The following is a 57,671-nucleotide window of genomic DNA, read 5'->3' as shown; positions in this document are numbered from 1 at the left end:
GATGATTATCGGCGAGATTCAGCGGTTCATCCGTGATGACGGCACAGTAAAAGTAAGCCGCTCTCTGAAGGAGATGGGAAACCGCATCCGAAGAACGAAAGACGAATTGTCAAAAACCTTTGGAAGGGTTCCGACCATCAATGAAATCGCTGCTCATCTGGAGCTGTCGCCTGAGGAAGTCGTCATGGCGCAGGAAGCCAGCAGAGCGCCATCTTCCATTCACGAGACCGTCTATGAGAACGATGGTGACCCGATAACGCTCCTTGATCAGATCTCCGATACCTCTGATCAAAAGTGGTTTGACAAAATAGCCTTGAAGGAAGCCATCAGGGAACTGGACGAAAGGGAACGGCTGATTGTTTATCTCCGCTACTACAAGGATCAGACCCAGTCCGAAGTCGCAGACCGGCTTGGCATTTCACAGGTACAGGTCTCAAGGCTTGAGAAAAAAATTCTTCACAACATGAAAGATAAAATGAATTTGATATAAGAATGAAAGAAGCAAATCGCGAGAGTGCGGTTTGCTTTTTTTGTGGTACATAAAGGTGGCAGCAATCTTTGGACCGGAAGTGGGAGCTGTGGTGAGTTGATGTCCCCAATACGCTCAACACGCATCATCGAATCCTCAAATAGCCAAGTCGGTGTCCTCAGATTACGTCACAGACAGCACCGAATCCTCAAAAAGCAGAATCGATGAGCCCAGAATGTGTCACAGACTGCACGGCATCCCCCAAAAGCAGAATCGATGCGGCCAGACCCCCTCGCAGCCATCATCGAATCCTCAAAAAGCAAAATCGATGTCCCCAGAATACGACACAGACAGCACGTAATTCACCTGAAACAGGATCGATGTACACAGACCGCGCCGCAGCCTACATCGAATCCTGAAAAAGCAAATCGATGTCCTCAGATAACGTCCCGGACAGCACGGAATTCACCAAAGGCAGAATCGATGTACCGCGATTGTATCACCAAGGCAATTTTCGTAAACATTGTTGCTTTTTGATATGAATTTCGTAAGATGTCGTCATCATTCATTGGAAATATTCTGGTAAGCAAAAAAGAAAAGATGTTAATGAGAGAGACATTAGTATCCTGGGGTAATTTCGGTTCTTGGGGGTTTTTCCGAAAACGACATTATTTGTTAAAACAACCTTTCTAAAAGATCGTTGCTATTAAATGTTATTTTATCCTCCTCCCTTTAACGTAGAAGGATTGGAGCGGAAGGCGTGCGAGCTCCTGCGGGACTAGCGGGACAGGTGAGACCCCGCAGGCGAAAGCCGAGGAGGCTCAACGCCCGCCCCGCGGAGTCGCACGCCTGCAGCGGAAATCCATTCATTTTAAAACAGCCATAATCTTTGCGATAAAGCTTTTAAAAAAATCATGGCTTAACACTTCATTCAAAACAGAAGTTACCTCCAAAAAACAAATTCAACTAACCGGCAAAACACTATAACAGCCAGCCTCAAAACCAGTTAGCAATTATTGGCTTCATGAAATATTTGTCTAAAATCCATACTATTTATACAAGCAGGAAAATAATGTTGACCAGGATGTGATCAGTATGGAAGGTTCAGTATATATTCGGCTAAGACATAGGCTGCAGGTTAGACCTGAAAGCAGTATCCTGCTTGAAAATACTGCCCAGATCATCGCGCCTGAACATTATCTTCAGTCCATTCGGAAGATTGTGCTTCATAAGGTGACAAAAGAGGATAAGAATATTATCATCCTCGATCTCATGAGAGTCATTTCTCAAATTAAAACAACTCTTCCTGATGTTGATGTGCAAACGATCGGGCCTTCACAGACGATTGTGGAAGTAGTGTATAAGAGGAAAAAGGTATCACCGGCGATGTTTGCGGCTGTCTGGCTTTTGTTATTCATTGGTGCAGCTATGGCGATCATGAATTTTCATGAGGATGTAAGTATGCGGGAGGTACACCAGCGCTTGTATCTTATGATGACAGGCCAGGAAGACCCTCATCCTTTATTATTTCAAGTTCCGTATTCCTTTGGCCTCGGTTTAGGAATGATATTATTTTTCAACCATCTATTTCGGAAAAGAATTAATGAAGAACCCAGCCCTCTTGAAGTTGAAATGTTTAATTATCAGCAGGACCTCGATCAATATGTCATCATGCATGAAAATAAAGAAAGCATGAAGCACCTTGATGACGATTAGCATAATTATCTTGTGCTTTGTCGGCCTTGCCGGGGGGCTTGCTGTGGGTTCAGGTCTGGTGGCTTTTTTGACGGTGCTAGGAATCATTCCCAGATTGACTCAATTAACCAAGACGATGAAAATGATCCATTTTTATGAGTGGGCGGTAGTATGTGGAGCAGTCATTGGAAGTATCTTCAGCTTAAATGAGTTTACCTTGATATTCTCGCCGTTTGTTCTTATGCCTATTGGGTTATTAAGCGGTATCTTTGTGGGAATGCTGGCCGCGGCATTAACAGAAGTATTGAATGTTCTGCCCATACTCACGAAAAGAATCGGGATCAATGACCGCATCATCACTCTCTTAATGGCCATTGTCTTTGGTAAAGTGCTTGGATCGCTGTTTCACTGGTTGTATTTTGTCCGCTTATAAAGGTTGAGAGGAGAGCTCTTATGGCAGAAAAGAAAAATGTGATAATCGTTACTGATGGAGATGAATATGCCAAGAGAGCAATCGAGGCAGCGGCCAAGGAATACGGTGCCAGGTGCATTTCCAGGTCACAAGGCAATCCCTCTGTTTTGAAGGGTAGTGAAATTGCCGGACTGATCAAGAAGGCAAAAGGAGATTTGGTGTTTGTCATGTTTGATGACAGTGGTTTTCTGGGAGAAGGCAGCGGTGAGACAGCCATGAAGTATGTTGCAGGATGCCGTGAATTCAACATTCTTGGAGCTATTGCGGTTGCTTCCAAAACAAGACAGGCTGAATGGACAAGAGTGGATGTATGTGTTGACAAATTTGGAGAATTGACTCCCTATGGGGTTGATAAATTTGGTGTTCCTGAAAATGAGATAGGGAGACTCAATGGTGATACAGTGTACTGCCTGGACCAGTTAAAGCTGCCGATTGTCGTCGGAATTGGCGATATCGGGAAAATGGCGAAGAGGGACGATTTCTCCAGGGGAGCTCCAATTACTAAAAAAGCAGTGGAAATCATACTTGAAAGGAGCGGATATCATGCCAAATAAGGAACGAGAAAAGACGCCGATACCTGGAAACCTGGGAAAATTGGAACAATTGATGATTGACACAACGGGACTGAACAAAAGCTTCGACCTGGGTGTAAGGAAGCTGAAGATTCTTCATAAAGATGTTCACTTGTACTATATTAACGGATTGTGTGATACACAGTTCATTATGAGGATAGTGGAAGATCTCGTTGAGGTCAATGATCACGAGCGGCTTTCATCGAAACTTCCAGAGATTGTTCAAAATAGAATTCCCCATCAATCCGTTGCGCCTGTCAAAACTGTTGAAGAAATGGTGGATGAGGTATTAAGCGGACTGATTGCCATTCTTGTTGAGGGTGAAGAGGAAGCGCTGATTGTGGATGTCAGGAGCTATCCAGGCAGGCAGCCTCAGGAACCTGATACAGAAAAAGTGGTTCGGGGATCTCGTGATGGGTACGTTGAAAATATCATCGTCAATACCGCTTTGACGAGAAGAAGGATACGTGACCCCCGTCTTAGATTTGAAATATTCCGGATAGGGGAAAGGTCCAAAACGGATATTTCCATTGCTTATATTGAAGATGTGGCCAATCCATCATTGATCAATGTCATAAAAAAGGAATTGAAGGCCATCAAGATAGACGGACTGACCATGGCTGATAAGACTGTAGAAGAATTCCTGGTGAAACAAGGTTATAACCCGTTCCCGCTGGTTCGATATACGGAAAGAGCGGATATCGGCGCAACACATTTACTCGAAGGACATGTGCTGATATTTGTGGATACATCTCCAAGTGTGATTATCACTCCCACAACGTATTTTCACCACTTACAGCATGCGGAAGAGTATAGACAGTCTCCCGCGGTCGGCACCTTTGTAAGATGGGCAAGGTTCGTCGGACTGCTGGCTAGTTTGTTTTTACTTCCCTTGTGGTTTTTGTTTGTACTTGACCCGTCGCTTCTTCCTCCCGAATTAGCATTTATCGGGCCGAATGAGGAAACGAATATACCGGTCATTGTCCAGCTGCTCATGGCGGATTTGGGTATAGAGTTCTTGCGGCTCGCAGCCATACATACCCCGACACCGCTCTCAACAGCAATGGGGTTGATTGCAGCAGTATTGATAGGACAGATTGCCATCGATGTTGGCTTGTTTGTCCCTGAGGTCATTCTATACGTCTCTGTTGCCGCAATTGGAACGTTTTCCACACCAAGTTATGAACTGAGCGTTGCCAACAAGCTTCTGCGTCTGGCTTTGTTGATTGTTGTCGCCATCTTCGGCATCCCTGGATTAGTCATTGGTACGACTGTATTCCTGCTTCTGCTGGTGAGAATCCGCTCATTGAATACACCGTACTTGTGGCCGTTTATTCCATTCAGCCCTAAAGCCTTTATGCAAGTTATCATCAGGCGTTCAATGCCTGGGTCTAAAATCAGACCAAGCATAGTACAGCCAAGAAACAAATACAAACAGCCGGCTAAATCCCGTTAAGATTGCAACACAACGCTTTCTGTGATAAATTTACTTTAAATTACTAAAGCGATAAAGCAGTCAAAGGGATGAGAAGGATGCATTTTAATGGAACTGCCAAAATCAACAGCCGCGACCACCTGGAAATCGGGGGCGTCGACACAGTAGAATTGGCGAAAGAATATGGAACACCTTTGTATATTTATGATGTAGAGTTGATCAGAGAGAGAGCCAGGGGGTTTAAAGACACATTTGAAGACCTTGGCATTAAAGCGCAGGTAGCTTATGCAAGCAAGGCTTTTTCTTCAGTCGCAATCTTCCAGCTGATGGCTGAAGAAGGACTGTCATTGGATGTGGTATCCGGCGGTGAGTTGTTTACAGCGGTAAAAGCCGGTTTCCCAGCTGAGCGCATTCATTTTCATGGCAATAACAAAAGCGAAGAGGAGCTTAGAATGGCATTGCAGCATGAAATCGGCTGCATAGTCGTTGATAATTTTTATGAAATTCAGCTTCTTGAAGATGTTTGTAAGGATATGGACCAAAGCGTCGATATTTTGATCAGGGTTACTCCTGGGATTGAAGCGCATACCCATGATTACATTCTCACAGGTCAAGAGGATTCTAAGTTTGGTTTTGGTTTGGAAAACGGACAGACAGAAGAAGCTTTGCTGAGAACTATAAAATCTCCTTATTTGAATGTGCTGGGTCTTCACTGCCATATTGGCTCGCAGATATTTGAGACAACCGGTTTTGTTCTCGCCGCAAGCAAGATCATTGGCAAGTTGGCCCAATGGAAAGATGAACACGGTTATACCGCTGAAGTGCTGAACCTTGGCGGAGGTTTCGGAATCAGATATACAGCTGAAGATGATCCGATTCCGGCTTCTCAATATGTCCAGGAGATCATTACGGAAGTAAGAAAGAAAGCTGGGGAGTCCAATCTCGATATGCCGGAAATTTGGATTGAGCCGGGGCGTTCTCTGGTCGGCGACGCAGGAACTACTTTGTATAGTGTGGGATCCAGCAAAGAAGTGCCGAATATCAGAAAATACCTGGCAGTGGATGGCGGAATGAGCGACAACATCCGCCCGGCGCTGTACGAAGCCAAATATGAAGCGATCCTTGCGAATAAAGCAGGACAACCCAACCAGGATACCGTCTCTATCGCAGGTAAATGCTGTGAATCAGGAGATATGTTAATATGGGATCTGCCTCTTCCTGAATCTGAACAGGGAGATATTCTGGCTGTATTCTGCACGGGTGCATATGGATATTCCATGGCGAATAACTATAACCGGATTCCAAGGCCACCGGTAGTTTTCGTAGAAAATGGTGAAGCAAAACTTGTTGTCAGAAGAGAAAGCTTTGAGGATTTAGTCAAACTGGACTTGTCCCTAAAGGAATAATAATTTATAGTGGAGGCGGACACGAAGTTGTGTTGGCCTCTTTTTTGCACTAGTTGAGAAGCGGTTTTTATATGATTGGAGAATATTTTCAACTACCTTCCAGTGAATTGTGGATTTGGAAATTCATATTACATAGCAGAAAAGTTTACAAAACAGCCGTCCGTAAAAAATGATAGTTAGAATAGGAAATTAACAAATTATTAGACAGCAAAAAGCTGTTCATAAAAGATTCTTTCATGCTGCTCTCAAATTTCTAAAGAGACAAGGCCTCTTCTTTTAAAATCTTTTATGCCGGTTTCGATTTAGAAGAACAAAGCCTGTGAAACTTTTACTATTTACCGCTTGAACAGGAAAAAACCTGTCGTGGATTTTTTCAAGATAAGACGAAGGAGTTGCACAAATATGAGAAAGAAAAATATAATGTTATTCATCATTCTTTTAATTATTTCCCTTGGTTGGGGCGTTCTCTATTGGATGTTCTTCGCGAGTTGAGGGAGGACAGCGGTTTTGATTTACCGCTTACATGCGAATAAAGTTGAATATTTTCCTTAATTTTAGTAAGATAATAAACGGTTAATATGGATACACGGAAAGAATAAAAAACATTGTGCAGAACATGCGCAAATTATAACGAGGGGTCTTTTATGCTTATACGTTACAAAAAAGCTTTTGAAAAAATTGCGATGGGGTTGCTGTCCTTTATGCCGCAGGAAAAGGATTTGAAAAAGCTGCAGCAGACGATGCTGAATTATGAGCAGGAAGATGACATGCAGTTATTTCTTTGGAAAGACGAAGATATTGTCGGCTTGATCGGTGTCGTTATCGGGGAAGAAGCCATTGAAGTAAGACATATTTCAGTCAATCCTTCACATCGCCATGAAGGTATAGGGAAAGCAATGCTTAGAACCTTAAGTGAAATTTATTCCAACAAAGTGTTGAAGCCGAATGAACATACTGCCGCATTCTTTGAAAAGTGCCATTTAGACAAAAAAGATGAAATCTGATAGCGGAGATTTTACCCTCCGCCTTAAATAGTACAAAAAGACTGACATGAATTTGTCAGTCTTTTTGCTTCTGTTTATTAAATAGTGCTTCTTCCCTCATCCGTATTACGTCGGAACGGTCTCGGAGGGAATGCCGGTGAATGATAGAAGGCGGGATAACCGGTGAATTTCCGATTCTGAGGCAAGCCTGTTCGCATACCTGTTCCAATTCCTTATTGAGAGGAAGGTCGATACTCTGATATTTTTTTCCGGATTCGATATTTTTCAGAGTTTCTTCGAGCAGTGGAAAGAGTCTATCAATTTCGATTCCCAGCCCCTTCAATGAACTGGGGTGCTGCTTCAAGATATTGATACCTTTCCGAAGAATCCTCGCTGCTCCGCTTCTGTTCTCTCTGCGGTAATGGTAAAAGGCGACTGCGGTCTGAATGAGACCAACCCAAATAGATTCCCTGTTGCCTGGATCAGTTTCCTTCCAATATTCCTCGAGCACTTCATGGCATTCAAAATAATCCCGATCACAATGAAAATGAATGAGGAAATCGAGATAATCGGCGGGATAATTCATAGGCGATTTTCCTCCTTTTCTCGATTAGTTTACCATATTCCGCCTGGCGCTGAAAAATCCCAATCCTAAATTTACTATTGGAGAATGCTCTATAATCTACTATACTAATAGGTAGTCTGAAAATGCGTATAAAAATGGAATTGGTGATATTATGGAATACAATGTGAAGATTGATGCCTTTGAAGGTCCCTTAGACCTGCTGCTGCATTTAATTCACTCGTTGGAAGTCGATATTTATGATATTCCGATGGCTCAAATTACTGAGCAGTACTTGTTGTACATACATACTATGAAAAACCTTGAACTTGATGTGGCGAGCGAATACCTGGTGATGGCTGCTACGCTTCTTGCCATTAAAAGCAAGATGCTTCTGCCCAAACATGAAGAATCGGCGGATGATGAGGATTTTGAAATAGAAGAAGATCCACGGGACGAATTGGTTGACCGTCTGATTGAATACAAGCGTTATAAGGAAGCGGCTGTAGAATTGAAAAGCCGTGAAGAAGAAAGAGGCCGGATGTACACCAAGCCGCCAAGTGATTTATCTGAGTATGCTGAAGAGAAGGCATCCGGACAACTGGATCACGATGTGACGATTTATGATATGCTGGGTGCCTTTAATAAACTGCTGCGCAGAAAGAAACTGCAAAAGCCTGTAACCACAAGGATAACAAGACAGGAAATACCCATTGAAAAAAGGATGGATGAAATACTCATCCATATTAAAGGGTCCAAAAAGAAAAAAGACTTCTTCTCATTATTCCCTGACGAAGACCGTGAACATATCGTCGTTACATTCCTGGCAGTATTGGAACTTATGAAAAGAAAGCAGATCATCGTCAGGCAGGAACAAAACTTTGACGATTTTACTGTGCAGTCAGCAGAGGAGGCAGAACTGGTTGGAAATCATTAATTGGAATGGAATACTGGAAAGCCTGTTATTCGCTGCTGGAGATGAAGGATTATCCCTCAAACAAGTCTGTGCAGTCTTAGAAATTGAGGAGCATCAGGCTTTAGAGATTATAGAAGGGCTTTTCGACGTATACAATAAAGACGTAAGCAGAGGCATACAGCTCATAGAATTAGCGGGTACTTACCAGCTTGTGACGAAAAAGGAGCACGCCCCATACTTGAAGAAGCTGGTTGAATCACCTAATGTCAACTCCCTTTCACAGGCGGCTCTTGAGACACTGGCTATCGTTGCTTATAAACAGCCGATTACCAGGGTCGACATAGAAGAAATTCGAGGAGTCAAAACCGAGAGGCCGTTGAGTACACTGGCGTCCAAAGGGCTGGTGAAAGCGGTCGGCAGGGCTGAAGGAACAGGGAGAGCTATATTGTATGGAACAACAAAAGAATTCCTGGATTACTTCGGTTTGAAGGATATCAGTGAACTTCCTCCACTCCCGGAAAATATTGACGAAGAATTCATGTCGGAGGATGCCGATTTGTTTTTTGAAAAGTTTCAGGAAACATTGGATTCACAGTCCTGACTTTATGGTAAAATTATAACAAGCTGATCAAAGGAGGCGGCTTTCAATCTCCCCGGTCAGCTTTTTCTTTAAATAATCGTTTTCAGAAAGTTCAAAAATAACAGGTGAAAAGGTACTGGATGTTTTTTGTCTCATACAAATGGTAAGGAAGAAAGTAATACTATTTCATCTTAAATAAAAAACTTATGGAGGGGTTAGATGAGCAATCCTATCGTCAAGTCGCAGGTAGAAGAAGTACATACATTCCTTGAAAAAACAGTAATGGAGCTGGAAGGTTACCTGAATAATATCACCATTGATGGACTGCTTCAGGAGAAGAATGGTGATAGAGCTTATTATGAAGGTGTTCTCTCCAATATGAGAAGACTGCTTGTTTATTGTGAGGAAGGGCTGGATTCCTGTTCAGTCGTATTGCAAAACGAGCCTTTCATCAAGGGAGCTGCTGAAAAAACACTCTATAAAGTTTACCATCAGTGTATAGAAGAGTTCTTTTCTCCCCGCTACGATTTATGGTACGAAGACAGCCGGTCAGCTTATACAGGCAAAAATTCGATCATGTTTCGCCAGGATCTGCCTCAAAGTATCGTGAGCTTGATGGCGGCAGCCGAAAGCGATTTCCAGCAAGTCAGGGAAGAACTTGAATATTACGAAACAGATTTCAGGACTAAGATTACACAGGCCAGGGGCTGATTTACTGCAGGAAGTGAGACTATCACTTCCTGCAGTTTTTTGTTTCTCCGGTAATTTTTTCGGTAAATACCATTGAGTCCAGCCTTTATGTTATCTTGGTGATTTTCCTGGCAGGTTACACTTGATCATGACTTTTACCCATCGCAGGCGGGTGGATACATAAGAGGAGTGTTTTTGTTGGAGACATGTATCCATTGGAGGCAGGTGGGTACATAAGCGGGTAGTTTTTGTAGGAGACATGTATCCATCGAGGGCAGGTGGCTACATAAGAGGAGTGGTTTTGTAGGAGACATGTATCCAACGGAGGCGGGTGGCTGCATGAGCGTAGAGTATTTGTAGGAGACATGTATCCATCGGAGGCGGGTGGATACATGAGCGTGGTGTATTTGTGTGAGACATGTAACCATCGGAGGCGGGTGGCTGCATGAGCATGGTGTATTTGTGTGAGACATGTATCCATCGTAGAAGGTTGGCTACATGAGCGTGGTGTATTTGTGTGAGACATGTATCCATTGGAGGCGGTTGGCTACATGAGCGTGGTGTTTTTGTGTGAGACATGTATCCAACGGAGGCGGGTGGCTACATGAGCGGGGAGTTTTTGTGTGAGACATGTATCCAGCGAAGCAGGGTGGCTGCATGAGCCGGTGGTTTTTGCTGCAGACATGTATCCAACGAAGGCAGGTGGATACATGAGTGAATTAAACTTGTCGAAGATATGTCACCGTCCATCCCGCAAAGCCATACGCCTTGAGAGGAAATCGAGTATTTTTTAAAACAGTGTTTAAAAAAGACGTCTATTCAGGACCATCCAAAAAAGATCTTAGCAAGGTGAATTGAAGGAAAAATGAAATTGGTTTTCTGGAATCATAATTCATACCGCTCTGCATAGACTTGTACAAACACCTTTGGACAAGGAAAAGGAGTAGATGTCTATGAAGGAGAGAAGGCTGAGAGCCGGTATTTATACGGTAATCATCATGTTCATCATTTTTTCTTCTTTTAATGCAACGGCTGAGGCGGCACCTTCTGTCAGTGCGCAGAGGGCGATTGTCATAGATCAGGACACGGGAAGGGTATTGTATGAGAAGGACGCACATACCCAGAGCCGGATTGCCAGTATCACTAAAATCATGACAGCTATTCTTGCGATAGAATCAGGAAAGCTGGACGAGAAGGCAACTGTGAGCAGCAATGCTGTAAAAGCGGAAGGTTCGTCGATCTATCTAAAGCCGGGGGAGAAAATTAAGCTGGAGGATTTGGTGTACGGCCTAATGCTTCGGTCAGGCAATGATTCGGCTGTCGCGATTGCTGAGCATGTAGGGGGAAGCCTCGATGGTTTTGTTTACCTGATGAACAAGAAAGCGGAAGAAATCGGGATGGTAAATTCTCATTTTGAGAACCCTCATGGATTGGATGATCATGAAAACCACTATTCCACCGCCTATGATATGGCTATTTTGACGAGGTACGCTATGCAAAATGACACATATAGAGAGGTCTCGGGTACCAAGGTGCACACATCCCCCGATCCTGAAAATGACTGGGACAGGAAATGGCGGAACAAGAACCGGCTGCTTACGGAAAAATATAAGTATTGTACCGGCGGCAAAACCGGCTATACGAAAAGAGCCAAAAGGACATTGGTTACAACTGCGACCAAGAACGAGCAAAACTTGATTGCTGTAACGCTCAACGGGCCGGATGACTGGAATGACCATATTCAGATGTTTGAATATGGGTTTAAGAACTTTGAGACTGTCATTGCTCTTCCACAAGGGAAAATTCCAGATATCAAGGATGAATTTTATAAAGATAAGGTCTTTATAAAAAGAGATGTGCTCCTGGCAATCAAAAAGGAAGAAGAGGATTCTATCAGGGTTGAATATAAGTTCCTCAAGCCTGAAGACTCCTGGAAAGACGGTAATGTTCCTGAGGTTGTCGGCCGAGCAGTGGTTTATATGGACGAGAAGGAGACAGAACGAGTACCTGTATTTTTCAAAAAAGATGAAGAAGCAGAAGAGAAAAAAAGCTGGTGGATGTTTTGGAAGCAGTCTTTCATTTCATTTCTCGGAGTAAAAGCGGATGGTTAATTATATTTGGGTTGGAATGACCATCATTGGCCTTATCTTTGCAGCTGTGAACGGTAAAATGAAAGAGGTAAACGAAGCCATCTTTCAATCCGCTAACGAAGCGGTCACATTATGTATCGGCCTTGTGAGCATTTTGGTGTTCTGGCTTGGAATCATGCGTATCGCTCAGGATTCGGGATTGCTGGATAAACTTTCCTTTCTGTTCCGGCCGATTGTCAAAAGGCTGTTTCCAGAAGTGCCCGCCGACCATCCTGCTATGGGCTACATACTTTCCAATATGATGGCCAACATGTTCGGGCTTGGCAATGCGGCAACTCCTCTTGGCATTAAGGCGATGGAGCAGCTGAAAGAATTGAATGGGGGAAGGGACTATGCCAGCCGTTCCATGATCACATTTCTCGCTATTAATACATCGAGTTTGACGATCATCCCCACCACAGTGATTGCCATCAGAATGAATTATGGTTCGGTCTCACCTACCGAAATCGTCGGTCCGACTCTCGTGGCAACCTTTCTCTCGACAATAGGAGCAATTATGATTGACCGTTATTTTTATCACAGAAGAATCCGCAATGGAGTGAAGTGATATGGAGATTATCTCAACGATTTCATTATGGCTGATTCCAATGCTGATTGGAGTCATTCTTTTATATGGAACCTACAAAAAAGTGCCCACATATGAGAGTTTTGTTGACGGCGGAAAAGAGGGTATCAAAATTGCGGTTTCGATCATTCCGTTTCTGATCGGGATGCTCGTGGCCATCACTATATTCAGAGCTTCCGGGGCACTGGAATACTTTGTTTCTCTAATAGAACCTGTTCTTTATGCAATTGGAATACCAGCCGATATTGTACCACTGGCAATAATCAGGCCGATTTCAGGCACAGCTGCGTTGGGGATGGTAAGTGATTTGCTGGCAACCCATGGTCCGGATTCCTTTATAGGGAGGCTGGCTTCCGTTCTCCAGGGAAGCACCGATACTACCTTCTACGTCTTAACCGTTTATTTCGGAGCGGTGGGCATCAAAAAAATGGGAGACGCCCTAAAAGTAGGCCTGCTCGCAGACCTGATCGGCATAATAGCCGCGATAGTCATTGTGACCCTTATGTTCTCGTGAGTTCAGCATGAAGGTTTACAGAATGTTTTAAGGGTCATTTTTAAAAAGGAGATTCAGTTACTTCCTTTTTACCAAAATAAGATGGATAGACAAACCCCGCATGGGCATTTGCGGGGTTTGTCTTCTTTTAATTGTGCTTTTGGTTTATGTCATTGCTGTCAAAAATTCTTCGTTCAACCCCTCATTGTTTTTAGGAACTTCTATACTTAATGTCAGTTAGCTTTAAATAAGTATTTGATAAAGCGACAATAAATTGTTTCTTAATTGGCATTGTTTTCCGACAGAATCTTGCAAAAGAGACCGGTTAATCTGTTCAATATGCAATTCAAAATGTACCCAAACCAGCCCTGACAATCCTTATAGTTCTTCAAAATTTTTGGGGCAACTTCCTATAGACTTTAATTCCTTATATTAACGTAATGAGAGTAGTAACTATTAAAAAACTAGCAATGATTTGATTGGAACGGAAGGTGCGTGACCTCCTGCGGGACTAGCGTGACAGGTGAGACCCCACAGGCGAAGCCGAGGAGGCTCACCGCACGCCCCGCGGAGTCATGCACCTGTAGTGGAAATCAATAAATCCTCATAGACATCAGCCGCTGACCATTTTTAACAATATGTTTTGGTTGTTAATCAAAAGAGTATATTTCAAAACCGAATTCGTTATATGCAGGATCCCTTTTAAAAAGACCTTATGTTACCAATACTAATAAAGGACAATCCCTTTGCATTTCCTTGCTAATATGTGATAATTCATTCATGTGAATGAATTTCAAAGTATTGATTTGTATAGAAGGACTTTTAATTATAGAAAATCTGAAATAGATCAATGGAAATGAAACACGTACTTAATAAGAGGTGAATTAGAATGGAACGTTTGCAAAAAGTGATTGCGCACGCAGGTGTGGCATCAAGAAGAAAAGCAGAAGAAATGATTCTTGAAGGAAAAGTGAAAGTAAACGGCAAGACGGAAAGAGAATTAGGAACGAAGGTATCGGGTTCTGACAAAATTGAAGTCAACGGGATACAGATTGAAAGAGAAAATAAGGTTTACTATCTTCTTTATAAACCAAGAGGGGTAATTTCGGCTGTAACAGACGACAAGGACCGCAAAGTGGTCACGGACTTCTTTCCTCACATCCAGGAAAGGATTTATCCTGTCGGGAGGCTGGATTATGATACTTCCGGTCTTATTTTGCTCACAAATGACGGGGAGTTCGCGAATCTGCTGACGCATCCAAGCTATAATATCGACAAAACGTATGTAGCGAGACTGAAAGGCATACCGCCGAAATTCAAACTGAAAGAACTTGAGAAAGGAATCACGCTTGAAGATGGAAAAACAGCTCCCGCAAAGGTGAAAATCTTGAGCATAGAGAAAAACAAGATAAGGCCATTGTGGAAATCACCATTCATGAAGGACGGAACAGACAGGTAAAAAGGATGTTCGAAGCAATTGGCCACCAGGTTCAAAAGCTGAAGCGTGAAAGATTTGCTTTCCTTGATCTTCATGGACTGAATGCGGGCGACTCTAGAGAACTTACTCCTCATGAAGTAAAACAGCTAAGAGCATTGGCCGAGACTGGTAATTAAAAGAGTTCGTATTCTTAAAAGTGTCACACTTCCTTCAAAAACAGGCTCCTGAAGGAAAAATAACAATGCTATAATAGATGGGAATATATAAACACAGACAAAAGGGACAATCACATTGTCCCCTTTCGTTTGCACGCAAAAACTGTAAAATGCAAGGAGGCAGTAAAGAGATGGATAAAAAAAAGCGCCGCTTGCTTATCCGGACAATCATCTTGGTTGTGCTCGCTGCAGCAGTCATATATACCTTATATGCCAACTTCACTAAGGAAGACAGAGGTGTCCTCAAAGCGGGAGACCAGGCACCTGATTTTGTGCTTCAGGATATGGAAGGCAATACTCACCGGTTATCCGATTATAAGGGCCAAGGAGTATTCCTTAACTTCTGGGGAACCTGGTGTAAACCTTGTGAAAAAGAAATGCCGTATATGGAAAATCAATATCAGGCATTTAAAGATGAAGGTGTACAAATACTGGCTGTGAATGTCGGCGAATCAGATTTTCAAGTCAATAAGTTCATTGAAGAACACGACCTTACATTTCCTGTTGTAGTAGATTCTGAGAAAGATGTCCAAAACATTTATGGCATAAAGCCATTGCCTACAACACTTTTAGTGGATGAAGATGGAAAGATTGAGAGAATTGTTACAGGGGAAATGACTGAAGCGGACATCGAGCAGCATATGGAAAGCATCAAACCTAATTAACAGGAGGCCGGTTCATGCCAGCAGGGAAAGTGCCGGCCTGTAGATTAAGGAGTTTTAGCATGAAGGAAATCAAATGTGAATGCGGGCATGTCAATCCTCATGGAACGATCCTTTGTGAATCCTGTGGAAGGGCTTTGACAGAGGATGCGAAAAAAGACAAGCTCCATGATATGAGATATGAGGGCAGTGCGCGTCGTTCACAAACATATAACAAATCAATCATTGATAAAATTTGGAACTTCTTTTCATCTGTAAAAGTAGGAATCTGGCTTATTTTAATTACTCTGATTGCTTCTGCCGTGGGAACAATCCTGCCGCAGGAAATGTACATTCCTAATACGATGCCTGCTGAAGAATACTATGGCGAGGTATACGGCTGGTTCGGTGAAGTCTACTATATCCTCGGGTTCCATAATCTTTATGGCTCCTGGTGGTTCCTGCTGATGATAGCTTCTATAGGAATCTCTTTAGTGATATGCAGCTTGGACAGGGTCATCCCTCTCTATAGAGCATTGAAAAAGCAAAAAGTATCCAGGCATGAAGGGTTCCTTAAAAGACAAAGGCTGTTCAGCGAAACAGAAATGGCAGATTCCGAGCAGACTTTACAGCAGATAAAAAAAAGCATGGAAGAAAAGAGATATAATGTGCGTGAAGAAAATGGCAGCCTTCTGGCGGAAAAGGGCAGATTTTCACGGTGGGGCCCATATGTTAACCATATAGGCCTGATCATCTTCCTGATAGGCGCCATGCTCCGTTTTGTTCCTGGCATGTATGTGGATGAAGTGCTTTGGATAAGAGAAGGGGAAACGAAGGCGATTCCGGGAACCGATAAGGAATATTACCTGGAGAACAAGAACTTCACATTGGAAATGTATGATAAAGTCAAAGATAAAGAGGTTTTTGGCGAAGCTTTGGAGAATGCAGGTGAAGTAGCTAAAAATTATCAGACAGACGCTGTGCTTTATCGTGCGGAGAAGTCCGATATTCCAGGTGAAAAAGCTGAAATGCAAGAGGAAAAAGAGAAAGCAATTCAGGTCAACCAGCCTTTGAAGTTCGGTTCGTATGCAGTATACCAGACTAGTTACCAATTAGATGAGTTTAAGGCGATGTCATTCACACTTTCTAACAAGGCTACGGAAGAAGAGTTTGGTAAATTTACAGTGGACCTTTTCGACCCTCAGGAAATGTATGAATTGGAAGATGGCAGAAAGGTAGAATTGATGGGATATTACCCGGATTTTGACGGCTTTGATGATAAGGGTGAACCGCAGACGAAGTCACCGCTGCCGAACAATCCTGCATTCCTTTTCAAAATGTTCTCACCTGAAAAGCCTGATGGAGAAATCAGCTTTGTCGGTATCCAGCAAAACCTTGAGCCATTGGGTGATAACACTTATAAAATGAATTTTGCAGGTCTGGATACCAGGGATGTTTCTGCATTGACAGTCAGAAAGGACCTGACTCTTTGGGTGATTGGAATTGGCGGGGCTATTTTCATGATAGGAGTAGTTCAGGGAGCATATTGGAATCACAGAAGAATCTGGGTCCGTAAATCGGACAAAGGTTTGATTGTTGCCGGTCATACCAATAAAAACTGGCATGGACTGAAAAAGGAAATCAGTTTTGTCCTTGAAGGTACAGAGGTTGAAGAACCATATGACCAGCAGGAGATTGATGGAAAAGAAAAGGCATGAATTGATTTGGAAAACTAAAGCGGCTGATGAAAAATCAGCCGCTGCTTGCAAAAGGAGGATTACCTGATATGGATTTAGCACAATGGAGTAGTAATCTGTTATATATATCTTTTATTCTTTACTTAATTGCCACGCTCTTTTTTGGCGGTTCCATTCGCGATAAGAATAATAAAAATAAAGGTGTAAGCCGCTGGGGCAAGATCGGTATGGGGCTTACACTTGTGGGCTTTGCCGCACAGCTGGGGTATTTTTTCACCAGGTGGTTTGCTTCCGGCCATGCACCTGTCAGTAACTTGTTCGAATTTACCACGTTCTTCGGGATGATGCTGGTGGGGGCTTTCATCATTATTTACTTTTTATATCATTCGACCGTGCTGGGATTATTTGCACTGCCGATCGCTCTCTTAGTCATTGCTTATGCCAGCATGTTTCCAAGAGAGGTCAGCCCGCTCATCCCTGCATTGCAAAGTGACTGGCTGAAGATTCACGTTACTACAGTTGCTGCTGGTGAAGCGATTCTGGCTATCAGCTTTGTGGCCGGATTGATTTATCTCTTGAAAAAGGTGAATCATGCACAGGAAAAGAAGCAATCATTCTGGCTGGAGAGTGTTATGTATGGGTTGGTAGTGGTTGTTGGATTCATTGTCTCTACAACTGCGTTCAGCCTGATGGGATACAACGCTGAATTTCAGTATGTTAACCAAGCGGGACAGGAAGCGGTTGAAGAATTCAAAATGCCTGCACTTGTCGCTCCCCATGAAGGTGAGCTTCTGACTGCGGACAGATTCGAACCTGCTGTCGACGTGCCTTCAATCGTTAACGCCCTCAAGTTAAATACAGTGCTATGGTCTTTCATTGCAGGAACGGTCATTTATTGGATTCTTCGTTTGGCTGCCAGAAAAAACTAAGCCTGTGGCTTCAGAAGTATGTTAATAGTGTCAACCTTGATCTTATGGATGAAATCGGATACCGTTCCGTATTAATCGGGTTCCCGGTATTCACCTTGGGTGGTTTGATTTTTGCCATGATCTGGGCACAGATTGCATGGAGCCGTTTCTGGGGATGGGATCCAAAAGAAGTATGGGCTCTTATCACATTCTTATTTTATGCAGCCTTCCTTCATTTCCGTCTTTCAAGAGGATGGCACGGTGAAAAGTCTGCCTGGCTTGCAGTCATCGGTTTCATCATCATTATGTTCAACCTGGTGGCTGTTAACCTGATCATCGCAGGTCTTCACTCTTATGCTTAATTGATTCGTTTGCAGGCATCTTTTTTCAGGAATACTGCGTGTTTCCTCAAGCTTTCCTGAAAAAGATGCTGAAATAATGCCCCTCCGCTTTTAGTGGAGGCTTTTTTCTATTAAAATAGGAAGTATATTGAAAAGGCTGTTTTCGTATAAATTGTTGCTTTCGGAAAAATCCAAAGAGCCGGATTTTTCCCTGGATACTGATATTTTCTCTCAAATCGGAGTGAGTAGCTCTTTTCTTTCTTGCTTACCAAGATATTTATGGTGATTTATCTTAACAACAATATATTAAAAGCAACAAAGTTTACGAAAAGAGCCATTGAAAAAGATCATAATAGTTCAAAGGGGGATATAAGGATGGATCAAGATGTAAAAGTATTAATCGTAGATGACGAAGCACGCATTAGAAAGCTTTTAAAAATGTACCTGGAAAGAGAGAACTACGTAATAGAAGAAGCAGAAGATGGGGAAAGTGCCCTCGATCTGGCATTGAATAATGAATATGATTGCATTCTGCTTGATTTGATGATGCCTGGAATGGACGGAATCGAAGTATGCAAGGAGCTTCGCCAGAAAAAATCAACACCGGTCATCATGCTGACTGCAAAGGGAGAAGAGGCTAACCGGGTGCAGGGCTTTGAAGTGGGGACAGACGACTATATCGTGAAACCGTTTTCTCCAAGAGAAGTGGTTCTAAGGGTTAAGGCACTCCTGAGAAGATCTTCCCAAACAAGCTATATACATACAGACACCAAGGCAAAGGATATGGTCGTTTACCCGCATCTGACCATTGATAACGATGCCCATAGAGTCACGGCAGACGGGAAAGACGTCAATCTGACTCCGAAGGAATATGAACTTCTGTATTTCTTGTCAAAAGCGCCCGATAAAGTATTTGACCGGGAACATCTCCTCAAAGAAGTATGGCATTATGATTTTTTTGGTGATTTAAGAACGGTGGATACACACGTTAAAAGACTGCGTGAAAAATTAAATAAAGTGTCAGAGCAGGCTGCGAAGATGATTGTCACGGTCTGGGGTGTAGGTTATAAATTCGAGGTTAATAATGAATGAGACTTTGGCGCAGTGTCGTAGGGAAACTATGGATCACCATACTGCTGTTAGTTGCGTTTGTTCTCTTTATACTTACCATCCTTCAGCTTGAGTTCTTTCAGAATTACCATTTGGAACAGGTAGAGAATGACTTATCTGACACAGCAGAAAAAATTGCATCCGTGCTAGAGAATCATCAAGACCTGAGCATGGGTTTGCAGATTTCAAAGGAAATCGTCGATGATCCCCATAATTTAATTGTTGCTGAAGACCGGAATCAATTGTATTATGCCGAAGATATAACGGCTGAGCACTTGGAGCTTCAACAGGAGATCCTTCAGCAAAAAGAAGTCACGGCTGTTTTCGAAAGGCAGAAACCATTTGTCAAAGAAGTTCATTTAAATGGGGAGTCTGTATCTAACCTATATGAAAATATTGTGGCTGTCGGTGCGCCTGTACAATTGGAAAATGGCGGTACAGGAGCCGTTTTGATCTTTCAATCTCTTGAAGAAATCAAAGAAACCACCAGGCAGACAACCAGACTCATTTTGCTGGCTGCCGGAATCGCCATCATTCTGACGACGATATTCGCCTTCTTTTTGTCTACCAGGATTACAGCACCACTCCGGAAAATGCGTGAAGCAGCCTTTGAAGTAGCCAGAGGAAGATTTGATACGAAGGTACCCATCCTGACACACGATGAGATAGGTGAGCTGGCAACAGCCTTCAATCAAATGGGAAAACAGCTGAATTACAATATGCATGCCCTCAGCCAGGAAAAAGAACAGCTGTCCAGTATCTTAAGCAGTATGGCTGACGGGGTCATAACGTTTAATAGAGATGGAACCATACTTATCACAAACCCGCCGGCTGAACGTTTCCTCCAGCAATGGTACTATGAGCAGGAGGGAAATGAGCAGGAGGCAATCCCGCCGAACCTTAAGGAACTTCTGGAGAAGGTCATCCTTCTTGAGAATGAACAGACGGGGGAAGTGAGTCTGCAGGGGCGCTCCTATGTAGTGATTGTCAGTCCACTTTATAATGAAGAGTATGTCCGGGGAGCCGTAGCGGTCGTAAGGGACATGACGGAAGAAAGACGACTGGATAAATTACGTAAGGATTTCATCGCGAATGTTTCACACGAGCTTCGCACACCTATTGCGATGCTTCAAGGATATAGTGAAGCCATAATAGATGATATTGCAGCTTCTGAAGAAGAGAAAAAGGAAATCGCAAAAATCATCTATGATGAATCCCTCAGAATGGGCAGGCTTGTGAATGACCTGCTTGATTTGGCCCGGATGGAAGCAGGACACATTACCCTGAATTATGAAGAAACAGATGTATCGGGGTTCCTTGAACGGGTGACAAATAAATTTCAGGGAATAGCGAAGGAAAAGAATATTGAGTTAAGCTTTATTGGAAAGAGATCCAATGAGAGTGAACAGCTGATTTATTTAGACCCTGACCGAATTGAACAGGTCCTCACGAATCTGGTTGATAATGCACTGAGACATACCCCTGAGACAGGCCGCGTCTTCGTGAATTACAAACCTGTGAATAGCGGGGTCCTTGTTGAAGTCAGTGACTCAGGGTCGGGAATTCCTGAAGAGGATCTGCCTTTTGTTTTCGAGCGTTTCTACAAGGCAGATAAAGCAAGAACCCGCGGTAAGTCGGGGACAGGTCTCGGATTGGCAATTGCAAGGAATATCATTGAGGCACACAACGGCCAAATCAGTGTGCACAGCAAACTGGACCAAGGTACGACTTTCTCCTTCTTCCTTCCTCAATAATCGCCAAATTTCATTGACAAGAAATCGTGAAGTCGTCTCATAATGGAGATTGATGGCGATTAATCTTGTTACACGGGAAACATCACAGGCAGCGCCCAGAGAAATCTGGGCGTTTTGTAATGAAAAATTTTTTGTTTGAAGGCTCTTTTCGTAACTTGTGGCTATTTAATAATTTCTGAAAAAAAATAATCTAAATTCACCAGAATAAACCTAGTTAAAATGAAAAAAAGAGCTGCAACCCCCGATCAGAGTGTATACCCTTAGTATGCGGGGGGAAATCCGGCTCTTGGAATTTTTCCGAAAGTAACAATACAGGTGAAAATAGTCTATTAAAAGAAGGCTCGATGAACAAACGCTCATGATAAGAGTTTCCAAGGAGATTGCCTTATTTTAGCCGCCATTACCTGAAGAACAATCTAGGTCAGAGCCACTTTTCCTGCTCACTAATTAGTACCATACAGCGGTGACAGGCAGCTTGGATCGTGAATAGTAAGAACCGGTTTCCTGCTAAGAGAGATACAGAGAATGAACGAAGATTTTTTTGATAGTTTGAAAAATCACCTTCCTTTTTCAAAACATTAATAATATAGTTGAGGGTGTGTAACTTTTATATAAAAAAACCGTCTAATCCATTGAACGGGGAGGGGAAGAAATGGACTCCGTTTTTGAAGAACTTTATTCAAAGTATCATCAGGATGTTTTCCAATTTTTAATTTATACGGTCAGAAGCCGGCAGGTTGCAGAAGACCTTGTCCAGGAAGTATATATCCGCGTCTTGAAATCACATAATAAATTCGAGGGAAAAAGCTCTGAAAAGACCTGGCTTTTTTCTATAGCAAAAAATGTAGCGATCGATCACTTTCGGAAGCAAAAGGGATGGAAAGGAAAGATACTCGAGAAATTCGACTGGAGCCAGCCCATCAAAGACGATAAGGAAATTCCGGAAGAAATTGCAATGCAAAAAGAAGAGGTAAGAGATTTGTATAAATGCATTAAAGAGTGTACACCGGATCAAAGAATGGTCATTACCATGAGATACATCCAGGATTTATCCATTACAGAAACAGCAGAAGTTTTGGATTGGACAGAAAGTAAAGTTAAAACAACCCAGCATCGTGCCATCAAAACTTTGAAAAGGCTGATGGAGCAGCAAAAACGAGAGGAGGGTGCCAGCGATGAAGAAACACAATTGGGACGAGGCGGAAATTAAAAATCTCCTAAAAGAAATGCCCTCGATGAAAGACAGCAGAAGCCGCAAAGAAATATATGAAGCAGTGAAAGGATCCGGGCTCAGGAAAAAGCCGAGATCATGGGGGTATCCTGCAATAGCCGGAATCGCGGCCATATTAATCCTTTTTCTGATTTCACCTTCTCTCTTCAACTCCTTCAACCAGACCCAATATGAAAACTCAACAGCTGATATGGCTGCAGATGATGCGGGGGAAGCAGGCTCTCCGCAAAAGGAATTGGCCTCCATGCAGGAGTCTGAAGAAAACGCTGTGATAGATGACAATTCTAATAACACCGAGAACAGTGAACAATCATTAATGAGGAAATTGGAAACCGCAGAAAGACCAAGTGTGTATGAAGAGGATTTGCTGCAATACGATTTATTCACTTTCGGGCTAGTTACCCCGGATGCTTCAGTTGTTCCAATGAGTGTGCTTGTTGAGAAACAAGACTCTGCCGATTGGCTGGAAAGATTCAAAGAAGTTTCAGAGGAAATCCCGGAACAAAGCTGGGGGTTCGATGAGTACTATCCTCTGCCCGGTACATTGGATTTTAACAAGGAAGATAATGAGTTGACCTATACAGTTACGGAAAAAGAATTGACGATTCCCGGCAGCGGAGGCGAGGAGGTTTTTTACGACTCCATTGCATTTTCCTTGAATGGCTCAGGGTATGAAAAGATGAACCTTCAAAATGAAGATGGAACTGTTCCTTCGTTTTCACATATGGGAGAGATATCTGAGATACCAAAAGCAGGCTACTCTAAAAATGGATATTTTAAGTATTCTCTTCCTAATGGAGAATCTTATCTTATTTCCGGTGAGAATGAATATATGAGCTTTAATGAAGCATTAGAGGGCATGAAATCATCATCCACCAGCCTTTATGAAACGCTCATCCCTGAGGATATTCAGTTTGAGGTGACCTTGGATCACAACCTTGCAGCCATCTCATTTGAAGAACCTTTACTGTTAAATGAAGAGATTGATCCTCTTTTCGCAGATGCGATTTTGCTGACAGCCCGTGAATTTGGCTATGACGAAGTCTTATTTAAAAATATTGAGAATACAACTTGGAATGGATTTGACTTTACGAAGCCCATTTCCGTACCTCTCAGCCCGAATAAGAAGGTATTAAACTTAGAGGACGGATCTTAAAGAAACGTGTAATGTACTGAACATTGATTGAAGAGTCCTATACCTTTTTAGGTTCTTCCCTTACTTCCAAACTAAACTGTGAAAACGAACAAACGACCAGAGTATCCTCTCTCTGGTCGTTTTTTATTATCCGGCCAAAATCAGTAAATCAACCTTTGCTGATAACTTTTAATTATGTTGTCATCGTCCAGCTTCAGGGCCTTGGGGGCAAATGTTCCGAAGCGAATGAAAAAAAAGACGACCTTTTCTCTTTTTGGAACACTTGCCTTTCGAGTCTGGGCAGGGCGCTTACGCTTATTGAATTTCTCTATAGTGGTAATTGTAAGGAAATACATAATTACTCTAATTTTGGTAAAAGCTATCCAGGTAGATTTTATAAAGTGCTCTCTTTATTTTTAAAGTTTACTCTATTTACTATGTGTGTTGTTAGATCTGCAAATCTTTATTGGAACTATCAAGGTATGTGAGAAAGCAATCAGCTGCTTTCCTAGTTTCTGAGAAAAAGCAAAGATTGGTTCTATTGTGGTACAAGCTGGCATAGCTTTAGAGCGTACCCGAATATAAAGGAGGATATTAATGGTTGTCGATTATATAAGAAGGATTTTGATTGTCAGTTTGCTTGCACTGTGTGTCAGTTTGTTATTCTGGAGCGGCTCAGCTGCCCATGCGGAACAATCCGGAATTTCTACTTGGGTTTTTCCTGTGGATGGTTATATTACTGATCATTATGGAACAAGAGGAGGACATCACAAAGGAATGGACATAGGTGGAGAGCATGGTTCTCCTGTTTATTCGGTTGATGAAGGAGTTGTTAGTAAATCGTATTATTCATCAAGTTATGGACATGTAGTTTTTGTCAAACATCCCAACGGCTATGAAACGGTCTATGGCCATTTGAATGAAAGGGCAGTTTCAGAGGGACAAGCCGTTTCGAAGGGTGAAGAGATAGGGACAATGGGCAATACAGGCAGGTCGACCGGTACCCATCTTCACTTTGAAGTCCACAATGGTGACTGGACTGAACATAAAGACCACGCAATCGACCCTTACCTAGTATTTGGGGAAGGAGAGACAGGACAAACAGTTTTTTCAAAAAAGCACGACCCTTATCAAATTCGCGAAGTTGCAATGAAGATTCCTCAATTAGAGGCTTTGCAGCCAGCATCTTCATCCAAGGACACACATAACTCCGTTGAGAACAAAATACATACAGTTACAAAGGGAGAGACGCTTTGGGGGATTGCTTCAGCTCACGGAGTGGACACCTCAGTCATTATGACACAAAACGGGCTTGACGATTCCACAATCATTATTGGCCAGCAGCTGGTCATCCCTTCCGCAAAAGAGTCGGTGCATAGAGTGAAACCAGGAGAAACCTTGTATGGAATTGCCGAATTATATGATATTACCGTTGATGACCTGCTTGTTTGGAATGAGGTTCGGAAGAGTGATCCTATTATCCCTTCACAGGAACTTATCGTGAACAGAGAATAGAGGAAATGGCATAAGTACGGAGGCAGAAAAAGGGCATAGCCCGCCGTCAAGACGGTGCAGTGGACTGCCTTAAGCACAAGGGAAGTAAAAAAAAGTAATTTAAGGACCAATCTCTCCTCCAGTATCAAAGAGCGGTCAGTAATTTTAACAGGCTCATTACACTTCACATCAATCATTATGTCTCGAATTCGAATCAATCTCTTCACACATCAGCCATTATTTTGTATAATGGTGTTGTAACAAAAAAATATAGATTCGTCTTCGGGGCAGGGTGAAATTCCCGACCGGCGGTAATGAATGTAAATTCTAAGCCCGCGAGCCTGTTTTTTTGGCAGGATTTGGTGTGATTCCAAAGCCGACAGTACAGTCTGGATGGGAGGAGATGAAGGTGGAGCCGCGTTCAAAAACGGATGTTTTGAACGTCTATTTGGGCATGCCTTTGACTTCTCAAGAGAATCTCTTGAGTTTTTTTAGGTTGCTCTGGCAATACTTTTCTTCTAACGTGAGATGAGTCACAAGGGAGAGAGAAAGTATGAAGAAATTGAACACCAGAGGATTTATCCTAATTGGAATGTTGAGCGCAGTATCTTATGTATTAATGCTGCTGAACTTTCCGATTCCGCCATTCCCTAGTTTCTTGATGGTCGACTTCAGCGATGTACCTGCATTGATCGCAGCAATCACTTTGGGGCCGCTTGCAGGGATCCTGGTGGAATTGATGAAGAATGTCCTTGATTATGTCATGACCGGGAGTGACACGGGAGTCCCTATTGGCCACTTTGCCAATTTCATGGCGGGCATTTCATTTATCTTGCCAGTGTATTATATCTACAACCGCATTCAATCTAAAAAAGGAATGGTTACCGGGCTTGTTGCAGGTACATTTATCATGTCCGTCTTGATGAGTGTTTTAAATTACTTTATCATTTTGCCGGCGTATAAATATTTCATGAATTTTGAACTTCCGACAACCATTATCGTTACCGGGATCCTTCCATTTAATATATTGAAAGGCATCTTGATCGCCATAGTATTTGTCCTGTTATTCACAAGGATGCAAGTGTGGCTGAATAAACAATTTGCTTTTAAACGTGCTTAATGGGAAGCGGCTGACTCTGTCAGCCGCTTTTTATGTTGTTATTAAGGCAGGTACGGGCTTACCTGCTTCTTTAATCAATGCTCTTTTCGTAAACTTTGTTGCTGGGTAATATATTTCATTAAGGTGATCTTTATTTCATCAGAAATATCCATGTATTCAAGAAAGAGCAGAGCTTCTTCGGCTTAAAGCGAAATACTTAGGAGGCGGGATGATATTACTCGGGCCACGAGTGCCACCTAACATCAAAAAACAGACTCCAGGTGGCACTCAACCGTCTCCCGAGTGCCACCTAGCAACGAAAAACAGACTCCAGATGGCACTCAACCTGCTCCCGAGTGCCACCTAGCAACGAAAAACAGACTCCAGGTGGCACTCAAACTGCTCCCGAGTGCCACCTAACATCAAAAAACAGACTCCAGGTGGCACTCAACCGTCTCCCGAGTGCCACCTAGCAACGAAAAACAGACTCCAGGTGGCACTCAACCTGCTCCCGAGTGCCACCTAACAACGAAAAACAGACTCCAGGTGGCACTCAACCGTCTCCCGAGTGCCACCTAACATCAAAAACAGACTTCAGGTGGCAACTCAACCGTCTCCCGAGTGCCACCTAGCAACGAAAAACAGACTCCAGGTGGCACTCAACCGTCTCCCGAGTGCCACCTAACATCAAAAAACAGACTCCAGGTGGCACTCAACCGTCTCTAAGACAGCACTAAACCGCAACACAGTTTGTTAGAAGATAGTCTTAATCATTAAGAGAGAGATCTCGAAAATGGTTTGTTTAATAAATCTCAAGTTGCGGATCCCCGATTTTCCACGGTATTTAGGCACAAAAAAACGGCTGGGGTTTCCAGCCGTTCACTCGATCTTTATTCAAATTTCAAGGCGTCTCCGTCGAACGGCTCATCTGCAACCTTGATGGAATCCGTCGGGCAGCCTTCGAAAGCATCAATCATATCGTCTTCGAGAACATCAGGTACTTCCACTGTACCCTCGTTATCATCCAGAACCACAAACGCAATACCTTCATCATCGTAATCATAGATATCTGGAGCAGCAGCACCGCAAGCCCCACATGCAATGCATGTATCTTTATCAACAATCGTATACTTTGGCAATGAAAAAACCTCCTGAAAAATGGTCGATATTGTTAAGTATCATACACTGGTTTCATTAAGTGTATTAATATTCATATTATTATTCTAATGGTGATTCATAAAACTTTCAATAGTTAAGGTACCCATCAGTGATAATTTATATCTTATATAGTGTAAAGTTAAGTAGGAAAAAGTCGCAAATTGTCGGTTTCGTGATACAATAATTTAAATAAGAACATGCGTTTAAAGGAGTTAGTTTATGAACTATATCGAGGCCGTCATTCTGTATTGCCTTAAGGAAATTAAAGGGGAGAGGACTATCTTTTCCATTTTCCATTTACTTAAAGGGAAAAGGTCCTCCCAAACTATCCAGGATGCACACTTATATTCTTTGGCTTCTTTGTTTTATACTTATCCCCTTATAAATCGGGATCGCTTTATGAGGATGGTCTCTGGCCTTCATGAAAAAAACCTTATAATTGAAACGGAAAAAGAAAAATATATTCTTACTGAACAGGGAGTTCACCAATTGGGTGCTTTTTTCAATGAGAGGCCATACCCTGCCTCATTAAACGGATGGCTGTATGGAACTACTGTGGAGGTTCTCTGGAAAAGGTTATCGCTTTTGATCCAGGTCTTATCTCATTACATAAGGGCCAGCCAGCAGTATTATCCTATCCAGAGAGAGAGAGAAGTCCAACGGTGGATTAAAACGTTCCTTTATGAACCTCCGCTGCCTTTAAAAGAATTAAATACTGCGTTATATTCAGATATTGTTTCGTTAGCCAGGCAGGAATCTTTTCCGGATGATCCGGAACTCCTGGTTAGCCGGCTGACAGGCGGGGAATTTATTGGACTTACCAGAGGACAGGCTGCAGAGAGAGCGGGTTTGGAGGAGGATGAGTACTGGTACCGTTTTTGGAATGTGCTGCATTATACAGCAGCTGAAGTTACCGCTCAAAAAGAAAAGTATCCTGTGCTCTATGCCTTGATATCAGATTTGGTGCCAGAAATCACGCTGACCCATTCCAGCGAAGAAACGTATAAGCTCCTGAAAAGAGGAGATGACATAAAGAGAATTTCTGAATTGAGAAGGTTGAAGGAGAGCACTATAGAGGATCATATAGTTGAAATTGCCCTAAATGATAAAGAATTCTCCATTGAAAGATTTGTCCCTGAGTCTGATATAGATCAGATTCTTCATAAAGCACGGGAAGTGAATAAGCGGAAACTGAAACCGATTAAGGATGCTTTGCCTCAGCTTTCTTATTTTCAGATCAGGCTGACGCTGGCCAGGTATGGTGATAAATTATGAACTTGCAAAATGAACTGTATAAATGGTTTGGGTATAAGGAGTTCAGGCAGGGGCAGGAGGAAGTGATCCAGTCGGTACTGAAAGGGAAGGATACAATTGCTATGCTTCCTACCGGTACAGGAAAATCTTTATGTTATCAGCTGCCTGCATATATCACTGGCGGAACTGTATTGGTAGTTTCGCCTCTTCTCTCTCTAATGCAGGACCAGGTGGAGCACATGAAAGTGATGGGAGAAAAGAAGGTTGTTGCTCTCAATTCGTTTCTCGATTTTAGGGAAAGAATTTATATTTTGAACAACCTTGGAAAGTTCCGGTTCATTTTTATATCTCCTGAAATGTTAATGATGGAAAAAGTGATTGAAAAGTTGAGAAACGTATCAGTTTCCTTGTTTGTAGTTGATGAAGCTCATTGTATTTCTCAATGGGGACATGATTTTCGGCCGGATTATCAACGACTGGGTGAAGTAAGGAACCTTCTTGGCTCACCATCGACGCTTGCATTGACGGCAACCGGGAACAGGGAAGTACGTGAGGACATTAAAGGAATTCTGAGAATGGAGGACTGTCAGGAAATTGTCTACTCAGCAGACAGGCCTAACATTAGTCTCGCCATCACTCATGTTTCTTCTTACCCTGAAAAGATGGAGCGTCTTCTGGAGTTTGTTTCCTCCTTTCAAAAGCCTGGAATCATTTATTTTTCCAGTAAAAAGATGGCTGAGGAGACAGCTGAATGGCTCATACAGCAAGGGCTTCATAAAACATCTTTTTATCATGGAGGGATGGAACAAGAACAGAGAATTCTTATCCAGCAGCAATTCCTTCATGGCCAGCTTGATATCATTTGTGCGACAAGTGCGTTTGGGATGGGCATTAACAAACCGGATATCCGGTTTGTCATGCACTTTCATCTTCCGGCAAGTGCTGAAGCCTATCTTCAGGAGATTGGAAGAGCAGGCAGGGACGGTGAGCGGAGTATTGCAATGCTTCTCTACTCCCCGGGTGACGAAGGACTGCTGTATCAAATGATAGATAGTGAAATGCCTTCAGACTATCAAGTTGAAGAGTATTTTAAACAGGCTGGGAGCAAGGGAGATCAGGAATTAATGGACTTACTTGGATTAAATGAGATCCATTTCAGGTTTTTAAGCTTCTATAAGCAGGTATATATTAATAAGAACAGGGATTTAAGTCCCGGTGACAATGGCGCTGCTTCGTTCGTTAAAAAAATTAGAGACATACGGACGGAGAATAAGCGTATGAAGATTGGCTCTATGACGGAATGGGCAGTTGGTTCAAAGTGCAGAAGACAGGGAATCCTTAATATGTTCGGGGAAGAACTTAGAGGAAAGCAGGAAAAGTGCTGTGATACCTGCGGGTTGGATTTTAGTGACTATGAAGGAAATAATATCCAGGATTCCCGTATGGAAAAATCATTTACATGGGAAGAACAGCTTTACAAAATGCTGCTGAACGGCTCCTTATGAAAAGCAAACAAAAAGACCTCGTCATGCAGATCACAGACCGGGAGTTGACCTTTCATCTCTATGCCACGCAAATAGTCCTATTAACTTCAGCTATAATTTTGGGTATATTCTTATATGACGATATTTCAACTTTTATAAATCAATTTGTCTGGAATCGTCAAATTTTGGTGTATGGGGCTGGAAGTGGAATGGCCATCGTCCTCCTTGATCTTCTTTTTATGAAGGTGCTTCCTAAGAAGTATTATGATGACGGCGGTATAAATGAAAGGATCTTCAGAAATAGAAGCGTTATGCATATTTTCTTTCTGGCGGCCGTTATCTCTGTATGTGAAGAATTGTTATTCAGGGGAGTCATTCAATATCACTTTGGCTTCATTACTGCTACAGTCATATTTGCTGTCGTCCATATCAGGTATTGGGGTAATTGGTTCCTTGTTATTAATATAGTCCTCCTCAGCACCTGGATTGGATTAGTCTACGAGTGGACGGCCAATCTCGCTGTCACTATGGTGATGCATTTTGTCATCGACTTTTTATTAGGGTTAACCATTAAGTATCAAGCCGAAAATCAAGAAAAAAGAAGGGATGTTTTATGAGTAGAGATCCTTATCGTGCTCAAGCCGAAAAACTCCGCCAGAAGATTGAAAGAGTAGAACCCGCGCCCGAGCAGGAAGTTAAACAAAAAAGATCACTCCCAAAAAGGAGTGACGTACATCAGGAGAAAAGAAAGAAAATAAAGTACCCTCTCATAAAAGGAATGCTGGCTTTTTTCGTACTTTTACCAATAGTAATGTATGGTCTATATTCATCCTTGGATGTCAGTGGAAACGAGAATAGAAGTGTAGTAACTGAAACAGGGCAGATGGAAGAAGTTACTTATGAATCAAAAGAAGTCAAAGATGAAGTAAAGAGCGGAACTACAGAAGAAAACAAAGAAATTGTTGATTCTGAATCAGCGGCCGCAACTGCCGAACCAGATGATTCCCCTAAAGCTGAGGAAGAGGAAGTCCGGATTGAAGAGGTGTCTGAAGAAAACATTGTTCAATTGAATGACCAAGAAGAATCAGTGCAGGAAGACGAATTCGGAGAAAATGTACAGGTCATCGAGCATATTGTGGAACCTCAGGAGACACTGTTCAGAATAGCGATGAATTACTATAAATCACAAGAAGGAATCGAGAAAATCAAAGAATGGAATAATATTGATCAGCATGATCTGGAGGCTGGCCAAGTACTAAAGATTCCTCTCCCAGTCGATTAATAGGTAAGAATAATCAACCTTATGAAGGTATTTCTTCATAAGGTTTTTTGTTTGCTTTTCTGTGTCTGACACGATGCCTGTAGATATTTAAGTGAAGCAGTTTTATCAAGCATTTACTTAGGGCCAGCTTTCTTGAAGCAAGCTTTCTTAATAGCACTTTACGTGATCTTGTTAAAGTCCTGGATCAGTCTTTTGACCCCTGGTCATTAGAAGTTCAGCCACCTTAATGAAAAATTTACATTCTGTTACAAATACACTAACAAACATCCCATACAATAATAGTGACAACAGTTCGGAAAGGGGATGCGTATGGAAAGGGTCAGATCACGGATTTTTCAATATGATGAAAGCCTGTTTTACCATTTTAACGGGCATCAAGGATTTTTATTATCTTTCTTCCATATGATAACGCACTTGGGAGGAGCGCGATTTACAATCAGCTCCATGGTGCTTGTGTACCTGCTGGCAGACCAAGAATCATTACTTAGGCAGACAGCAGTCATATCCATGCTCGCCCTTACGTTGAGTCATTTGATGGCAGTGGGAGTCAAGCGGATGGTGAAAAGGATACGCCCTTATGCTGCATTGCCCAAGGCGAACCTATATGGACATCAATTTAAAGATCATTCATTTCCATCAGGACATACAACAGCCATTTTTTCCATCACTGTTCCTTTTATGGTAACTTATCCGGCATTCATGATAATCCTCTTACCAGTTTCCCTTTTGACGGCTCTTTCCCGAGTCGTTCTGGGAGTTCATTATCCCAGTGACATTTTGGCAGGGTTCTTTCTTGGCACAGTGACGGCCGTCGTACTTCTCATAAATTTTTGATTCGGTAAGACTCTTATCGCAAACTTTGCTGCTATCTAATATGACTTTTGCTAGATGACATCATAATTCACTAATTAAATCCTGGTAAGCAGCTGCTTTCTCTGATTAGAGAGAAAAACCTCTGGGATTTTTCCGAAACCAACCATATATGTGAAACAGCCTTCGGTAATAATGTTTGGCCGGATTACCAACTTACTTCTTTCATGGAGGGGATTACATGAGGATTGCCATCTTTTCTGATACTTATGATCCGCAGGTAAATGGTGTTGCCAGAACGTTAAAAAGACTGACAGATCATATGGAAGCAAGAGGGGTTGAGTTTGAACTCTTTGTTCCAGAGCTGGGAAATGACAGCCGGACCTATCCTAACATACATCAACATACAAGCTTCCCGTTCTTTTTCTATCCTGAGTGCAGAACGGCCATTGCCAATCCCAGGAAAATTGAAAAAAGACTAAGAGAGTTTTCCCCTGACCTTATACATCTTGCCACTCCTTTAACGATGGGTCTGTACGGCCTGCATGCTGCCAAGAAATTGGGAATACCGATGGCGGCATCCTATCATACTCATTTTGATCGATATCTGGATTATTACAAAATGTCCTGGATCTCACCATTTTTATGGAAATATATGAAATGGTTCCACGCTGAGTGTGAGAAAATATTCGTTCCTTCAATAGAAACGATGCTGCATCTTGAAGAGCAAGGTCTGAGCAATCTTTCCATCTGGACCAGAGGAGTGGATTGTTCCATGTTCACTCCCAGTAAGAGAATGCTTCAAACAAGGGAAAAATATAAAATCCAGAAAAAGTACCTGATTCTTTTCGCTGGAAGGCTCGCTCCTGAAAAAGATCTGGATACTCTGATATCTACCATTAAAGGCCTCTCGCCATCCATAAGAGATGAGGTTCATTGGATGATTGCAGGGAACGGCCCTTGTTATCAGGAGGTACAGAAAAAGCTGCAGGGAGAAAGTGTGACGATGACTGGTTATTTGAACAGCAAGGAACTTTCTGAACTATATGCTTCCTCTGATTTATTTGTCTTCCCGTCACCTACCGAAACGTTCGGAAATGTGGTTCTTGAGGCAGCGGCTTCGGGCATTCCTGCTGTGGTGGCGGATCAAGGAGGAGTCACAGGCATCATAAAAAATCATTTCAACGGATTGATCTGCCCTGCTCGTTCCAGTACCGGCTTTGTAGAGGCGGTGGAGTTTTTGATCACTAACGAAGAGGCAAGGGAAAGAATGGGAAGGAACGCTAGGGAGTTCGCAGAAAATCAATCATGGGAAAGAATTTTTGACGGGCTGCTGAATGAATATGAAGAGATTATAGAAGCCCCAAAAGATATCAGAAAGCATGCTTAGGAGGAGTGGTGATATTTTCATCGCTTTTTTCTTTGGGACATTCACATGGTTTCTTCTTGTAAGCAGTCTTAGGATTGTGGCTTAAAAAGTACCTGCATTTGTTGGTTATCAAGCCTCTCCTATCCAGCGGAAACCAAGCTTTTTCAGCATTGCTTAACAAAAAGGGCATTTAAATAGATTTAAGCAGCTTCTATTTTTCAGGACAAGTTCATATATTTGAAAGAGAAAGATAATTGGACTTTGAGGTGAAGCCTATGAATCCGCACATAGTAAAGCTTAATGACTGGACCGATTTGGCGACAAAACAGATGCTGCATAATGTTATTGATAAAAACAAAAATGGGACAAGTATAAGAACATCCACCTTCTCATGCTATGGAGCAGCGTCTTCCTTACTTTCTGTTTCCTATATTATTTCTATAACTATATTATCGAGCCATATTCATACTCCTTCGAATCAGCATTCTCTGCCATGTTCTCTAAGGAAGGCCACCTATATGTATTTCTTTTACTTGTTGGAATGTTTGGTGCAGTGAAAGTCCTTTATACTAAAAGGGAAAAAGCTGAAAAGGAGTACCATGCGCTCAGAAGCGAGATCATTGATCGGAGCAAAGACCTTTGGAAGGAAGATTCATGGAAGAAGAGAAATGAAGTATATGAACTAATGAAAAAAGAATGGGATATCAATTTATATCATGTGAGCAAGTAGCATATAGGAAAGAGAAGAAACCTGCAATATTTGCAGGTTCCACCTAAAATATCTTCTTTCGGTCGCGATCTTCTTTAAGAATTTCAACAGCTTCCCTGAATCTTTGGGAATGCACGATTTCTCTCTCCCTCAAGAAGCGAAGGCCGTCATTTAAATCAGGGTCATCACTCATGTTGATAATCCATTGATAGGTTGCCCTGGCCTTTTCTTCTGCAGCAATATCTTCATATAAGTCCGCAATTGGATCGCCTTTTGCCTGGATGTACGACGCAGTCCAAGGCACCCCTGCGGCATTATTATAGAACAGAGCATTGTCATGGTTTACATAGTGAGGTTCCAGTCCAGCTTCTTTTAGCATCTCAGGAGTTGCATCCTTTGTCAGTTTATAAATCATCGTCGCAATCATTTCCAGGTGGGCAAATTCCTCTGTGCCGATATCAGTTAGCAGTCCGATTACTTTATCCGGAATGGAATACCGCTGATTCAAGTATCTCAATGCCGCGGCCAGTTCCCCATCAGCACCACCGTACTGCTCGATTAGATATTTGGCAAGCCTGGGATTGCAAGTACTAACACGTACAGGATATTGCAATTTTTTCTCATAAACCCACATATATTATTGACCCCTCCTTGTAATGGGAACTCAAACCTGCCAAGGCCACGGAGCTTCCGGCCATTCATATGGATAATGGGAATAACTGTACCCGAAATTAGTCAGCATCCCAAACTTTTCCTCAAAAGCTTTTTTTATTTGTTTCCGCTGTTTGACGAATTGATTGTATTGCTGGATGGCATTAGAATCATCAGGATGTGTATCCAGATATAGTGTGAGCTCGACTATGACAAAGTCGGCAGTCTGCAGTTCCTCGAGCAATTGATAATATTCAGGAGGCATTTGTTTCATTGTACTCACTCCTTATATTTTTCATATGGACTGTAATAAGGGTCATAGAATACCTTCCATAGCGTCCCGGCCTTCAATGCTTCTTTTGGTGTGAACTGCGGCAGGTCTGGAGGCTGATAGCCGAGATAAAGGTTGGGCGGAGTAGAATAGGTTTTCACTTTAATAGGCGGACAGGGATCAAAAGGGGAAATGTAAGGTTTATAACTTTTATACAAACTGTGCAAAGCAATCCCTCCAGAATTTAGTAATTCCTATTAGATTGTATGAATAACAGAGTAATTCATTCCAAAAGTTTTTGTTTTGCTTTATTAAAAAGCAGGTATTTACCTTGTGTATGATGAATTATAATAATATAGTTAATTTTAATGGGGTGATAAGGATGTTTGTGAAAAGTGCGATGATTCCAAAACACAAATGCTATGTGGTTCAGGAAAACGATTCTGTGGAAAAAGCATTGGACGTGCTGGAACATCATCAAATTGACGGTGTTCCAGTCCTGGCAGGAGAAAAATATGCAGGAGTTGTTACACGATATCATATTTATCAAAGCTTTTTCTCTTCGGAAAAGCTTAAAGCGGATTTTGTAAAAGAAACCCTTGTAAAAGATATTGTCACTCACAAGGATAAGTATTTGGTCGGTGATGAAATATTCGAGAAGACGCTGCTTGAATTACAGGATTTCCCGATTTTGTCGGTGGTGGATGAGGAGAGAAAATTCCTCGGGCTTGTCACCCGTTTTGATATCCTTGAACAGTTCCAGAGCGCTTTCGGTATGCACCGCGAAGGAATCAGGATAGCCTTTACCTCTGTAGAAACAGAAGGCCGGATTGCCCGTTTAGGCGAAATTATCCAGCAGCATCATGAATCCGTTATTTCATTAGTTACCTTTGATGCGACGGACAAACTGCTAAGAAGAATAGTATTGAAGATCGAAAAGAAAGACAATATCGATAAGTTTTTGAAAAAGCTGGAGAAATCAGGCTTCCGCATTTTAGATATTCACGAAGACTGAGTTCATTAATTAAAAATCCCTCTCATATATTTTATGGGAGGGATTTTTTTGCTGTTTAATATACTTAAAATTTGTATGTCCTTCATAACAGGGTATCTATTCATTAAGTGGTGTCCTGTTATAGAGTTATTGAGCATATCGGATATAATCGTCAAGTTGGTATTAAACCCTATTCAGTTCTTTGCGTCTTCACTTGCCTTTATGTCAGGTCTAATTATTAGCGCAGACCTGATCAAAAAAGAGGCCCTGTTGCTCGCAGCTTTTTTTCATGGAGAGTATTCCCAGGAGATTCTGGCCATTCCGATTCATATTGCCGGAATCTACTTTCTGAGCACAATCGGAATATGGCAAACAATCATATTCTTATGTTCTGCCTTGATTTATGGTATGCTTTCTATAGATTTTTCAGAGAGCAGGAGGGCTCCATGGTAAAGGTGTTAGGATTTGTCTTGGGATGCGGCTTCTTGCTGCTATTATATATGTTGAGAGAAGCGTTTATAAATAAAGTAAATATAAAAGAACTATACTTTGAAGATTATCCAGAGAATGCCCGGCAGCTCTGTATCTTCTTTATATCGGATGTTCACAGACGTATTATTCACGACAGTATCATCGAGAAGGCTGAGGGTAAAGCGGATATAGTTGTTATCGGGGGAGACCTGACAGAAAAAGGAGTTTCCTTTCCTCAAGTCAGCAAAAATATTCATAAACTAAAAAGACTTGGACCTGTATACTTCATATGGGGGAACAATGATTACGAAGCAGGCTTAGAGAGCTTTGGCAATTTTTTGAGAGAGATGGATGTCATCTTGCTGGAAAATTCATCTGTATTGATTGAGGCTGGCCATAGTCATCCTATCGCGCTGGTCGGTACGGAAGACCTCAGTTTAGGAAGGGATAATGTGGAAAAAGCGTTTATGAGTGTACCTCCAAAATCATTCAGAATCCTTTTGGCCCACAATCCAGACACAATAAAGAAATTAAGTAAGGAACATCATATTAGCTTAATGCTGAGCGGACATACTCATGGAGGACAAATCCGGGTCTTTGGCTTTGGAATGTATCAAAAAGGTGGTTGGAGCAATGTAGCTGGAACGACCGTTCTTGTCAGCAATGGTTATGGTACTACAGCCTTGCCGCTCCGTCTTGGGGCACCGCCGGAAACCCATTTAATTACAATAAAAGGAAAATGATAGAGAGTTTGAGGAGTACTTTAATTTTACAGCTGTAAATCACTCCATTATAATTTTAATACATGGGACATTTGGAGGATTTTAAATGACAAACCAATCCGAAGGAAAATATAATATTAAAGCTATTTCCAAAATGCTCGGAATCCAGCCTGGCACATTAAGGGCTTGGGAGAGAAGATATAAAATGATAGCCCCTGTCCGGAATGAATCCGGACACCGGCTATATTCAGAGGAACACTTGAAGATATTGAAGTGGCTCGTTTCCAAAGTGGAACAGGGCTTTACCATCAGCCAGGCGGTTTCGCTTCTGGACAAGCAGGGACTTGTCGAGGAATTGGAAAGCGAAAATCCCACCGGAAATCGCCTGGATGGCTTAACGGAAGAATTGCTGCAGTCGCTGCTTAAATTCGATGAAACCAAGGCCCATCAGTTAATGAACAGGGCGTTTTCAATGTATACGATCGATAAAGTGGTCATTGATGTTTTAGGAACTTTGCTTGTCAGGATTGGAGATTTGTGGGAGCACAATCAAATCACGACTGCCCATGAACATTTTGCCACTGCTGTCTTAAGGGCGCGTATTTCTACTCTCATGCAGACCTTCCCGCATAATGGGCTGCTTCCGAAAGTCGTCGCAGTATGCGGGCCAGGTGAACACCATGAATTGGGTTTGCTTGTATTCACGCTGTATGTCAGAAGGAAAGGCTTTGAAGTGATATACCTTGGTGCGAGTATCAAGGAAGAAGACATAGAAGTAGTCATCGACATCGTTCAGCCGCGATTTTTGTTTCTGTCCTGTACAATGAGGGAAAATATCGATCAAACTCTTGGCGTCATTGATGAGCTGCAGAACTCAAAGGATTTCTTGCATGTGGGGATCGGCGGGCTTGCAGTCAATTCATTGCCTCAACGCTTGAAGGAAGCCTATAAGGATAACCTGGTAGGATCAAGTAAAGAAGATTGGGATACCTGGCTCAAGTCCTATCTATAACAAGGGACGGCCGGCTCAAACGTTTTTTCGTTTGAGCCGTTTTTTTGATGGTCTTGAAAACCTCTTGCAATGCCGGGTCTTCCAGCGAGGTATTGAAATCGGCCTTCATGAGGGGATAAGCAGGTTGCCCTAACACTTCTTACCATTCAAGCAGTCGGTTTACCTGAGAAGGAAATGAATAATCTTAAATAAGCGGAATTTTTCCGGCTAAGCTGTAAAACTGCATTCGATATGGGGTAGATAAGCGGAATTTTTCCGCTTAAGCACTGCTAAATGGACCCTTTTCATATCTTTTTAGCAAATAAGCGGAATTTCTCCGCTTAATTTAGCTGTTTCTAATACTCTTTTTAAAAGGCTCTTTTCGTAAACTTTGTCGCTATTTAACATGTAATTCGGAAAATAATGCCGTAATTCCCCCCGAAAAATCCTGGTAAGCAAGAAAGAAAAGAGCTACACCCTCCGTTTATAGAGGAAATCCTTCATATCCGGGGAAAAATCCGGTTCTTGGGATTTTTCCGAAAGCAACAATCAATCCGAAATCAGCCTTTTAAAATAAGCGGAATTTCTTCCCTTATTTCCTACAGTTTTTTTCATGGGGATAAATCGCTGATGAAATCGCAGGGACCGGTAAGAAAGGATTCAAGCCGCAGAGCAAACCACCAGTTCTCACTGGTGGTTTTGATTTGATACAACTCCTGCGGAAGATTTTGAATTTTGCCAGCTCCAAATCAGGTCAAAGTCCATTTTATATAAAAGTGAATAGCAGGAAAGACACCACCAGACGATTTGCCGAACCTTCTTTTTCCTCTAACATAGTATGTTGGTAACCATTCATACTCAGGGGGCGGGAAGATGAAGCTTGAGAGGTTATCCAGTAATACAGTAAAGTTTTCGATAAGTATCGCAGAACTGGAAACAAAGGGAATACTTGAGGATGACCAATGGAAAGACTCATTGGTCTGGCATGAATTTTTCGAAGATTTGATGGATGAAATGTACAATGAATATGGAATCGATCTAGAAAGCACTGTCACAGTTGAAATTAATTCAGTCAACTCAAGAGAGATGGTCCTTATATTGACGCTGAGTGAAGAAGGGTTCTTTGAAGATGATCCTTTTAAGGCAATAGAAATAGTGGATGATGGTCTTCTGTTATTAGAATTTCAGCTGTTTGACGATGTTTTGGCCTTTACTTACCGGCTTTTAACCGGAGATTATGAGGAAATATCTCTATATTCCAAGGATGATAAATATTTCTTAGAGGTTAAGGGAGGAAGCGAAAGGTTGTCTTCCCTGGCTGGTGAATATGGAGAAAAGGCAAGTGAAACAATTCATACATTGAAGGAATATGGAACTAACATCATAGACAAAACATGCAAGGAAACTTTAGCCCGATATTTTCACAGCTAGACATTCAGGAGGCAGGCAGCAGAGCCTCCTTTTTCCATGTATGCCTTTACTTAAGGTAGAAGATTAAGGATGTAAAATACCACCAACTGAGTGGCTGCGACTGAGGCATGTATAGCTGATTAGGGGAGAAGATAAGCCAATTACTGCAGAAAGGCATATTTTTATGAATATGTAATGCTCATTCGGGTAAAAAACTAATGGAAGAAGGAACAGACAGAAAAGGAATATATAAAGAATGACAGCGTTTTCATCAAATCCAACTTTTTTTATTTTAGTATCTTTGCAACACCATATCTAACGTGTATACTATTGCTTGTAAAGGCGGACACGTTTCCGAAATACAGTGAACAAACTGGGAGGTTTACTAATGGTAGCCGAGAAAGATGCAGCAAGCAGCAATCCTGAAGATAAAAACGATGTACTTAAATCGACTCAAACCGTAATTAAGCTGGCTCTGGAAAAATTGGGATATTCAGATGAAGTATTCGAGCTTCTTAAAGAGCCTGTGAGAATGCTTACAGTTAAAATACCAGTCCGAATGGACGATGGAAAAATAAAAGTATTTACTGGTTATCGTGCTCAACATAATGATGCGGTCGGCCCAACCAAAGGCGGAATCCGCTTCCATCCTAATGTGACTGAAAAAGAAGTAAAAGCACTTTCCATCTGGATGAGCTTAAAGTGTGGAATTGTCGACCTTCCATATGGCGGAGGGAAAGGCGGTATTATTTGCGACCCTCGAGACATGTCATTCAGGGAATTGGAAAGGCTGAGCAGGGGATATGTCCGTGCAATCAGCCAGATCGTAGGTCCTACTAAAGACATTCCAGCTCCTGACGTTTTCACCAACTCACAAATCATGGCTTGGATGATGGACGAGTACAGCCGTATCGATGAATTCAACTCGCCTGGTTTCATTACAGGAAAGCCGCTTGTCCTTGGCGGTTCTCACGGACGCGAAACGGCAACTGCTAAAGGTGTTACCATATGTATCAGAGAAGCAGCCAAGAAAAAAGGCATCGATATTGAAGGGGCGAGAGTCGTCGTTCAAGGATTCGGGAATGCTGGCAGTTTTCTGGCGAAGTTCATGCATGATGCAGGAGCAAAAGTCATCGGTATCTCAGATGCTTATGGCGGCCTCCATGATCCAAATGGGTTGGACATTGATTATTTACTGGATAGACGGGACAGCTTTGGAACGGTTACGAAACTTTTCAATAATACTATAACCAATAAAGAATTGCTGGAACTTGATTGTGATATCCTGGTCCCTGCAGCAATCGAGAACCAGATCACAGAAGAAAACGCTGCAAATATTCGTGCGAGCATTGTTGTGGAAGCGGCAAACGGTCCTACTACACTCGAAGCTACCAAGATCCTCACTGAACGTGATATCCTGCTGGTACCCGATGTACTGGCATCTTCCGGCGGAGTGACGGTTTCCTATTTTGAGTGGGTACAAAACAATCAAGGTTACTATTGGACGGAAGAAGAAGTCGAGGAGAAGCTTGAAAGGATTCTTGTAGCTTCCTTCAACAATGTATATGAAGCTGCCCAAACCCGCCGAGTGGACATGAGGCTGGCAGCTTACATGGTCGGCGTTCGAAAAATGGCAGAAGCCAGCAGATTCAGGGGCTGGATTTAATTAGAATGAGGGAGGATGTCTTTAATGGGCATCCTTTTTTCGTGGTCCTGAAAATCCATGGCTATACCGGGGGTTCCCCCGGATACCAAAGCTTTTCTCCCTAATCGGAGGGAGCAGCTGCTTTCTAGCTCTGCTTACATTGATGTCTTCGCTGAATTATGAGGTTATCTTACAGAATTCTAAAGAGCAACAAAGTTATGAAAAGACCCATTTAATAAGAAGTTCTTTTCGCAGTGATTGTTTTATGATTGCTGTATAAGAGTAATGGATTTTCTCTCCAATTTCGCGGCTGCGAGGGCGGGCGGTGAGCCTCCTTAGCTTTGTCTTTATATAAGGCTGTTTTCGCATATATTGTTGCTTTCGGAAAAATCCCAAGAACCGGATTTTTCCCCGGATACTAAGAGTTTTATCTTTTATCGGGGGATAGTAGCTCTTTTCTTTTCGGTGTTCCCAGATTTACCCCTCTTAATAGGGTTACTTTTTCGGAATTAGTAACAAATAGCAACAAAGTTTACGAAAAGAGCCTTATATAAAGTGGAAGCACCTTGGTCAGCCCCGGCAGGCAATAGAACGTTTGCCTGAAGGATAAAAGGGGCTTGAGCTATATTAAATAGAGGGAAAATTTCCCCTTAATTAATATAAAGCATTGAAAATAGCTTTAAATAGAGGGAAGAATTCCCCTTATTTGACTCAAACACTAGAAAATAAGTGCTTTTTCTTTAAATAAGGGGAAAAATTCCCCTTATTCACCATCAAAACCCTCCCAAACCTGCAATTAACGGTAAAAATTCCCCTTATTTTTTCCGATAGTTACTAAATTAATTTCAGGACTTGTTATTTCGCTATTTTCTGGCTAGTTGTGTAAAAATGCCATTTCTCCGTTCCTTTTTTATTGCTTTACGACAGGAAGCTCATCTATTTTCACGCCCTAATGTTCCTGGGTTTAGTGTGAGAATATAAAAAATACTCTGGGACACTCAATGTTTTGCATACTTACCGAAATTCTCCTATCATATTATGGTAGGAGAATTTTTAAAAAAGAAATGATACAATCAACCTTTATGGATTGAACTAAGTTATTCTCGTCCAGCTTCAGCGCCCGAAGGTCCGTACCCCCTGGAACGGACTTAGCCCCTCGGGGTCAAATAACCCTCAGAGAATAAAAGGGAAGACCGCCTTTTTTTCTCTGAGGAACATTTGCCTGTCGGGGCTGCCCAGGGCGCTTACGCTGTGGTTTTAATCGTGTAAATAAGACATGATATAGATAAATGAAAAGCATCCCAAGAGGAGTGAAGGCAATGAGACAAGAAGAGTGCATTATAGTCGGAGGAGGACCTTGCGGATTATCGGCGGCCATTGAACTGAAAAAGATTGGAATCGAACCGTTAATTATTGAAAAAGGCAATGTCGTCAATGCCATTTACAATTATCCTACCCATCAGACATTTTTCAGTTCAAGTGAGAAATTGTCAATCGGAAATATACCTTTTATAATTGAACAGCATAAACCAAAACGTAATCAGGCATTGGTCTATTATCGCGAAGTAGCAAAGATGCATGATTTAAGGATAAACAGGTTTGAAGAAGTGAAGAGTGTTGCCAAACTGGATGCAGACCGGTTTTCTGTTAAGACGTCTAAAGAAGAGTATGAAACAGGGAAGGTCATCATTGCGACTGGGTATTATGATCATCCTAATACTTTGAATGTACCGGGAGGAGACCTTGAAAAGGTTCACCATTATTTCAAAGAAGCCCATCCTTATTTCGATACTGATGTGACAGTCATTGGAGGAAAAAATTCAGCAGTTGATGCTGCCATTGAATTGGAAAAAGCAGGTGCGCGCGTAACAGTCCTTTATAGGGGAAGTGATTATTCCAGCAGTATTAAGCCTTGGATTCTGCCGGAATTCGAAGCTTTGGTTAAAAGCGGTAAAGTCATGATGGAGTTTGAAGCCAAAGTTTTATCGGTCACCTCTGATAAAGTGGTTTATACGGTTCCAGGTGAAGAAAAGGAAATAAAAAATGATTTTGTTTTCGCGATGATCGGATATCATCCTGACCATTCGTTTCTTTCAAAAATGGGCGTTAACATCGATCCAGGAACGGGCAGGCCGGAATTTGATCCTGAGACCATGGAAACGAACGTAAGAGGGATTTTCATTGCCGGTGTCATTGCTGCGGGAAACAATGCGAATGAAATTTTCATTGAAAACGGACGGTTTCATGGCGGGCTGATAGCAGAGGCGATAAAGAATGTTTGATAAAAGGCCGAAAAACGGATTGCCGTTTTCGGCCTTTTGAATGCTTTCAGTTTTTAAATATCTCCTCAAGTTCCTTTAAGTCTGGTTCATTGGCAGCTGAAAGGGCTACAAGAAGCTTCATTCGGGCTTTTTGGCCATTTAAGCCATTCGAAAAGATAACACCCATTTCTTTCAGTTGTTTTCCTCCCCCCGCATATCCATAAATATCCTGAGCGATTCCGTTAAAGCATCTAGACACAAGTACAACAGGGATAGTTGAATTGAGAAGAGATTCCACACCCTCTACAGCACCTGGAGGAAGATTTCCCTGACCCAGTGCCTCAATGATGACACCATCGAAATGCAATTCCTTTAATGCGAAAAGCAGGGCTGAATCCATGCCTGCATGTGCTTTAATCAGCGCGATGTTTTTTGAAACAGATTTCACTGAATACTTCTCGAGAGAGGTAGGCTTATGGTGAAAAATCACTCCGCGTTTGGTAACAATTCCTATAGGGCCATATTGCGGGCTCTGGAAGGTGGAAACATTGCTTGTATGAGTTTTAGTAACATTTTTGGCAGAATGGATTTCATCATTCAGAACCACAAGGACCCCTTTATCAGCAGAATCTTCATTGGATGCGACCTTTATGGATGAAAGAAGGTTATAGAGTCCATCGGCTCCGATTTCATTGCTTGAACGCATGGCGCCGGTTACGACAATGGAAATAGGTAAATCGACCGTTAAATCAAGAAAATAAGCTGTCTCCTCAAGCGTATCTGTTCCATGGGTGATGACAACTCCCTGAATTTTTTCTTTCGTGTATTCTTCTTCAATAATTTTTTTCAATTGAAGCATATGATCGGGTGTTATGTGAGGGGAAGGCAGGTGAAAAGCCTCTTTAACTGTTATGTCTGCAAGCTGGCCAAGGGATGAAGAATGAGCTGACAAAGGGTTTTCTTCACTTGGCTGAACAGAACCTGTTACTTCATCTTCCATCATGGATATAGTCCCGCCGGTATGTATGACTAATATTTGCTTTTTCATAGATAAGCTTCAACTCCTTCGAATATACTAACGTAATTGCAATCGGATATTTTCTTTCTTCCCTCTACATGATACGATTAAGAAAACAGAAAGAAAAGAGGACAAATTATATGCTGGTGATTTTATCAGCTGGTTTTGCACCGGGGCTGGCACTGCTCAGCTATTTCTATCTGCGTGATGAATTTGAGTCAGAACCCGTCTCCTTCATCATTAAGACCTTTATGTATGGTGCGATCCTGACTTTTCCCCTCATGTTCCTTCAATATGTATTGCAGGCTGAGGCCGTCATAACTTCACCATGGATTCATGCCTATTTTTCCGCAGGACTTTTGGAAGAATTCTTTAAGTGGTTCATCTTGTTTTTTGCAGTATTTCAGCATGTGGAGTTTAATGATCCATACGATGGAATCATTTATGGAGCAAGTGTCTCTCTCGGCTTCGCTACAGTTGAAAACATCTTATATTTGATTGCCCATGGAGTTGAATTTGCCATTGGCAGGGCGCTGCTTCCTGTGTCTGCCCATGCGTTGTTTGGAGTAGTCATGGGCTATTATCTCGGCAAAGCCAAGTTTGCAGGCGAAAAGATGAAATTGAAAAGCATCTTCATTGCATTCTTTCTTCCATTCCTTTTACATGGAACATATGATTTCATCCTTAGTTCGGGAAGGAATTGGATTTTCTATATGATTCCGTTCATGTTGTTTCTATGGTGGACCGGTATCAGGAAAATCAAGAGTGCGCACCGCATGACCACCTCGCATTATGACCAGGAAAATATCAATAAGAAGATTTCAATATAGGCCTCTCATTCAGAATCAACTGAATTGGGGGCCTTTTTGATGCCGCCTTTTTTCCTGATCCTTCCTAATCGTAAATTGAAATCCTCAGTATGTATAAAATGGGTTTTACTACAGAAACTAGATTCAATGTTAATACAAGATTTGGAGGGTAGTATGATGAAAAAACACATCAAGTTGTTAACGGTCTTTCTGTTTATGGTGCTTATATTAACAACTTTATCATTCAGGGATGAAATTGACCACGCAGGGGCATTTTCCAATCAGGTGATCCAAAAAGGAGCAACCGGCGAGGATGTAATCGAACTTCAATCCCGCTTGCAATACATTGGTTACTACAATGGGAATATCGATGGAGTGTTTGGCTGGGGTACATACTGGGCTCTAAGAAATTTTCAGTATGAATTCGGTTTGCCTATTGATGGTCTTGCCGGGCAGGAAACAAAAGATAAACTTGTAAAAGCATCTAAATATAATAAAGAGTTTGTCAAAAAACAAATTAACCAAGGTAAGGATTTCAGCCATTACGGTGGAACCGATTTATCGAAACAATCGGAGGGCGGCAATGCTGGTGGCGGTTCACCCGCAAAACAAGATAACCCTCCCCAGGAAGCAGAACAGCCTAAGCAGCCGACTGCTGTCAATATGCCGAACGGGTTCTCGCAAAATGATATCCAGCTCATGGCCAATGCGGTTTATGGTGAGGCCAGGGGTGAACCTTATGAAGGACAGGTTGCGGTTGCTGCGGTCATTCTGAATAGAATCGACAGCCCTTCTTTTCCTAACACGGTATCAGGTGTAATTTTTGAACCGGGGGCCTTTACTGCAGTAGCAGATGGACAAATCTGGCTGACACCCAATGAGAAAGCTAAAGAGGCAGTCATGGATGCCATTCAGGGATGGGATCCTTCGGAAAACGCACAGTATTACTTTAACCCTGTAACAGCAACAAGCAAATGGATTTGGACAAGACCTCAAATCAAAAAAATCGGTAAACACATATTCTGTAACTAGAGAGGTGAATAGAATTGATACGAGGTATATTGATTGCAGTTCTGACGATAGGAGTAGCAGGAACAGCTTATTGGGGATATCAGGAACATCAAGAGAAAAACGCCATCCTCATCAACGCGGAGAATAATTATCAGCGAGCATTCCACGAGTTGACCTACCAAATGGATCTTTTGCATGATAAAATCGGGGCAACTCTTGCGATGAATTCAAGAAATTCACTCTCGCCGGAACTTGCAGATGTATGGAGGCTGACTTCCCAGGCACATAGTGATGTCGGCCAACTCCCTCTTACCCTGCTTCCTTTCAACAAAACAGAAGAATTCTTGGCCAATATTGGTGATTTCAGTTACAGGGCAGCAGTCAGAGATCTGGAAAAAGAGCCTTTGTCTGATGAAGAATACAATAGCCTGCAAAAGCTTTATGAACAAAGCGCTGATATCCAAAATGAACTGAGAAACGTTCAGCATCTCGTCATCAAGAACAACCTTCGCTGGATGGATGTCGAGATGGCACTTGCTGCGGGGGAAGAACAAGCGGATAATACAATCATCGATGGCTTCAAGACGGTCGAAAAGACAGTGGATGGGTATGACGAAGCCAACTTTGGCGGTCCTACCTTCGTCAACACTCAAAAGAGAAATGATGATTACAAGAACCTTAAGGGTGAAACGATCTCTAAAGAAAAAGCGGTCGACATCATGAAGAAATATACAAAAATCAAAAATGTAAAAGAAGTAAAAGTAACCGAAAATGGTAAAGGATCAAACTTTGGCTTTTACAGCGTTTCTTTGGAAAATACCGACAGCGAAGCAAGTATGGATGTGACCAAAAAGGGCGGTTATCCGATTTACTTCATTCATAACCGGGAAGTAAAAGAAAACAATATCGGTTTGAATGAGGGGGCAAATAAAGCAGTAACGTTCCTTAAAGAAAATGAATTTAAGGATATGGAATTGTTTGAAAGTGCCCAATATGACAATGTCGGAACGTTTACCTTTGTCACCATTATTGACGGGGTCCGCGTATATCCTGATGCATTGAAACTGAAGGTGGCACTAGATAATGGACAGGTAATCGGCTTTGCAGCGGAGGAATTCCTGAAAAACCATCAGGATAGGGAAATCCCAGAACCGAAGATCAGCAAGAGCGACGCGGAGGGTAAGATTAATCCTAAGGTGAAGATAATGGAAGACAGGCTGGCTGTCATTGTAAATGATCTGAACGAAGAAGTGTTGTGCTACGAATTCATGGGAATGCTCGGTAACGATACTTACAGGATCTACATCAATGCAGACAGCGGCATAGAGGAAAAAGTCGAAAAGCTGAAGAATGCAGAACCAATATTTGAAGAAACGGTATAAGGAAAACCAGGCAGCAGGTTGGACCAGCTGCCTGGTTTTTGTTCATTTTTACCGTGTATTTTGAATAGGGGCGGTGTTTCTGGTGACGGAGGTTAAGCCTGGATTACTCGTGGTTTGCAGGTGGTACATGAGTTGATTGGTTTAAGGTAAGTTATGTAGCCATAGATGGGAGGTGGGTACATAAGTGGGTGAGTTTTAGGTGAGATATGTCTCCACGGCGGGGAGGTGGATACATAAGAGGGTGAGTTTCCAGTGAGATATGTATCCACGGGGGGTAGGTGGATACATGAGAGGGTGAGTTTTAGGTAAGATATGTCTCCAGGGCGGGGAGGTGGATACATAAGTGGGTGAGTGTCCGGTGAGATATGTATCCAAAGCGGGGAGGTGGGTACATGAGTAGGTGAGTTTCCGGCGAGATATGTATCCAAAGCGGGGAGGTGGGTACATAAGTGGGTGAGTTTCCGGTGAGATATGTATCCAAAGCGGGGAAGGTGGATACATAAGTTGGTAAGTTTCAGGTGAGATATGTATTCACAGCGGGAAGGTGGATACATAAGAGGGTGAGTGTCCGGTGAGATATGTATTCACAGCGGGAAGGTGGATACATGAGTGGGTGAGTGTCCGGTGAGATATGTATCCAAGGCGGGAAGGTGGATACATGAGTAGGTGAGTTTCCGGCGAGATATGTATCCAAAGCGGGGAGGTGGATACATAAGAGGGTGAGTTTTAGGAGAGATATGTCTCCACGACGGAAGGTGGGTACATGAGTAGGTGAGTTTCCGGTGAGATATGTATCCACGGCAGGAAGGTGGATACATGAGTAGGTGAGTTTCCGGTGAGATATGTATCCAAAGCGGGGAGGTGGATACATAAGAGGGTGAGTTTCCGGTGAGATATGTATCCAAGGCGGGAAGGTGGATACATGAGAGGGTGAGTTTCATGTGAGATATGAGATGATAATTTGATTGCCAACAGCAACGGCTTCCATAGCTTGCAAATCAAATAGGTATAAACTCATAAAAACTATGGCAGAAACAAAAAATCATGCCATAATATACCTGTAGTACATATTGGTTGAATTTTGAAAACTCTCATCAGCTTGAAATGATGCAAACGTATAGGAAGTGTAGTTATGTTGAAAATTGGAACCACTTTGACATTAGAGCCGGTCCAGGCGGATAAGGCAGAAAAATTCAGATGCAAAGCCGTGGAGTTTAAAGACTCTAAGCTGTATATCGATTACCCTGTCCATACCGAGACAGAAAGGACCGTATTTTTGATTGACGGAACCCAGTTGAAGGTAAGCTTTGTATGTAATGAAACCACTGTCTTTTCTTTCGAAACCGAAGTTACCGGAAGAAAGAAAAGCAACATTCCGATGATCTGCCTGCACTATCCAGGAGATGGAGAACTTGTAAAGGTGCAGCGCAGGCAGTTTGTAAGGGTCGAAACCTCAGTGGATGCGGCGGTCATCACCCCTTCAGCCTCCTATACGACCATTACAACGGATCTTAGTGCTGGAGGATGTGCGGTCAAGGTCCTGAAGAACCATCATTATGAAACAGGAATGAAAGTAGAAATTATACTGGTTTTGCTCATGCAGACAGGGGAATATCATTATTTCAATGTCCCAGGAAAAGTCGTCAGGGTATGGGATACCGGTTTTGGCAGGGTTGCGTCCCTGGAGTTCGATGAACTTAAGGATCTGCAGCAGCAGAACATCCTCCGTTTTTGCTTTGAAAGGCAGCTTTCTTTGAGAAATAAAGGCCTGATTGAATAGAGCTTATGATTTTATTCCGGGGTTTTGTCGTTGGAAAATTAACGATGGGCTGCTCTCCCCGTTTTAGTGTCAGGAAAATCTGGCAGATTTCTCCAGAAGAGTCAATATAGATGAATACAGCCTGCTCTAAAAAGCGCTTAGCAAGAGAGTCAAAGGCTGAAGAATTAAAAGAAAGAAGAGAATGTAAGCAAGAGAATCAAAGGAAAGAATAAAAAAGGCAGGACAACCCATACTTTTAGTAAATCCTAAAAGAATGGAAGATATAGAAATGAGAGCAATCGAACGAATAATTATTAAACTGGCTATTTTTCATTTTATCCTGCTGCTGGTTATACAAGTTGCTTTTCATGCGTTTCACTTTCTGCCTGAGATGAATAAGTTGGCATTTTATGAAGGAGTCAACAAGCAGGATTATACTGAGATAATTGAGGTATTGAACAATGAACCATAGATTCACCAGGGGGAGATTGAGTGATCTCTCTTTTTTTGTATCCAAATAGAGGGAGCAGAACAGGATGAACAGGTTTCGGGAGATTGGAACATTCTATGTGTCTAATCCTTTTTTATGGTAAAATATACGAGGATTTAAGCAATAGATTATAAAGTGGGTGTATTGGAATGGAAAAGAAATTAAGGATTGCAATCGACGGGCCGGCAGCAGCCGGAAAAAGCACGGTTGCCAAAATCGTAGCTGAAAAGCTTTCATACATTTATATTGATACAGGAGCAATGTACAGGGCAATTACCTATAAAGCCATACAAAACGAGGTTGACTTGAACGACGAGGGCAACCTGCATGAACTGCTGATTCAAACTACCATCGATCTTGAGCCTGGTGAAGAAGGCCAGCTTGTTTTCGTGGATGGTAATGAGGTTACGCAGGAAATCAGGCAGAATAATGTTACAAACTCAGTTTCCATAGCTGCTAAACATCGCCTGGTCCGTGAAGAAATGGTCAAAAGGCAGCAGGAACTCGCAAATGAAGGCGGTGTGGTAATGGATGGCCGAGATATAGGTACGCACGTCATTCCGGATGCGGAAGTGAAAATTTTCCTGCTGGCCAGCGTTGAGGAAAGGGCACAAAGAAGACACAGCGAGAATACCAGAAAAAATATTCCTTCTGATCTTGGCAAGTTGAAATCAGAAATCGCGCAAAGAGATAAACTCGATTCCGAAAGAGAAGTTGCACCACTTAAAAAAGCAAGCGATGCAGTTGAAATCGATACTACTTCGCTGGGGATAGAAGAAGTAGCCTCCACGATCCTGAATTTGGTATCTGAAAGGACTGGCGCCTGATGAAGTTTTATTACTTTGCAAAAGGAGTTGTGAAAAGCATCCTTGGGCCACTCTATAGAATAGAAGTGCAGGGGACAGAACACTTCCCGAAAGACGGGGGAGTCCTTCTTTGCAGCAATCACATCAATAATCTGGATCCTCCTGTAGTGGGCATCAGCTGTCCAAGACCGGTCGCTTTTATGGCAAAAGAAGAATTATTCAAGGCGCCTATCCTGAAGCAAATACTGCCGCACGTCCATGCCTTCCCTGTTAAGCGGGGAATGAGTGACAGAGAGGCGCTCAGGACAGGAATGAAAATTTTAAAGGAAAATAATGTTTTAGGTCTTTTTCCTGAGGGTACTAGAAGTAAAACCGGAAAGTTAGGTAAAGGGCTTGCTGGTGCAGGATTCTTTGCTTTGCGGACAGACGCTGCTGTAGTGCCATGTGCCATCATTGGCTCCTACAAGCCTTTCCGAAAACTGAAAGTTGTCTTCGGACCGCCTGTCGATATTGAAGTACTGCGTGCCGAGAAGGCCAACGCTGAAAAAGTAACTGAAGTCATAATGGCGGATATCCAAAAACTTTTGGATAAGCATCAATGAGCTTTTCTGCTTGACAAATGAGCCTATTTATTAGAAGTTAATAGAAAGAATATTTTTAAAGAAATGTGAATTCATTCACTTTAAAAAGATTAGCAGTCATGGATTAAGGAGGAGTACATATGGTAGAAGACATGAACCAAGTGGAAGTAAATAACCTTGAAGTTGGTGACAAGGTTAAAGGAACAGTCACGAAAGTTGAAGAAAAGCAGGTCCTGGTTGACGTAGAAAGCAGTAAAGTGGACGGCATCATTCCAATCAGTGAATTATCCAGCCTCCATATTGAAAAAGCTTCTGATGCTTGCCAGGAAGGCGATGTACTTGATTTAATCGTAACTAAAGTGGAAGAGGAACTCCTGGTTCTTTCCAAGCGCAAAGTTGACGCTGAAAAAGCATGGGACGAAATGCAGAACCGTTTTGAAAGCGGGGAAGTATTCGAAGCGGAAGTTAAGGATGTCGTAAAAGGCGGCCTTGTCGTTGACCTTGGTGTCCGCGGATTTGTTCCGGCTTCACTTGTGGAAGATCACTATGTAGAAGATTTCAGTGACTATAAAGGAAAATCACTTACTTTTAAAATTGTAGAACTTGAAAAAGATAAAAACCGCTTAATCCTTTCTCATCGCGCTGTCGTTGAAGAGCAAAAGGAAGAGCAGAAGAAAGAAGTCCTGGATAAAATCCAAACTGGCGAAGTGCTCGAAGGAACGGTTCAGCGCCTGACTGATTTCGGAGCGTTCGTGGATATCGGCGGTGTTGACGGTCTTGTCCATATTTCCCAGCTCTCACATGAGCATGTGGAAAAGCCATCTGATGTAGTAACAGAAGGCCAGCAAGTCAATGTCAAAGTGCTTTCCGTAGACAGAGATAACGAAAGAATTTCTTTATCTATTAAAGAAACACTGCCTGGACCATGGAATGACATTGCAAGTAAAGCGCCAAGAGGCGAAGTTCTTGAAGGCGAAGTGAAACGCCTTGTATCCTATGGTGCGTTCGTCGAAGTATTCCCTGGAGTCGAAGGCCTGGTTCACATTTCTCAAATTTCACATAAGCATATCGGTACACCTCATGAAGTACTGGAAGAGGGCCAGACTGTTAAGGTGAAAGTACTTGATGTCAACGAAAATGATCAGCGTTTATCATTGAGCATCAAGGAATTAGAAGAGAAGCCTGTTGATGAATATGATAATTATGAAATGCCTGAAGAAAACACTGGCTTCCAGCTTGGTGATATGATCGGGGATAAATTAAAGAATTTCAAAAAGTAATCTATAAAAGCCGGCCAACTATGGTCGGCTTTTTTGTGGTTTTCTAGAGGGAACAAAAGTGTGAAGGATAGGGACTCATGGGGCTTTTAGAGATTCTGCAGAGGAAAAGGATGAAGAATATTATATGAGCTCATAGAGACCTATGGAAACGAAAAAAGTGCTAAAGAAGGACTCAAGGAAACTTTTAGAGACCCAAGGAAACCAAAAAAGTGCCAACGAAGGTTTCAAGAAAGCCCCAAGAGATCTAAGAAATCAAAAAAGTAAGAAGAGAAGGTCTCAAGGAAGCTCTAAGAGACCCAAAGAAACGAAAAACGTGCTAAAGAAGGTCTCAAGGAAGCCTTAAGAGACCCAAGAAATCAAAAAAGTAAGAAAAGAAGGTCTCAAGGGAGCCTTAAGAGACCCAAGAAATCAAAAAAGGAAGAAGAGAGGGTCTCAAGGAAGCCGTAAGAGACCCGAGAAATCAAAAAAGGAAGAAGAGAGGGTCTCAAGAAAGCTTTAAGAGACCCAAGGAATCAAAAAAGTAAGAAGAGAAGGTCTCAAGAAAGCTTTAAGAGACCCAAGGAAACGATAAAGTCCGAAGAATAGGTCTCAAGGAAGCCCTAAGAGACCCAAGGAAACGAAAAAGTCCGGAGAATGGGTCTCAAGGAATCCCCACGAGACCCAAAGAATCGGGCAGCGGTCGATCTCCTTGACTCAAGAGCTCTCTCTGAGCAGCCGACTCCCCCAAAAGAACCTCACAACTTTTGTAACCCTTTTAAAAACAGGATGAAAACGCCTAGAGAGAACCTCTAGACGTGTTTGTGTTTATCAATCAGGTATACATTTCGCAAATAACATTGTTGTACCCAGACCGAAAACGGTGTACGGACATGAAGTTCACCAATTATCTTTGTCTTCGTCTGGATTCCTCTGGTCCTTCCAATCTTGTTGCTCCGGCTTTTTCCAAAGTCTGGTCCCTATCAGATTCAACTCGGCCGCTTTTTCTCAGCTTTTTCTCTTGGCGATCTTTTCCCATATTAGCCACACCTCCTCCCTTTAATTTTTCTCAGAAGATTTTAAGTATGCATGAATGGATTACATAAAGATTTTCCATAATGGAATAATAGGAGGTAGGTACATGAATGGGTTGATTTTTTTATGGCTGATGTGGGCGGGGTGGATCGCCAGTACATTTTTAATGAATAAAAAAAGCGGCTGGCGTTTGAAGAGTTCTGCCGGCTCTCTGATTTTGATTATCAGTTTTCCTTATGGGATAGGAATAGACGGGATGCACGCAGGGCTGACAACCGTTCTTATTTTCCTGTTTTCTATGCTGTTTGCCAGGAATTATAATCTTCACGAAAAACTTTATCTAATTCTAAGCAGCTTTATTATCGGAGCATCATACTCCAGCTTTAAACTCTTATCGTTTTATGATCCTGTCATTATGTTTTTGAATGAAAAAATAATGGTTACTGCCATACTCCTGGTAATTTCTTATTTGCTGTACAGTGATTCTGAACAGGTGAAAAAGAGACTGCTCGCTTTGGTTATTGGCTTGATTACTGGAGAGATCCTGACAGGTACTGTGTTTGCGCAGCAAAACTTTCCTTATGGAGCGGGGGGACACTTTTTTCTTGACGTGATTTCTATAATAGCGGTCAGCGGAGGAGCCCTGCACTTATTACAGTTATTATCCAACACTCAATCCAGCTTCATAAAATCTGCACTTAAAAAAGGAGAAGTCAAGAATTTATGAATGAATACGTTTATCCGGTGGTATTTGGTGTGTTCATTGGGACGTTGACTCGTGTCTACATGCTTAGGACGGATTATCGTCAATACCCTACCTATCTGCATGGAAAAATCATACATATCGCACTTGGATTCATTGCAGCAGGGCTCGGCACAATTGCAGTTCCAGCCTTATTGGAAGAAAACTTCACAGCCATCACTTTTTTGACAGTGGCAGCGTCCCAATTCAGGGATGTGCGTAATATGGAAAGAAATACATTGACAGAGCTGGATGCGTTTGAATTGGTTCCAAGGGGAGCGACTTATATAGAGGGAATCGCTATTGCTTTTGAAAGCCGGAATTACCTGGTGATTTTTTCTTCATTGTTGACCACCTTAGCTTATCTTATCGTGAATTTCTGGGCTGCTGTAGTTGTGGGAATCATCAGTATTATAGCGGCCCACAGGCTGATGGCTGGAGGAAAACTGAAGGACATTGTTGATATTGAGTTTGTGCAGCCTCACTTTGAAGGACCAGGCCTGTATGTTGATAATATTTATATCATGAATATAGGGCTGCCTGCGAGGCAGGAAGAAATAATTAGATACGGGATGGGATTCTTACTGACACCCAAATCCTTCGACTCCAGATCAACGATTGCCAACCTGGGTCAGCGGCAGGCAATTTTACATGATATGTCTACAACATTGGGGATTTATAAAGATTCCGGAACCCCTGCCCTGACTCCATTAGCCAAAAGAGATCTGGATGATGGGCGGGTAGGTGTGTTTGTCCTTCCGCAAGAAAAGGATCGTGAAAAGGCGATCGCGGTCCTGAGCCAGGTACCTACCCTTGAGAACGCAATCAGGATGCCTACTGAATCTAAAGCAAATAAAAAGGGGAGGAAGCTTAAATGAGTTCAGTGGACAAATTCATACTCGCGGCTGTTACCACCTACCCCGAAAAGTGTCCAAGCGGTACAGCTGTATTTCATTGCCGGACACAAGAAGAGTTACTAAAGATTTCTGCCAATCTGGAGGCAATCCTGGACGGAATAGCCCATGAATTGGATGAAGGTTTATTCATCATCGTACGGCACTGAGTATTGGTTGAATCTGTTTTAAGTCGTAAACTTTGTTGCTATTTAATATGGATATTTTAAGGGACGCGATAAAACACAGAAAAAATCCCGGTAAGCAAGAAAGAAAAGAGCTGCTTCTCTGTATAGAGAGAAAACCCTTAGTATCCTGAGGCAAATCAGGACCTTGAGATTTAAAGTCAGAGCAAACAGCCTGAGTTGATAACTGAAATAAAAACGAAGATATATGAAGAATAATTGCTAGAATTTGCTTTTACTGATAAAATAACGAAGTTAAGGGGGCTGGCCTGTAAGGAGATAAACCTTAAAAGGTCAGTCTTTAATTTATCCTCCTGGACGGGGGATTGAGCAGCATTAGCCGAAGTCAATATAGACAAGCATTATGAATCGTTGGAGATATGATGATTAATTAAATCAGGCTCTTTTCCTGAATTATATAAGAAATCACTGGAACATTAATATAACCTTTTGAAAAAAGCCTGCAATTAACATTAGGAAGTACTGCTTCTAAAAAAACGAAACAGATGAATGAAAACGGCCTTTAATGTACCTAATTAACAGAAAGGGTGAACAATATGGCAAAACCTGTTGTTGCAATTGTTGGACGTCCCAACGTAGGGAAGTCAACCATCTTCAACCGAATCGTGGGAGAACGGATTTCTATTGTTGAAGATGTTCCAGGAGTGACAAGAGACCGGATTTACAGCTCTGCTGACTGGCTCACACATGATTTTAATCTTATTGATACTGGAGGGATAGAGATCGGCGATGAGCCGTTTCTTGAGCAGATCCGCCAGCAGGCGGAAATCGCCATTGATGAAGCGGACGTTATCATTTTCCTTACCAATGGCCGCGAAGGAGTGACTGCTGCGGATGAAATCGTCGCTAAAATCCTCTACCGTTCCAAGAAGCCGGTCGTACTGGCGGTAAATAAAATCGATAATCCTGAGATGAGAGAAATGATTTATGATTTCTACTCTTTAGGATTCGGAGAACCTTTCCCGATTTCGGGTTCACACGGTATCGGGCTTGGGGACTTGCTTGATGAAGTGGCCAGGAATTTCAAGCATTCAGGAGACAATTACGCAGAAGATGTAATCAAGTTCTCCTTAATCGGCCGTCCGAATGTAGGGAAGTCTTCTCTTGTCAATGCCATGCTTGGAGAGGATCGCGTCATTGTCAGCGATGTGGCGGGCACTACCCGCGATGCTATTGACTCCAGATTGAAAGTCGATGGACAGGACTATGTGATCATCGACACTGCGGGGATGAGGAAAAAGGTAAAGTATATGAATCCACTGAGAAATACAGTGTCCTACGTGCTTTAAGAGCGATTGAACGGTCCGATGTGGTTCTTGTCGTCATAGATGGAGAAGAAGGAATCATCGAGCAGGATAAGAAGATTGCAGGCTATGCCCATGAAGCGGGACGTGCAGTCATCATTGTGGTCAACAAGTGGGATGCAGTAGAAAAAGATGAAAAGACGATGAAAGCTTTTGAGCAGAACATTAGGGAGCACTTCCTTTTCCTTGATTACGCACCTATCCTCTTCTTGTCTGCTAAAACTAAGAAAAGAATCCACACACTGATACCTGTTATCAATCAGGCTAGTGAAAACCATGCGTTGAGGGTGCAATCCAGTATTCTGAACGAGGTGATTGCCGATGCGGTGGCAATGAATCCTACACCTACCGATAAAGGAAAACGACTGAAAGTATTTTATGCTACTCAAGTGGCTGTGAAACCGCCTACCTTTGTCGTTTTTGTAAATGAGCCTGAATTAATGCACTTTTCTTATTCACGATTCCTCGAAAACAGGATAAGAGAAGCCTTTGTCTTTGAAGGAACACCGATCAGGATTATTGCTCGTGCACGAAAATAGGTCAGGAGGTTGTGAATGTGGAGAATCCTTTGAAAACTGTTACAGTACTCGGTGCCGGCAGCTGGGGTACTGCCTTGGCGATGGTGCTTGCGGATAATAAGCACAGAGTGAATCTGTGGGGACATAATGCAGTGCTTATGGAGGAAATCAACACCAGACATACCAATGAAAAGTACCTGAAGGGCATACAGCTGCCCAAAGGGATCATAGGCCATACAGACCTTGTAAAAGCCCTTGAGGGGGCTGAGACGGTCATACTGGCTGTTCCAACCAAAGCTGTCAGGGAAGTTCTTCAGAAAGTTAAGCA

General features: G+C 42.3%; 57 protein-coding genes, 3 pseudogenes and 1 riboswitch (2 of these 61 cut by a window edge). Of the genes and pseudogenes, 53 read left to right on the top strand and 7 right to left on the bottom strand.

The window, feature by feature from the left end:
- The 8 genes from sigF to B9Z54_RS12455 all read left to right on the top strand — a co-directional run.
- Window positions 1-490, top strand: the 3' portion of a protein-coding gene (gene sigF / locus B9Z54_RS12485; protein ID WP_113928710.1) for an RNA polymerase sporulation sigma factor SigF. The gene continues 272 nt to the left of window position 1, outside the view; 490 of the gene's 762 nt are visible here — the last part of the coding sequence; the start codon falls outside the window, past its left edge; the stop codon is at window positions 488-490.
- A gap of 203 nt (window positions 491-693) precedes the next feature.
- Window positions 694-888: a hypothetical protein gene (locus B9Z54_RS24845; RefSeq protein ID WP_148953008.1), complete on the top strand. Its 195-nt coding sequence runs from the start codon at window positions 694-696 to the stop codon at window positions 886-888.
- Window positions 889-1,564: 676 nt separating this feature from the next.
- On the top strand, window positions 1,565-2,185 hold the full coding sequence (locus B9Z54_RS12480; RefSeq protein ID WP_113928709.1) for a stage V sporulation protein AA: 621 nt from the start codon (window positions 1,565-1,567) through the stop codon (window positions 2,183-2,185).
- Window positions 2,175-2,597, top strand: a complete 423-nt coding sequence (locus B9Z54_RS12475; RefSeq protein WP_113928708.1) for a stage V sporulation protein AB — start codon at window positions 2,175-2,177, stop codon at window positions 2,595-2,597. The genes B9Z54_RS12480 and B9Z54_RS12475 overlap by 11 nt, the downstream gene beginning before the upstream one ends.
- Window positions 2,598-2,617: 20 nt before the next feature.
- Entirely contained in the window at window positions 2,618-3,190 is a 573-nt protein-coding gene (spoVAEA, locus tag B9Z54_RS12470) for a stage V sporulation protein SpoVABEA (RefSeq protein WP_113928707.1), read from the top strand.
- Complete coding sequence (locus tag B9Z54_RS12465) at window positions 3,180-4,664, top strand: spore germination protein (protein WP_187444286.1); 1,485 nt, start codon at window positions 3,180-3,182, stop codon at window positions 4,662-4,664. The genes spoVAEA and B9Z54_RS12465 overlap by 11 nt, the downstream gene beginning before the upstream one ends.
- A gap of 77 nt (window positions 4,665-4,741) precedes the next feature.
- A complete protein-coding gene (lysA, locus tag B9Z54_RS12460) occupies window positions 4,742-6,049 on the top strand; it encodes a diaminopimelate decarboxylase (protein WP_113928706.1) in 1,308 nt (435 codons plus the stop codon).
- Window positions 6,050-6,693: 644 nt separating this feature from the next.
- Entirely contained in the window at window positions 6,694-7,053 is a 360-nt protein-coding gene (locus B9Z54_RS12455) for a GNAT family N-acetyltransferase (protein WP_113928705.1), read from the top strand.
- A gap of 55 nt (window positions 7,054-7,108) precedes the next feature.
- Here the strand turns inward: B9Z54_RS12455 and B9Z54_RS12450 are convergent, their stop codons facing one another.
- Window positions 7,109-7,618: a DUF309 domain-containing protein gene (locus B9Z54_RS12450; protein WP_113928704.1), complete on the bottom strand. Its 510-nt coding sequence runs from the start codon at window positions 7,616-7,618 to the stop codon at window positions 7,109-7,111.
- A 151-nt stretch (window positions 7,619-7,769) separates the two neighbouring features.
- Here B9Z54_RS12450 and B9Z54_RS12445 point away from each other — a divergent pair, with 151 nt between their 5' ends.
- From B9Z54_RS12445 to B9Z54_RS12365, 17 genes and pseudogenes are all read left to right on the top strand, one after another.
- A complete protein-coding gene (locus B9Z54_RS12445) occupies window positions 7,770-8,531 on the top strand; it encodes a segregation/condensation protein A (protein WP_113928703.1) in 762 nt (253 codons plus the stop codon).
- Window positions 8,518-9,111, top strand: a complete 594-nt coding sequence (scpB, locus tag B9Z54_RS12440) for an SMC-Scp complex subunit ScpB (RefSeq protein ID WP_113928702.1) — start codon at window positions 8,518-8,520, stop codon at window positions 9,109-9,111. Before B9Z54_RS12445 ends, scpB begins: the two co-directional genes overlap by 14 nt.
- 198 nt (window positions 9,112-9,309) lie before the next feature.
- Complete coding sequence (locus B9Z54_RS12435; RefSeq protein WP_113928701.1) at window positions 9,310-9,801, top strand: YpuI family protein; 492 nt, start codon at window positions 9,310-9,312, stop codon at window positions 9,799-9,801.
- Between the two features lie 602 nt (window positions 9,802-10,403).
- Window positions 10,404-10,574 (top strand): hypothetical protein, encoded by a 171-nt coding sequence (locus B9Z54_RS24840; protein WP_162785194.1) that lies wholly within the window; start codon window positions 10,404-10,406, stop codon window positions 10,572-10,574.
- A 159-nt stretch (window positions 10,575-10,733) separates the two neighbouring features.
- Window positions 10,734-11,891, top strand: coding sequence for a D-alanyl-D-alanine carboxypeptidase family protein (locus B9Z54_RS12430; protein ID WP_113928700.1), 1,158 nt, complete (start codon window positions 10,734-10,736; stop codon window positions 11,889-11,891).
- Window positions 11,884-12,477, top strand: a complete 594-nt coding sequence (locus tag B9Z54_RS12425; protein WP_113928699.1) for a nucleoside recognition domain-containing protein — start codon at window positions 11,884-11,886, stop codon at window positions 12,475-12,477. Before B9Z54_RS12430 ends, B9Z54_RS12425 begins: the two co-directional genes overlap by 8 nt.
- A 1-nt stretch (window position 12,478) precedes the next feature.
- Window positions 12,479-13,009, top strand: coding sequence for a spore maturation protein (locus tag B9Z54_RS12420; protein WP_113928698.1), 531 nt, complete (start codon window positions 12,479-12,481; stop codon window positions 13,007-13,009).
- A gap of 868 nt (window positions 13,010-13,877) precedes the next feature.
- Window positions 13,878-14,602 (top strand): annotated as a pseudogene (locus B9Z54_RS12415) (pseudouridine synthase).
- A gap of 170 nt (window positions 14,603-14,772) precedes the next feature.
- On the top strand, window positions 14,773-15,306 hold the full coding sequence (gene resA, locus B9Z54_RS12410; RefSeq protein WP_113928697.1) for a thiol-disulfide oxidoreductase ResA: 534 nt from the start codon (window positions 14,773-14,775) through the stop codon (window positions 15,304-15,306).
- A gap of 59 nt (window positions 15,307-15,365) precedes the next feature.
- Complete coding sequence (resB, locus tag B9Z54_RS12405) at window positions 15,366-17,000, top strand: cytochrome c biogenesis protein ResB (RefSeq protein ID WP_113928730.1); 1,635 nt, start codon at window positions 15,366-15,368, stop codon at window positions 16,998-17,000.
- Between the two features lie 68 nt (window positions 17,001-17,068).
- A pseudogene (ccsB, locus tag B9Z54_RS12400) lies at window positions 17,069-18,249 on the top strand (c-type cytochrome biogenesis protein CcsB).
- Window positions 18,250-18,603: 354 nt separating this feature from the next.
- Window positions 18,604-19,320: a response regulator transcription factor gene (locus B9Z54_RS12395; RefSeq protein ID WP_113928696.1), complete on the top strand. Its 717-nt coding sequence runs from the start codon at window positions 18,604-18,606 to the stop codon at window positions 19,318-19,320.
- Window positions 19,317-21,092 (top strand): ATP-binding protein, encoded by a 1,776-nt coding sequence (locus B9Z54_RS12390; protein WP_113928695.1) that lies wholly within the window; start codon window positions 19,317-19,319, stop codon window positions 21,090-21,092. The genes B9Z54_RS12395 and B9Z54_RS12390 overlap by 4 nt, the downstream gene beginning before the upstream one ends.
- 652 nt (window positions 21,093-21,744) lie before the next feature.
- Complete coding sequence (gene sigX, locus B9Z54_RS12385; RefSeq protein WP_113928694.1) at window positions 21,745-22,302, top strand: RNA polymerase sigma factor SigX; 558 nt, start codon at window positions 21,745-21,747, stop codon at window positions 22,300-22,302.
- Window positions 22,268-23,479, top strand: coding sequence for a hypothetical protein (locus B9Z54_RS12380; protein ID WP_113928693.1), 1,212 nt, complete (start codon window positions 22,268-22,270; stop codon window positions 23,477-23,479). Before sigX ends, B9Z54_RS12380 begins: the two co-directional genes overlap by 35 nt.
- 576 nt (window positions 23,480-24,055) lie before the next feature.
- Window positions 24,056-24,973 carry a M23 family metallopeptidase gene (locus B9Z54_RS12370; RefSeq protein ID WP_113928691.1) on the top strand — a complete coding sequence of 306 codons (918 nt, stop codon included), beginning with the start codon at window positions 24,056-24,058 and terminating at the stop codon, window positions 24,971-24,973.
- A 253-nt stretch (window positions 24,974-25,226) separates the two neighbouring features.
- Window positions 25,227-25,361: riboswitch (FMN riboswitch) on the top strand.
- Window positions 25,362-25,505: 144 nt separating this feature from the next.
- Window positions 25,506-26,072, top strand: a complete 567-nt coding sequence (locus tag B9Z54_RS12365) for an ECF transporter S component (RefSeq protein ID WP_113928690.1) — start codon at window positions 25,506-25,508, stop codon at window positions 26,070-26,072.
- Window positions 26,073-26,941: 869 nt separating this feature from the next.
- Here the strand turns inward: B9Z54_RS12365 and B9Z54_RS12360 are convergent.
- Window positions 26,942-27,190 carry a ferredoxin gene (locus B9Z54_RS12360; protein ID WP_113928689.1) on the bottom strand — a complete coding sequence of 83 codons (249 nt, stop codon included), beginning with the start codon at window positions 27,188-27,190 and terminating at the stop codon, window positions 26,942-26,944.
- Between the two features lie 238 nt (window positions 27,191-27,428).
- Between B9Z54_RS12360 and B9Z54_RS12355 the strand changes: the two genes are divergently transcribed.
- The 7 genes from B9Z54_RS12355 to B9Z54_RS12325 all read left to right on the top strand — a co-directional run bounded on the left by B9Z54_RS12355 (window position 27,429) and on the right by B9Z54_RS12325 (window position 34,138).
- Complete coding sequence (locus B9Z54_RS12355) at window positions 27,429-28,484, top strand: YpbB family protein (protein WP_113928688.1); 1,056 nt, start codon at window positions 27,429-27,431, stop codon at window positions 28,482-28,484.
- Window positions 28,481-29,968, top strand: coding sequence for a RecQ family ATP-dependent DNA helicase (locus B9Z54_RS12350; RefSeq protein WP_113928687.1), 1,488 nt, complete (start codon window positions 28,481-28,483; stop codon window positions 29,966-29,968). The genes B9Z54_RS12355 and B9Z54_RS12350 overlap by 4 nt, the downstream gene beginning before the upstream one ends.
- Entirely contained in the window at window positions 29,965-30,564 is a 600-nt protein-coding gene (locus tag B9Z54_RS12345) for a CPBP family intramembrane glutamic endopeptidase (protein WP_113928686.1), read from the top strand. Before B9Z54_RS12350 ends, B9Z54_RS12345 begins: the two co-directional genes overlap by 4 nt.
- Window positions 30,561-31,229 carry a LysM peptidoglycan-binding domain-containing protein gene (locus B9Z54_RS12340; RefSeq protein ID WP_113928685.1) on the top strand — a complete coding sequence of 223 codons (669 nt, stop codon included), beginning with the start codon at window positions 30,561-30,563 and terminating at the stop codon, window positions 31,227-31,229. Before B9Z54_RS12345 ends, B9Z54_RS12340 begins: the two co-directional genes overlap by 4 nt.
- Before the next feature lie 309 nt (window positions 31,230-31,538).
- Entirely contained in the window at window positions 31,539-32,063 is a 525-nt protein-coding gene (locus tag B9Z54_RS12335) for a phosphatase PAP2 family protein (protein ID WP_113928684.1), read from the top strand.
- Between the two features lie 217 nt (window positions 32,064-32,280).
- On the top strand, window positions 32,281-33,429 hold the full coding sequence (locus B9Z54_RS12330) for a glycosyltransferase family 4 protein (RefSeq protein ID WP_113928683.1): 1,149 nt from the start codon (window positions 32,281-32,283) through the stop codon (window positions 33,427-33,429).
- A gap of 370 nt (window positions 33,430-33,799) precedes the next feature.
- Window positions 33,800-34,138 (top strand): DUF2663 family protein, encoded by a 339-nt coding sequence (locus B9Z54_RS12325; RefSeq protein WP_345840725.1) that lies wholly within the window; start codon window positions 33,800-33,802, stop codon window positions 34,136-34,138.
- 43 nt (window positions 34,139-34,181) lie between these two features.
- Here the strand turns inward: B9Z54_RS12325 and cotJC are convergent, their stop codons facing one another.
- The 3 genes from cotJC to B9Z54_RS12310 are packed head-to-tail and all read right to left on the bottom strand — an operon-like array spanning window position 34,182 to window position 35,266.
- Window positions 34,182-34,751, bottom strand: a complete 570-nt coding sequence (gene cotJC, locus B9Z54_RS12320; protein WP_113928682.1) for a spore coat protein CotJC — start codon at window positions 34,749-34,751, stop codon at window positions 34,182-34,184.
- Window positions 34,752-34,781: 30 nt separating this feature from the next.
- Window positions 34,782-35,042, bottom strand: a complete 261-nt coding sequence (locus tag B9Z54_RS12315; protein ID WP_113928681.1) for a spore coat protein CotJB — start codon at window positions 35,040-35,042, stop codon at window positions 34,782-34,784.
- A gap of 5 nt (window positions 35,043-35,047) precedes the next feature.
- Window positions 35,048-35,266, bottom strand: a complete 219-nt coding sequence (locus B9Z54_RS12310) for a spore coat associated protein CotJA (RefSeq protein ID WP_113928680.1) — start codon at window positions 35,264-35,266, stop codon at window positions 35,048-35,050.
- 155 nt (window positions 35,267-35,421) lie between these two features.
- Between B9Z54_RS12310 and B9Z54_RS12305 the strand changes: the two genes are divergently transcribed.
- From B9Z54_RS12305 to B9Z54_RS12265, 7 genes are all read left to right on the top strand, one after another.
- Window positions 35,422-36,054 carry a CBS domain-containing protein gene (locus tag B9Z54_RS12305; RefSeq protein WP_113928679.1) on the top strand — a complete coding sequence of 211 codons (633 nt, stop codon included), beginning with the start codon at window positions 35,422-35,424 and terminating at the stop codon, window positions 36,052-36,054.
- 48 nt (window positions 36,055-36,102) lie between these two features.
- Window positions 36,103-36,486: a hypothetical protein gene (locus tag B9Z54_RS12300; RefSeq protein ID WP_113928678.1), complete on the top strand. Its 384-nt coding sequence runs from the start codon at window positions 36,103-36,105 to the stop codon at window positions 36,484-36,486.
- Window positions 36,480-37,247 (top strand): metallophosphoesterase, encoded by a 768-nt coding sequence (locus B9Z54_RS12295; protein WP_113928677.1) that lies wholly within the window; start codon window positions 36,480-36,482, stop codon window positions 37,245-37,247. Before B9Z54_RS12300 ends, B9Z54_RS12295 begins: the two co-directional genes overlap by 7 nt.
- A gap of 85 nt (window positions 37,248-37,332) precedes the next feature.
- The gene (locus tag B9Z54_RS12290; RefSeq protein ID WP_113928676.1) at window positions 37,333-38,238 is read left to right on the top strand and encodes a MerR family transcriptional regulator; all 906 of its coding nucleotides are present in this window, start codon (window positions 37,333-37,335) and stop codon (window positions 38,236-38,238) included.
- An 852-nt stretch (window positions 38,239-39,090) separates the two neighbouring features.
- Window positions 39,091-39,648 carry an adaptor protein MecA gene (locus B9Z54_RS12280; protein ID WP_113928674.1) on the top strand — a complete coding sequence of 186 codons (558 nt, stop codon included), beginning with the start codon at window positions 39,091-39,093 and terminating at the stop codon, window positions 39,646-39,648.
- A 367-nt stretch (window positions 39,649-40,015) separates the two neighbouring features.
- Window positions 40,016-41,293 (top strand): Glu/Leu/Phe/Val family dehydrogenase, encoded by a 1,278-nt coding sequence (locus tag B9Z54_RS12275; RefSeq protein ID WP_113928673.1) that lies wholly within the window; start codon window positions 40,016-40,018, stop codon window positions 41,291-41,293.
- 1,298 nt (window positions 41,294-42,591) lie between these two features.
- Window positions 42,592-43,554: a YpdA family putative bacillithiol disulfide reductase gene (locus B9Z54_RS12265; RefSeq protein WP_113928672.1), complete on the top strand. Its 963-nt coding sequence runs from the start codon at window positions 42,592-42,594 to the stop codon at window positions 43,552-43,554.
- Window positions 43,555-43,600: 46 nt separating this feature from the next.
- Here B9Z54_RS12265 and B9Z54_RS12260 read toward each other — a convergent pair whose 3' ends face one another.
- A complete protein-coding gene (locus B9Z54_RS12260) occupies window positions 43,601-44,581 on the bottom strand; it encodes an asparaginase (protein WP_113928671.1) in 981 nt (326 codons plus the stop codon).
- A gap of 110 nt (window positions 44,582-44,691) precedes the next feature.
- Between B9Z54_RS12260 and prsW the strand changes: the two genes are divergently transcribed.
- The 9 genes from prsW (at window position 44,692) to B9Z54_RS12215 (ending at window position 53,012) form a co-directional block, all read left to right on the top strand.
- Window positions 44,692-45,381 (top strand): glutamic-type intramembrane protease PrsW, encoded by a 690-nt coding sequence (prsW, locus tag B9Z54_RS12255; protein WP_113928670.1) that lies wholly within the window; start codon window positions 44,692-44,694, stop codon window positions 45,379-45,381.
- 195 nt (window positions 45,382-45,576) lie between these two features.
- Window positions 45,577-46,392 carry a spore cortex-lytic enzyme gene (gene sleB, locus B9Z54_RS12250; RefSeq protein ID WP_240189906.1) on the top strand — a complete coding sequence of 272 codons (816 nt, stop codon included), beginning with the start codon at window positions 45,577-45,579 and terminating at the stop codon, window positions 46,390-46,392.
- Between the two features lie 14 nt (window positions 46,393-46,406).
- A complete protein-coding gene (ypeB, locus tag B9Z54_RS12245; protein ID WP_113928668.1) occupies window positions 46,407-47,753 on the top strand; it encodes a germination protein YpeB in 1,347 nt (448 codons plus the stop codon).
- A 1,132-nt stretch (window positions 47,754-48,885) separates the two neighbouring features.
- Window positions 48,886-49,533: a flagellar brake protein gene (locus tag B9Z54_RS12240; RefSeq protein ID WP_113928667.1), complete on the top strand. Its 648-nt coding sequence runs from the start codon at window positions 48,886-48,888 to the stop codon at window positions 49,531-49,533.
- Between the two features lie 253 nt (window positions 49,534-49,786).
- The gene (locus B9Z54_RS12235; protein ID WP_240189904.1) at window positions 49,787-49,984 is read left to right on the top strand and encodes a YpfB family protein; all 198 of its coding nucleotides are present in this window, start codon (window positions 49,787-49,789) and stop codon (window positions 49,982-49,984) included.
- Between the two features lie 167 nt (window positions 49,985-50,151).
- The gene (gene cmk, locus B9Z54_RS12230) at window positions 50,152-50,829 is read left to right on the top strand and encodes a (d)CMP kinase (protein WP_113928665.1); all 678 of its coding nucleotides are present in this window, start codon (window positions 50,152-50,154) and stop codon (window positions 50,827-50,829) included.
- Window positions 50,829-51,410, top strand: a complete 582-nt coding sequence (locus B9Z54_RS12225; RefSeq protein ID WP_113928664.1) for a lysophospholipid acyltransferase family protein — start codon at window positions 50,829-50,831, stop codon at window positions 51,408-51,410. Before cmk ends, B9Z54_RS12225 begins: the two co-directional genes overlap by 1 nt.
- Window positions 51,411-51,529: 119 nt before the next feature.
- Entirely contained in the window at window positions 51,530-52,669 is a 1,140-nt protein-coding gene (rpsA, locus tag B9Z54_RS12220) for a 30S ribosomal protein S1 (RefSeq protein ID WP_113928663.1), read from the top strand.
- Between the two features lie 142 nt (window positions 52,670-52,811).
- Window positions 52,812-53,012, top strand: a complete 201-nt coding sequence (locus B9Z54_RS12215) for a hypothetical protein (protein WP_113928662.1) — start codon at window positions 52,812-52,814, stop codon at window positions 53,010-53,012.
- A gap of 540 nt (window positions 53,013-53,552) precedes the next feature.
- On the opposite strand, the gene B9Z54_RS12210 is transcribed toward B9Z54_RS12215, so the two are convergent.
- Complete coding sequence (locus B9Z54_RS12210) at window positions 53,553-53,684, bottom strand: YpzI family protein (RefSeq protein ID WP_113928661.1); 132 nt, start codon at window positions 53,682-53,684, stop codon at window positions 53,553-53,555.
- 102 nt (window positions 53,685-53,786) lie between these two features.
- On the opposite strand from B9Z54_RS12210, the gene B9Z54_RS12205 reads away from it, so the two are divergent.
- The 5 genes and pseudogenes from B9Z54_RS12205 to B9Z54_RS12185 form a co-directional block, all read left to right on the top strand.
- The gene (locus B9Z54_RS12205) at window positions 53,787-54,407 is read left to right on the top strand and encodes a YphA family membrane protein (RefSeq protein WP_113928660.1); all 621 of its coding nucleotides are present in this window, start codon (window positions 53,787-53,789) and stop codon (window positions 54,405-54,407) included.
- Entirely contained in the window at window positions 54,404-55,300 is an 897-nt protein-coding gene (locus tag B9Z54_RS12200; RefSeq protein ID WP_113928659.1) for a YIEGIA family protein, read from the top strand. Before B9Z54_RS12205 ends, B9Z54_RS12200 begins: the two co-directional genes overlap by 4 nt.
- A complete protein-coding gene (locus B9Z54_RS12195; RefSeq protein WP_113928658.1) occupies window positions 55,297-55,485 on the top strand; it encodes a capping complex subunit for YIEGIA in 189 nt (62 codons plus the stop codon). Before B9Z54_RS12200 ends, B9Z54_RS12195 begins: the two co-directional genes overlap by 4 nt.
- 572 nt (window positions 55,486-56,057) lie before the next feature.
- Window positions 56,058-57,364 (top strand): annotated as a pseudogene (gene der / locus B9Z54_RS12190) (ribosome biogenesis GTPase Der).
- Window positions 57,365-57,381: 17 nt separating this feature from the next.
- A protein-coding gene (locus tag B9Z54_RS12185; protein ID WP_113928657.1) for an NAD(P)H-dependent glycerol-3-phosphate dehydrogenase crosses the window boundary here: on the top strand, window positions 57,382-57,671 show its 5' portion. It continues 763 nt past the right edge of the window; 290 of the gene's 1,053 nt are visible here — the first part of the coding sequence; it begins with the start codon at window positions 57,382-57,384; its stop codon lies beyond the right edge, outside the window.

Origin of the sequence: Bacillus sp. P14.5 (genome assembly GCF_003316765.1) — a bacterium.
In the GTDB taxonomy this organism is placed as follows: Bacteria; Bacillota; Bacilli; order Bacillales; family Bacillaceae_B; genus Rossellomorea.
This window is presented reverse-complemented; position numbering and strand designations above follow the sequence as displayed.

What these genes read in the sequence shown, in the direction of transcription:
- B9Z54_RS24845 (WP_148953008.1), top strand. Translation starts at nt 694, where the DNA reads ATGAGCCCAGAATGTGTCACAGACTGCACGGCATCCCCCAAAAGCAGA.
- B9Z54_RS12480 (WP_113928709.1), top strand. Translation starts at nt 1,565, where the DNA reads ATGGAAGGTTCAGTATATATTCGGCTAAGACATAGGCTGCAGGTTAGA.
- B9Z54_RS12475 (WP_113928708.1), top strand. Translation starts at nt 2,175, where the DNA reads ATGACGATTAGCATAATTATCTTGTGCTTTGTCGGCCTTGCCGGGGGG.
- spoVAEA (WP_113928707.1), top strand. Translation starts at nt 2,618, where the DNA reads ATGGCAGAAAAGAAAAATGTGATAATCGTTACTGATGGAGATGAATAT.
- B9Z54_RS12465 (WP_187444286.1), top strand. Translation starts at nt 3,180, where the DNA reads ATGCCAAATAAGGAACGAGAAAAGACGCCGATACCTGGAAACCTGGGA.
- lysA (WP_113928706.1), top strand. Translation starts at nt 4,742, where the DNA reads ATGCATTTTAATGGAACTGCCAAAATCAACAGCCGCGACCACCTGGAA.
- B9Z54_RS12455 (WP_113928705.1), top strand. Translation starts at nt 6,694, where the DNA reads ATGCTTATACGTTACAAAAAAGCTTTTGAAAAAATTGCGATGGGGTTG.
- B9Z54_RS12450 (WP_113928704.1), bottom strand. Translation starts at nt 7,618, where the DNA reads ATGAATTATCCCGCCGATTATCTCGATTTCCTCATTCATTTTCATTGT.
- B9Z54_RS12445 (WP_113928703.1), top strand. Translation starts at nt 7,770, where the DNA reads ATGGAATACAATGTGAAGATTGATGCCTTTGAAGGTCCCTTAGACCTG.
- B9Z54_RS12435 (WP_113928701.1), top strand. Translation starts at nt 9,310, where the DNA reads ATGAGCAATCCTATCGTCAAGTCGCAGGTAGAAGAAGTACATACATTC.
- B9Z54_RS12430 (WP_113928700.1), top strand. Translation starts at nt 10,734, where the DNA reads ATGAAGGAGAGAAGGCTGAGAGCCGGTATTTATACGGTAATCATCATG.
- B9Z54_RS12425 (WP_113928699.1), top strand. Translation starts at nt 11,884, where the DNA reads ATGGTTAATTATATTTGGGTTGGAATGACCATCATTGGCCTTATCTTT.
- B9Z54_RS12420 (WP_113928698.1), top strand. Translation starts at nt 12,479, where the DNA reads ATGGAGATTATCTCAACGATTTCATTATGGCTGATTCCAATGCTGATT.
- resA (WP_113928697.1), top strand. Translation starts at nt 14,773, where the DNA reads ATGGATAAAAAAAAGCGCCGCTTGCTTATCCGGACAATCATCTTGGTT.
- resB (WP_113928730.1), top strand. Translation starts at nt 15,366, where the DNA reads ATGAAGGAAATCAAATGTGAATGCGGGCATGTCAATCCTCATGGAACG.
- B9Z54_RS12395 (WP_113928696.1), top strand. Translation starts at nt 18,604, where the DNA reads ATGGATCAAGATGTAAAAGTATTAATCGTAGATGACGAAGCACGCATT.
- B9Z54_RS12390 (WP_113928695.1), top strand. Translation starts at nt 19,317, where the DNA reads ATGAGACTTTGGCGCAGTGTCGTAGGGAAACTATGGATCACCATACTG.
- sigX (WP_113928694.1), top strand. Translation starts at nt 21,745, where the DNA reads ATGGACTCCGTTTTTGAAGAACTTTATTCAAAGTATCATCAGGATGTT.
- B9Z54_RS12380 (WP_113928693.1), top strand. Translation starts at nt 22,268, where the DNA reads ATGAAGAAACACAATTGGGACGAGGCGGAAATTAAAAATCTCCTAAAA.
- B9Z54_RS12370 (WP_113928691.1), top strand. Translation starts at nt 24,056, where the DNA reads ATGGTTGTCGATTATATAAGAAGGATTTTGATTGTCAGTTTGCTTGCA.
- B9Z54_RS12365 (WP_113928690.1), top strand. Translation starts at nt 25,506, where the DNA reads ATGAAGAAATTGAACACCAGAGGATTTATCCTAATTGGAATGTTGAGC.
- B9Z54_RS12355 (WP_113928688.1), top strand. Translation starts at nt 27,429, where the DNA reads ATGAACTATATCGAGGCCGTCATTCTGTATTGCCTTAAGGAAATTAAA.
- B9Z54_RS12350 (WP_113928687.1), top strand. Translation starts at nt 28,481, where the DNA reads ATGAACTTGCAAAATGAACTGTATAAATGGTTTGGGTATAAGGAGTTC.
- B9Z54_RS12345 (WP_113928686.1), top strand. Translation starts at nt 29,965, where the DNA reads ATGAAAAGCAAACAAAAAGACCTCGTCATGCAGATCACAGACCGGGAG.
- B9Z54_RS12340 (WP_113928685.1), top strand. Translation starts at nt 30,561, where the DNA reads ATGAGTAGAGATCCTTATCGTGCTCAAGCCGAAAAACTCCGCCAGAAG.
- B9Z54_RS12335 (WP_113928684.1), top strand. Translation starts at nt 31,539, where the DNA reads ATGGAAAGGGTCAGATCACGGATTTTTCAATATGATGAAAGCCTGTTT.
- B9Z54_RS12330 (WP_113928683.1), top strand. Translation starts at nt 32,281, where the DNA reads ATGAGGATTGCCATCTTTTCTGATACTTATGATCCGCAGGTAAATGGT.
- B9Z54_RS12325 (WP_345840725.1), top strand. Translation starts at nt 33,800, where the DNA reads ATGCTATGGAGCAGCGTCTTCCTTACTTTCTGTTTCCTATATTATTTC.
- cotJC (WP_113928682.1), bottom strand. Translation starts at nt 34,751, where the DNA reads ATGTGGGTTTATGAGAAAAAATTGCAATATCCTGTACGTGTTAGTACT.
- B9Z54_RS12315 (WP_113928681.1), bottom strand. Translation starts at nt 35,042, where the DNA reads ATGAAACAAATGCCTCCTGAATATTATCAATTGCTCGAGGAACTGCAG.
- B9Z54_RS12305 (WP_113928679.1), top strand. Translation starts at nt 35,422, where the DNA reads ATGTTTGTGAAAAGTGCGATGATTCCAAAACACAAATGCTATGTGGTT.
- B9Z54_RS12295 (WP_113928677.1), top strand. Translation starts at nt 36,480, where the DNA reads ATGGTAAAGGTGTTAGGATTTGTCTTGGGATGCGGCTTCTTGCTGCTA.
- B9Z54_RS12290 (WP_113928676.1), top strand. Translation starts at nt 37,333, where the DNA reads ATGACAAACCAATCCGAAGGAAAATATAATATTAAAGCTATTTCCAAA.
- B9Z54_RS12280 (WP_113928674.1), top strand. Translation starts at nt 39,091, where the DNA reads ATGAAGCTTGAGAGGTTATCCAGTAATACAGTAAAGTTTTCGATAAGT.
- B9Z54_RS12275 (WP_113928673.1), top strand. Translation starts at nt 40,016, where the DNA reads ATGGTAGCCGAGAAAGATGCAGCAAGCAGCAATCCTGAAGATAAAAAC.
- B9Z54_RS12265 (WP_113928672.1), top strand. Translation starts at nt 42,592, where the DNA reads ATGAGACAAGAAGAGTGCATTATAGTCGGAGGAGGACCTTGCGGATTA.
- B9Z54_RS12260 (WP_113928671.1), bottom strand. Translation starts at nt 44,581, where the DNA reads ATGAAAAAGCAAATATTAGTCATACATACCGGCGGGACTATATCCATG.
- prsW (WP_113928670.1), top strand. Translation starts at nt 44,692, where the DNA reads ATGCTGGTGATTTTATCAGCTGGTTTTGCACCGGGGCTGGCACTGCTC.
- sleB (WP_240189906.1), top strand. Translation starts at nt 45,577, where the DNA reads ATGGTGCTTATATTAACAACTTTATCATTCAGGGATGAAATTGACCAC.
- B9Z54_RS12240 (WP_113928667.1), top strand. Translation starts at nt 48,886, where the DNA reads ATGTTGAAAATTGGAACCACTTTGACATTAGAGCCGGTCCAGGCGGAT.
- B9Z54_RS12235 (WP_240189904.1), top strand. Translation starts at nt 49,787, where the DNA reads ATGGAAGATATAGAAATGAGAGCAATCGAACGAATAATTATTAAACTG.
- cmk (WP_113928665.1), top strand. Translation starts at nt 50,152, where the DNA reads ATGGAAAAGAAATTAAGGATTGCAATCGACGGGCCGGCAGCAGCCGGA.
- B9Z54_RS12225 (WP_113928664.1), top strand. Translation starts at nt 50,829, where the DNA reads ATGAAGTTTTATTACTTTGCAAAAGGAGTTGTGAAAAGCATCCTTGGG.
- rpsA (WP_113928663.1), top strand. Translation starts at nt 51,530, where the DNA reads ATGGTAGAAGACATGAACCAAGTGGAAGTAAATAACCTTGAAGTTGGT.
- B9Z54_RS12215 (WP_113928662.1), top strand. Translation starts at nt 52,812, where the DNA reads ATGGAAACGAAAAAAGTGCTAAAGAAGGACTCAAGGAAACTTTTAGAG.
- B9Z54_RS12210 (WP_113928661.1), bottom strand. Translation starts at nt 53,684, where the DNA reads ATGGGAAAAGATCGCCAAGAGAAAAAGCTGAGAAAAAGCGGCCGAGTT.
- B9Z54_RS12205 (WP_113928660.1), top strand. Translation starts at nt 53,787, where the DNA reads ATGAATGGGTTGATTTTTTTATGGCTGATGTGGGCGGGGTGGATCGCC.
- B9Z54_RS12200 (WP_113928659.1), top strand. Translation starts at nt 54,404, where the DNA reads ATGAATGAATACGTTTATCCGGTGGTATTTGGTGTGTTCATTGGGACG.
- B9Z54_RS12195 (WP_113928658.1), top strand. Translation starts at nt 55,297, where the DNA reads ATGAGTTCAGTGGACAAATTCATACTCGCGGCTGTTACCACCTACCCC.